44 protein-coding genes and 1 pseudogene (2 of these 45 running past the window's edge) are annotated in these 57,671 nt (G+C 58.1%); 33 read left to right on the top strand and 12 right to left on the bottom strand.

Translation table 11 applies throughout. The features are described 5' to 3' along the window. Both BCM02_RS04455 and BCM02_RS04450 read left to right on the top strand, forming a co-directional pair. Nucleotides 1–3,919 carry the 3' portion of a glycoside hydrolase family 3 N-terminal domain-containing protein gene (locus BCM02_RS04455; RefSeq protein WP_148927807.1) on the top strand. It extends 3,161 nt beyond the left edge of the window, so 3,919 of the gene's 7,080 nt are visible here — the last part of the coding sequence; the start codon falls outside the window, past its left edge; its stop codon occupies nucleotides 3,917–3,919. A gap of 169 nt (nucleotides 3,920–4,088) precedes the next feature. Further along, the gene (locus BCM02_RS04450; RefSeq protein ID WP_148927806.1) at nucleotides 4,089–4,301 is read left to right on the top strand and encodes a DUF378 domain-containing protein; all 213 of its coding nucleotides are present in this window, start codon (nucleotides 4,089–4,091) and stop codon (nucleotides 4,299–4,301) included. 73 nt (nucleotides 4,302–4,374) lie between these two features. On the opposite strand, the gene BCM02_RS04445 is transcribed toward BCM02_RS04450, so the two are convergent. The 3 genes from BCM02_RS04445 to BCM02_RS04435 form a co-directional block, all read right to left on the bottom strand. Then, on the bottom strand, nucleotides 4,375–4,554 hold the full coding sequence (locus tag BCM02_RS04445) for an asparagine synthase (RefSeq protein WP_148927805.1): 180 nt from the start codon (nucleotides 4,552–4,554) through the stop codon (nucleotides 4,375–4,377). A gap of 77 nt (nucleotides 4,555–4,631) precedes the next feature. Continuing rightward, a complete protein-coding gene (locus BCM02_RS04440) occupies nucleotides 4,632–5,465 on the bottom strand; it encodes a cytochrome c oxidase assembly protein (RefSeq protein WP_148927804.1) in 834 nt (277 codons plus the stop codon). Further along, nucleotides 5,462–5,947, bottom strand: a complete 486-nt coding sequence (locus BCM02_RS04435) for a DUF2243 domain-containing protein (RefSeq protein ID WP_148927803.1) — start codon at nucleotides 5,945–5,947, stop codon at nucleotides 5,462–5,464. The genes BCM02_RS04440 and BCM02_RS04435 overlap by 4 nt, the downstream gene beginning before the upstream one ends. Nucleotides 5,948–6,196: 249 nt before the next feature. Here BCM02_RS04435 and BCM02_RS04430 point away from each other — a divergent pair, with 249 nt between their 5' ends. After that, nucleotides 6,197–6,601, top strand: a complete 405-nt coding sequence (locus BCM02_RS04430; RefSeq protein ID WP_148927802.1) for a hypothetical protein — start codon at nucleotides 6,197–6,199, stop codon at nucleotides 6,599–6,601. Nucleotides 6,602–6,741: 140 nt separating this feature from the next. Here BCM02_RS04430 and BCM02_RS04425 read toward each other — a convergent pair whose 3' ends face one another. Next, the gene (locus BCM02_RS04425; protein ID WP_148927801.1) at nucleotides 6,742–7,686 is read right to left on the bottom strand and encodes an ArsR/SmtB family transcription factor; all 945 of its coding nucleotides are present in this window, start codon (nucleotides 7,684–7,686) and stop codon (nucleotides 6,742–6,744) included. 158 nt (nucleotides 7,687–7,844) lie between these two features. Here BCM02_RS04425 and BCM02_RS04420 point away from each other — a divergent pair, with 158 nt between their 5' ends. The 8 genes from BCM02_RS04420 (at nucleotide 7,845) to BCM02_RS04385 (ending at nucleotide 20,097) form a co-directional block, all read left to right on the top strand. Then, complete coding sequence (locus tag BCM02_RS04420) at nucleotides 7,845–9,605, top strand: glycoside hydrolase family 2 protein (RefSeq protein WP_148927800.1); 1,761 nt, start codon at nucleotides 7,845–7,847, stop codon at nucleotides 9,603–9,605. A gap of 639 nt (nucleotides 9,606–10,244) precedes the next feature. Beyond that, nucleotides 10,245–11,555, top strand: coding sequence for an ABC transporter substrate-binding protein (locus BCM02_RS04415; protein WP_148927799.1), 1,311 nt, complete (start codon nucleotides 10,245–10,247; stop codon nucleotides 11,553–11,555). 150 nt (nucleotides 11,556–11,705) lie between these two features. Further along, a complete protein-coding gene (locus BCM02_RS04410; protein WP_148927798.1) occupies nucleotides 11,706–12,599 on the top strand; it encodes a carbohydrate ABC transporter permease in 894 nt (297 codons plus the stop codon). A 5-nt stretch (nucleotides 12,600–12,604) separates the two neighbouring features. Then, nucleotides 12,605–13,429 carry a carbohydrate ABC transporter permease gene (locus BCM02_RS04405; RefSeq protein ID WP_148927797.1) on the top strand — a complete coding sequence of 275 codons (825 nt, stop codon included), beginning with the start codon at nucleotides 12,605–12,607 and terminating at the stop codon, nucleotides 13,427–13,429. Nucleotides 13,430–13,585: 156 nt separating this feature from the next. Continuing rightward, the gene (locus BCM02_RS04400; protein WP_148927796.1) at nucleotides 13,586–15,322 is read left to right on the top strand and encodes a family 43 glycosylhydrolase; all 1,737 of its coding nucleotides are present in this window, start codon (nucleotides 13,586–13,588) and stop codon (nucleotides 15,320–15,322) included. A 19-nt stretch (nucleotides 15,323–15,341) separates the two neighbouring features. Then, the gene (locus BCM02_RS04395) at nucleotides 15,342–16,661 is read left to right on the top strand and encodes an ABC transporter substrate-binding protein (protein WP_148927795.1); all 1,320 of its coding nucleotides are present in this window, start codon (nucleotides 15,342–15,344) and stop codon (nucleotides 16,659–16,661) included. A gap of 5 nt (nucleotides 16,662–16,666) precedes the next feature. Continuing rightward, nucleotides 16,667–18,469, top strand: coding sequence for a cache domain-containing sensor histidine kinase (locus BCM02_RS04390; RefSeq protein ID WP_148927794.1), 1,803 nt, complete (start codon nucleotides 16,667–16,669; stop codon nucleotides 18,467–18,469). Further along, entirely contained in the window at nucleotides 18,469–20,097 is a 1,629-nt protein-coding gene (locus BCM02_RS04385) for a response regulator (RefSeq protein ID WP_148927793.1), read from the top strand. Before BCM02_RS04390 ends, BCM02_RS04385 begins: the two co-directional genes overlap by 1 nt. Before the next feature lie 58 nt (nucleotides 20,098–20,155). Here BCM02_RS04385 and BCM02_RS04380 read toward each other — a convergent pair whose 3' ends face one another. Then, on the bottom strand, nucleotides 20,156–20,524 hold the full coding sequence (locus BCM02_RS04380; protein WP_148927792.1) for a hypothetical protein: 369 nt from the start codon (nucleotides 20,522–20,524) through the stop codon (nucleotides 20,156–20,158). A 335-nt stretch (nucleotides 20,525–20,859) separates the two neighbouring features. Between BCM02_RS04380 and BCM02_RS04375 the strand changes: the two genes are divergently transcribed. The 8 genes and pseudogenes from BCM02_RS04375 (at nucleotide 20,860) to BCM02_RS04340 (ending at nucleotide 29,624) form a co-directional block, all read left to right on the top strand. Beyond that, nucleotides 20,860–21,834: a formylglycine-generating enzyme family protein gene (locus BCM02_RS04375; RefSeq protein WP_187434032.1), complete on the top strand. Its 975-nt coding sequence runs from the start codon at nucleotides 20,860–20,862 to the stop codon at nucleotides 21,832–21,834. A gap of 385 nt (nucleotides 21,835–22,219) precedes the next feature. Beyond that, nucleotides 22,220–22,834, top strand: coding sequence for a PadR family transcriptional regulator (locus BCM02_RS04370; RefSeq protein ID WP_187434014.1), 615 nt, complete (start codon nucleotides 22,220–22,222; stop codon nucleotides 22,832–22,834). Nucleotides 22,835–22,892: 58 nt separating this feature from the next. Next, a complete protein-coding gene (locus tag BCM02_RS04365; protein WP_148927789.1) occupies nucleotides 22,893–24,656 on the top strand; it encodes an ABC transporter ATP-binding protein in 1,764 nt (587 codons plus the stop codon). After that, nucleotides 24,631–26,532, top strand: coding sequence for an ABC transporter ATP-binding protein (locus BCM02_RS04360; RefSeq protein ID WP_148927788.1), 1,902 nt, complete (start codon nucleotides 24,631–24,633; stop codon nucleotides 26,530–26,532). Before BCM02_RS04365 ends, BCM02_RS04360 begins: the two co-directional genes overlap by 26 nt. Nucleotides 26,533–26,750: 218 nt before the next feature. Next, nucleotides 26,751–27,377 carry a hypothetical protein gene (locus BCM02_RS04355; protein WP_148927787.1) on the top strand — a complete coding sequence of 209 codons (627 nt, stop codon included), beginning with the start codon at nucleotides 26,751–26,753 and terminating at the stop codon, nucleotides 27,375–27,377. 196 nt (nucleotides 27,378–27,573) lie between these two features. Continuing rightward, a pseudogene (locus tag BCM02_RS04350) lies at nucleotides 27,574–28,224 on the top strand (gfo/Idh/MocA family oxidoreductase); the annotation flags it as partial. A gap of 87 nt (nucleotides 28,225–28,311) precedes the next feature. Beyond that, nucleotides 28,312–28,947, top strand: a complete 636-nt coding sequence (locus tag BCM02_RS04345; RefSeq protein WP_148927786.1) for a LysE family transporter — start codon at nucleotides 28,312–28,314, stop codon at nucleotides 28,945–28,947. Nucleotides 28,948–29,099: 152 nt separating this feature from the next. Beyond that, entirely contained in the window at nucleotides 29,100–29,624 is a 525-nt protein-coding gene (locus BCM02_RS04340) for a DUF3231 family protein (protein ID WP_148927785.1), read from the top strand. Nucleotides 29,625–29,704: 80 nt separating this feature from the next. Here BCM02_RS04340 and BCM02_RS04335 read toward each other — a convergent pair whose 3' ends face one another. Together BCM02_RS04335 and BCM02_RS04330 are read right to left on the bottom strand one after the other, a co-directional pair. Continuing rightward, a complete protein-coding gene (locus BCM02_RS04335; RefSeq protein WP_148927784.1) occupies nucleotides 29,705–30,214 on the bottom strand; it encodes a DUF3231 family protein in 510 nt (169 codons plus the stop codon). Between the two features lie 122 nt (nucleotides 30,215–30,336). Continuing rightward, entirely contained in the window at nucleotides 30,337–31,617 is a 1,281-nt protein-coding gene (locus BCM02_RS04330) for an MFS transporter (protein ID WP_246183190.1), read from the bottom strand. Between the two features lie 180 nt (nucleotides 31,618–31,797). On the opposite strand from BCM02_RS04330, the gene BCM02_RS04325 reads away from it, so the two are divergent. Together BCM02_RS04325 and BCM02_RS04320 are read left to right on the top strand one after the other, a co-directional pair. Continuing rightward, nucleotides 31,798–32,652 carry a manganese catalase family protein gene (locus BCM02_RS04325; protein WP_148927783.1) on the top strand — a complete coding sequence of 285 codons (855 nt, stop codon included), beginning with the start codon at nucleotides 31,798–31,800 and terminating at the stop codon, nucleotides 32,650–32,652. Nucleotides 32,653–32,668: 16 nt separating this feature from the next. Next, nucleotides 32,669–34,045 carry an amino acid permease gene (locus BCM02_RS04320; RefSeq protein WP_148927782.1) on the top strand — a complete coding sequence of 459 codons (1,377 nt, stop codon included), beginning with the start codon at nucleotides 32,669–32,671 and terminating at the stop codon, nucleotides 34,043–34,045. A gap of 47 nt (nucleotides 34,046–34,092) precedes the next feature. On the opposite strand, the gene asnA is transcribed toward BCM02_RS04320, so the two are convergent. Then, the gene (gene asnA, locus BCM02_RS04315) at nucleotides 34,093–35,106 is read right to left on the bottom strand and encodes an aspartate--ammonia ligase (RefSeq protein WP_148927781.1); all 1,014 of its coding nucleotides are present in this window, start codon (nucleotides 35,104–35,106) and stop codon (nucleotides 34,093–34,095) included. A 208-nt stretch (nucleotides 35,107–35,314) separates the two neighbouring features. On the opposite strand from asnA, the gene BCM02_RS04310 reads away from it, so the two are divergent. The 5 genes from BCM02_RS04310 (at nucleotide 35,315) to BCM02_RS04290 (ending at nucleotide 39,240) form a co-directional block, all read left to right on the top strand. Next, complete coding sequence (locus BCM02_RS04310) at nucleotides 35,315–36,232, top strand: LysR family transcriptional regulator (protein ID WP_148927780.1); 918 nt, start codon at nucleotides 35,315–35,317, stop codon at nucleotides 36,230–36,232. 198 nt (nucleotides 36,233–36,430) lie between these two features. Continuing rightward, the gene (locus BCM02_RS04305) at nucleotides 36,431–37,366 is read left to right on the top strand and encodes a hypothetical protein (protein ID WP_148927779.1); all 936 of its coding nucleotides are present in this window, start codon (nucleotides 36,431–36,433) and stop codon (nucleotides 37,364–37,366) included. 91 nt (nucleotides 37,367–37,457) lie between these two features. Next, complete coding sequence (locus BCM02_RS04300; RefSeq protein WP_148927778.1) at nucleotides 37,458–38,096, top strand: TVP38/TMEM64 family protein; 639 nt, start codon at nucleotides 37,458–37,460, stop codon at nucleotides 38,094–38,096. Between the two features lie 24 nt (nucleotides 38,097–38,120). Beyond that, nucleotides 38,121–38,795, top strand: a complete 675-nt coding sequence (gene rpiA, locus BCM02_RS04295; protein ID WP_148927777.1) for a ribose-5-phosphate isomerase RpiA — start codon at nucleotides 38,121–38,123, stop codon at nucleotides 38,793–38,795. 106 nt (nucleotides 38,796–38,901) lie between these two features. After that, on the top strand, nucleotides 38,902–39,240 hold the full coding sequence (locus tag BCM02_RS04290; protein WP_148927776.1) for a hypothetical protein: 339 nt from the start codon (nucleotides 38,902–38,904) through the stop codon (nucleotides 39,238–39,240). A gap of 70 nt (nucleotides 39,241–39,310) precedes the next feature. On the opposite strand, the gene BCM02_RS35830 is transcribed toward BCM02_RS04290, so the two are convergent. Further along, complete coding sequence (locus BCM02_RS35830; protein ID WP_246183189.1) at nucleotides 39,311–41,704, bottom strand: lamin tail domain-containing protein; 2,394 nt, start codon at nucleotides 41,702–41,704, stop codon at nucleotides 39,311–39,313. Between the two features lie 452 nt (nucleotides 41,705–42,156). Between BCM02_RS35830 and BCM02_RS04275 the strand changes: the two genes are divergently transcribed. Next, nucleotides 42,157–45,906 carry an S-layer homology domain-containing protein gene (locus tag BCM02_RS04275; RefSeq protein ID WP_148927775.1) on the top strand — a complete coding sequence of 1,250 codons (3,750 nt, stop codon included), beginning with the start codon at nucleotides 42,157–42,159 and terminating at the stop codon, nucleotides 45,904–45,906. A gap of 62 nt (nucleotides 45,907–45,968) precedes the next feature. On the opposite strand, the gene pdxR is transcribed toward BCM02_RS04275, so the two are convergent. Beyond that, nucleotides 45,969–47,447, bottom strand: coding sequence for a MocR-like pyridoxine biosynthesis transcription factor PdxR (gene pdxR, locus BCM02_RS04270; RefSeq protein ID WP_246183188.1), 1,479 nt, complete (start codon nucleotides 47,445–47,447; stop codon nucleotides 45,969–45,971). 107 nt (nucleotides 47,448–47,554) lie between these two features. On the opposite strand from pdxR, the gene BCM02_RS04265 reads away from it, so the two are divergent. Then, on the top strand, nucleotides 47,555–48,448 hold the full coding sequence (locus BCM02_RS04265) for an arylamine N-acetyltransferase family protein (RefSeq protein WP_148927774.1): 894 nt from the start codon (nucleotides 47,555–47,557) through the stop codon (nucleotides 48,446–48,448). A 73-nt stretch (nucleotides 48,449–48,521) separates the two neighbouring features. Here the strand turns inward: BCM02_RS04265 and BCM02_RS04260 are convergent, their stop codons facing one another. Next, nucleotides 48,522–49,622, bottom strand: coding sequence for a phosphatidylglycerol lysyltransferase domain-containing protein (locus BCM02_RS04260; protein ID WP_148927773.1), 1,101 nt, complete (start codon nucleotides 49,620–49,622; stop codon nucleotides 48,522–48,524). Between the two features lie 211 nt (nucleotides 49,623–49,833). Here BCM02_RS04260 and BCM02_RS04255 point away from each other — a divergent pair, with 211 nt between their 5' ends. From BCM02_RS04255 to BCM02_RS04240, 4 genes are all read left to right on the top strand, one after another. Then, nucleotides 49,834–50,085, top strand: a complete 252-nt coding sequence (locus BCM02_RS04255) for a YolD-like family protein (RefSeq protein ID WP_148927772.1) — start codon at nucleotides 49,834–49,836, stop codon at nucleotides 50,083–50,085. A gap of 29 nt (nucleotides 50,086–50,114) precedes the next feature. Beyond that, nucleotides 50,115–51,815 (top strand): tetratricopeptide repeat-containing diguanylate cyclase, encoded by a 1,701-nt coding sequence (locus BCM02_RS04250; RefSeq protein WP_148927771.1) that lies wholly within the window; start codon nucleotides 50,115–50,117, stop codon nucleotides 51,813–51,815. Between the two features lie 716 nt (nucleotides 51,816–52,531). Further along, entirely contained in the window at nucleotides 52,532–54,424 is a 1,893-nt protein-coding gene (locus BCM02_RS04245; protein WP_148927770.1) for a cache domain-containing sensor histidine kinase, read from the top strand. Nucleotides 54,425–54,429: 5 nt separating this feature from the next. Continuing rightward, complete coding sequence (locus BCM02_RS04240; protein WP_246183187.1) at nucleotides 54,430–55,731, top strand: ABC transporter substrate-binding protein; 1,302 nt, start codon at nucleotides 54,430–54,432, stop codon at nucleotides 55,729–55,731. A 151-nt stretch (nucleotides 55,732–55,882) separates the two neighbouring features. Here BCM02_RS04240 and BCM02_RS04235 read toward each other — a convergent pair whose 3' ends face one another. Next, nucleotides 55,883–56,896, bottom strand: a complete 1,014-nt coding sequence (locus BCM02_RS04235) for a glycoside hydrolase family 113 (RefSeq protein WP_425466141.1) — start codon at nucleotides 56,894–56,896, stop codon at nucleotides 55,883–55,885. A 292-nt stretch (nucleotides 56,897–57,188) separates the two neighbouring features. Between BCM02_RS04235 and BCM02_RS04230 the strand changes: the two genes are divergently transcribed. Next, on the top strand, nucleotides 57,189–57,671 hold the 5' portion of the coding sequence (locus BCM02_RS04230) for an ABC transporter substrate-binding protein (RefSeq protein WP_148927769.1). It continues 870 nt past the right edge of the window; 483 of the gene's 1,353 nt are visible here — the first part of the coding sequence; the start codon lies at nucleotides 57,189–57,191; its stop codon lies off the right edge, out of view.

The following is a 57,671-nucleotide window of genomic DNA, read 5'->3' as shown; positions in this document are numbered from 1 at the left end:
CGAATATCCGAGCACGAAGATGCCGTGGCAGCAGGAAGCCGAGCTGGCGAAGCTGCTCAGCGCGAAGCTGAAGGCGGCGGGGCTCGACGTGAAGCTATGGATCTTCGACCATAATTTCAACGACACGATGAGCTATCCGGCTCCGCTGCTCGCCGACTCGGCGAACCGCAAAGCGGTGGACGGCACGGCGTTCCACGATTACGGCGGCGAACCGACCGAGATGTCTCGCCTGCACGACATGTATCCGGACGAGAATATCTACTTGACCGAACGCGCCGTATGGGGAACGACGGGCGCTGACCGGATGGCGCAATACTTCCGCAACTGGGCGAGAAGCTACAACTCGTGGGTGCTCATGCTCGACAGCGATATCAATACCCACCAATGGGTCGGCACGCCGGATCCGACGATGATCGTTCAGGATTCCGGCAATCCGGAGAACTACTGGCTGACGCCGGAATTCTACATGCTGGGCAACTATACCAAATTCGTCAAGCCGGGCTACATCCGGATCGACAGTAATTATGGCTCGAAGGACAGCGTCACGAACGTCTCGTTCATGAGTCCGGACAAGAAGAAGATCGTCACGGTCGTCATCAACCGTACCGATAAGCAGCAAACGTTCAAAATCGTCAGCGACGGTACCCAAATCGCCGATACGATCCCGGCGAAATCGGTCATCACGTACCAATGGGACCGACTCGCGACGGATGAATTCGAACCGGCGACGATATCGGCGAATCCGGCCGCGCTGCCTTATAACGTACATGACAAGGAAATTACGCTGACCTTGGACGGCGGGACCTTCGTAACGGAGAAGCTCGGCGAGATCACGCTGGGCAGCGAAGCGCAGGCGATGGGCATCACGATTGGCAAGGTAACGTACGACGGGCAGAAGTCCATCGGGCAACCGAGCAGCATCGCCGTCAACGCCGGCGAGGAGCAGGTAGCGGAAGCGCCGGTCGGTGATGGCTCGGGCGATGAAGCGGCGCAGGGCGAACAACCTGAAGTAGGAGAAGACGATGCATCGACGCCAGCCGAAGATGCGGTGGCGGGCGAAGTCGCGGATCCGGCCGAACAATCGGTAGCCGGCGCAGAGGAAGCCGCTCCGGAGACGGAAAACGTTAACGACGAGACCGCCACGACAAGCGAGCAGGCAGCGCCGATTGCAGGTGTAGCTGCTCCGACAGCAGAGGAGGCAGCAGGGGATGACGCAGCGCAAGCCGCACCGTCTGCGGAAGAAGATGCCGCATCCGCGGATGTTAACGAGTTAGCGACCGCGGCGGCATTGGCAGCGGAAGGCCCAACCTCGATCCGCATACAATTGCTGTGGGACAACACGAAGCCATATTATGCCAACACCAAGCTTAACATTAACGTCCCGGCTTCGGCTTATCGCAGCGACTCCGGCGGGGCTTCCGGCCTGAACGAGGCGCTCATCGCATCCGTCATGCTGGAAGGCACCGGTTATACGACCGAGCCGATCGATATCGGCGCAGGTCCGGTCAACGCGAATCAATACTATCAATTGTCGGGCACGTCGATCGCGGACGCGGGCACCGCGAACGCAAGGCTGAACGGCTTCGCGACCGGCGATTGGGCGGATTTCAAAATCAACGTTCCGGCGGCGGGCAAATATGCCGTGACGGCGCAAGTGGCCTCGCCGAACGGCGGCGGTTTCATGCTCCAATCCGACGGAGGCACGCTTGGAACCTACGTCATCCCGAACTTGTACGGTTCCACGGCATGGGTCGGCGCACGGCTTAGCGTGGAACTGAAAGCCGGCGTACAGACGCTGCGCGTGATGGGGATCAGCGGCGAATTCGACGTGAAGTCGATCGCGTTCGAACCTTCGGCGGTTCATCAAGCGAATAACGAGAACAAACTCCATATTGAAGCCGAGCAATTCACGGCAGCAGGTCAACAGGTCATTCAATACGGCAGCAACCGCACGAATCTCGGCTACACGGTCGCGGGCTCGACGTTTGATTACGCGGTCGACATTCCGGCGGACGGCTATTACAAAGTAACGCTGCAATACGCGACGCCGCAGGGCGGGGTATCTGCCGCAATCACGGCGAATGACGCGGCGATGGGATCGTTTGCGTTGCCATCGACCGGAGGCTGGGAAGTCTATAAGACCGAGTTTGGCGTCGTTCACCTGAATGCAGGCGTCCAAACGCTTCGCATTGCGGACAACGGCGACGGCTTCAACCTGGACTGGCTGACGATCGAACCGGGCGAACCGGTCGCGACGAAGCAGCAGGCGGCAACGCCGAAAGCCGTATTGAGCAGCGCTTCGAACGGTGCGAAGCAAGTCGCGATCAGCACGGCGACGATCGACGCAAAGATCCATTATACGACCGACGGAACGCTGCCGACGGCGGCTAGTTCGCAATATGCCGGTCCGATTGTACTGATGGCAGATACGGTCATTCGCGCGATTGCCGTCAAGGACGGCATGACCGACAGCTATGCGGCTTATTTCTCAACGGTGCCGGTCTCGGGCATCAAGCTCCAACCGATTGAAGTGACGCTCGGATCGAAGCAGCGGCTTGTACCGGTTTTCCGTCCGGCAATCGTGTCGAACGACGCGGTGACTTGGTCCACGAGCAATCCGAGCGTGGCGACGATCGACGGAACGGGCCAAGTTACGGCGCTTGCTCTAGGAACGACGACGATTAAAGTTATTACGCAAGACGGCGGACGGGAAGCGACGGCCGAGCTGAAAGTCGTGAACCAATCGACAGGTCCTGTAACGGTTCCTCCGGTTGCGGAGACGGAGAAGCCATCGTCACTCCTTCTTGAACCAAAGGTTGACGCAAGCGGCAACGCGGTCGTAACCATCTCGGTCGATCAAGTGAAACGCGCGTTCGAACAATTGGCGAATAAGCAGCTGGTCGTGCAGATCAAACCTGCCGCCGGCTTGAAGCAAGTAACCGTTGGGCTTCCTATTCAAGCCATTCAAGCGAATCAAGCGATTGCCGAAATCCGGTTCGAGACGGAATTGGGCAGTTTGACCGTAAACAAGGCAACGCTGACGGGCGCCGACGGCAAGTCGCCGGAGCGCATCCAGTTCACCGCGAAGCTGGCCAGCGTCGAAGGAACGCAGTTGAAGTCCGGCGTTAGCTACGCTTTCGCTCTGCAAGCGGATGGTAAGGCGATTACGGAGCTTAGCGGCGGCAACGCCCGAATCGCGTTCCCGTATTCGCTGCAAGCAGGCGAGAAGCCGCATGCGGTCGTCGTCTACGCAATCGACGAACAAGGCAACGCGGTACTCGTGAAGAACGCCAGGTTCAATGCCGATAGCGGTCTGGCGCAAGTCTCGACCGGTAGTTTGGGTCAATTCGCAGCCCTTTACGCCAATGTGACGTTCAGCGATGTTCGTCAGGCGGTATGGGCGCAAGAAAGCATCGAAGCTTTGGCCGCCAGAGGCGCGATCAACGGAATCGGCAACGGCCAATTCGCGCCAAACAGTGAAGTGACGCGCGCCGCCTTTATCAAGATGATGCTCGAATCGTTCGCGTTCGGCAGCGGCCAAGGGGAAGCGAAATCCTTCTCCGATGTCGGCAGCGAGGCATGGTATGCGGATGCGGTCGCGCAAGCGCAAGCGCTCGGACTCGTGCACGGGAAGCCGGACGGCACGTTCGGCGCGAACGAAGCGATCACCCGCGAAGAAATGGCCATGATTTTGTTCCGAGCAGCCGAGCTTCTGGAGCTTGCGTGGTCCAATGAAGCGGAAGACGGCACGTTCAAGGACGAATCAACGATCGCGGGTTACGCGAAGGAAGCCGTCGATCGGATCCAAGCGGCAGGCTTGATGAAAGGACTGCCGGATGGCAGCTTCGGGCCGAAAGTCACGGCATCGAGAGCTCAAGCGGCGTCCGTGATCTACGCGCTGTTTAAGCGCGGCGAATAATCGAATTATTGCGAGCGAACAGTCTTGCTTTGGGCGAATCCGAAGCAAGGCTGTTCTGCGTTCTTGCGGTTTCGTTTCGGATCTGGACATGCGAGGTATAAATGGAGGGCAGGCATCGAATATTAGGAACGTCCGGGCGAATTACGACAGAGCCGAAAGGATGGGAACTATGGGAAAAATCGCATTGACGCTTGTCATTATCGGCGCCATCAACTGGTTGCTGGTAGGCTTATTCGAGTGGGATCTGGTATCCGCCTTGCTGGGCGGGGAAGCGTACCGCGAATCGTCGATGATCAGCCGTATCGTGTACAGTCTTGTCGGTCTTTGCGGCTTATACAGCCTGAAGTATTTATTTATGGACGAGCATCGCGCCAGATCCTAGATCCGCGCGCCGATTACGCATGGAATAGCAAAACAGCCCAGACTTCCGTCCGGGTTGTTTTGCTTGGAGGGCCTTAAATAATCTGATCCTGATCCTGCTTGCGGTGCTCCACTAAATCGATCGCGCCGAGCACGATATGCGCCGCGCCGAAACCCATGATCGCGGTCGCGACTTGACGGTTCTTCCCAAGCAGCGCTGCTCCGGTTGCGGTAACCGCCGTTCCAAGTACAGCAGGAATAAGTCCTTCTCTCATCTTGAGCAGCTCCTCTCGGATATAAAGGGATTCGGAATCGGAATTACGCTGCTTATTATCGGACCATACGGCGGGAATCATGCAGACGTCACGCTGGATTGTTTTAACCTGTCGGGCGCATGGTAGCGCTGATAACAAAGGATGAGGATCAGCGTTATTTCCACTACGTCGCCCCCATAATACATCATGCGAGCCGCGAATTCGGCTTGGTCCGCAGGCACGCCCGCAGGCGGGGAAGCGAATAGCCCCTTCGACAAAATGCCGTGACCGGCCATCGAGATAATTAGCCAAAAAATGCGGTTGCAAAATCCCCAATCATGCATCCAGCGGTCATGACGCAGCACGCTTGCCGTGAAGAGATATCCCGCCGCTGGGAAGTGAACATGAACCGTGGCATACAGTACGGGTAATTCATGCATCGCCGCGTATAGAGAGGTTCGATACAACGTCCACATACTACCGACATTCACAATGGCGCCGACGGCCGGATGAACGATAATCCGCATGACCGGCCGCTTGAGTAGACGCATGAACGATCTCGCGACAGGCGCTGGGAGCGACCGCAGCAGCAGCGTAACCGGAGCGGCGTAGACCAGCAGCAGCGGAACAAACATGCCGAGCAGAAGATGGGCGACCATGTGTCGGGCAAAACCGTTGCTCCCTTGAAAGATAAGCGGCGATACGCATGAGCCGGCGGCGAGCGTCATCCCCGCGTGCCAGCATAGCGAACGGCTTGCAGGCCAAGGTTTGGCATACTTACGGTTGGCCGCCAATACCAAGGCAGCATAAGCGAAGGATAAGAGGAAATACGCGATGGCCAGCATTAATGATACCTGAGCGACATGCACCGCTGACGTGCTTTGTGCATGATGATGCAGCGATGCCGTTGCGTCTGTTGGCGAAGTAATCATTGTTCCGCTCCAGGATCTCCGTATCGCTCGGCGGGAACTCGTCGAATAATCACGGCGCCCGCAAGCAGCATCACGGCGGCGAACGCGTTCCAGACGATATCGTATACGGCGATATCCGGCACGTATCGAATCTGATGCAATCGCATCAGTTTATGCTGAATGAGGCCGTCATACAGCTGAAAGGCGCCGGCCCCCATCAAAGCAGCTCCAAGCCATCGAGGCTTGTTCCATTCTTCGCGGCGTCTAAGATCGGCCAGTTGGAACAGGGAGATAATCGTCGCGAACCAACTAAACGCATGGAACAAGCCGTCGGACGCGAGTCCGATGTTCGACGTGGCCTTGTCATAGAAGTGATGCCAATGCAGGAGCTGATGAAAGACGGTTTCGTCGACGAACGCGACGAAACCGAGACCGAACAGACAGCCTGACAACAAATTTCGGTCTTGACGCCGCGAAGATGGCAATGGCGCATGAGTTGGCATCCGTAAGTTTCCCTCCCCGTTCGAATCGAAAGTATTCGCTTCTTTCTTTGTTTCCTCCCAACGCGGGCGCTATTCACCGCATGTGCATTTTCCTGATCGTTTCCATGCATGGCAGACATTAATCGCGGTGGTAATTTGCTTTTTTTTGGTCCTTTATTTAACGCGAATGAAATAGTACTATATGACTATAAACATTGCGCACATAACAGCCGATTGATTCACCCAACTACACGGAAACAGGGGAAGGCTATGAGAGGACCGCTACTAACGAGAAGCCAAGCCGCGATGATAGACGACAGCCAAATGAAACAGCTGGTGTGCCGCATCCAGCTGCAATACGACGATAACGAGCGACCGACGGTGAAACGAAGCCGGGACCTGGTTCTTAGCCGGTTATGCCGCACGCTTCAATACACGCTGACCGATAACGTGGACGATCTGCGCCGCGGGATCGCCGAAGTAACGAAGGCGGTGCCGATGCACGCCAAGCTGTCGGAGTTCAAACGAGAGATCGAGCAAGCGCTTGCGGGATATCCCGACCTGCATGCGTTCGAGTGGCTCTTATGCGAGACGTACGGCAGGCAATTTTGGATTTTGGAGCAGGGCGGCATGGGTACGATTATCAACCGTTATCAGCTTATTGACGCGAGCTGACGCAATTTCATCGATGCAACGCGAAGAGGCAGGCCATTGTCGACGACGATGGCCTGCCTCTTTATTGATATATAGGTAAGTATTAGTTTCACGCTTATACTTAGGCCTCTATGTCTCCATCGCTGAATGCTGCCGCGCCGCTAAAAGACGGCGACAGCCGTGTCGCCTTGTCGTTCCCGCTCCTCGTAATGTACGTGCACCACGATGTCCTGCGCATAATTGCCGAATCCGCGCCCGAACAAGCTGACGCCGCCGCAATGGCGCGCCGTCTCGGACGAAGCGATCCGGAAACGGAAGTCTTCCCCATGCCGAAGTCCGAGATCGGCGATCGTCACGTTCGATAGCTTGATGCCGTCGAGGAACGTGCCGCTTTCCTGGATGGTCAAGCTCTTGAGCAGACCATGCTGCGTGCCGAGCGACCACCAGGACGGCGTGAGGACGGCCCGCTTGTCGCCGAAGTCGCCCGGGCAGGTCCAGACGCACGTCTCGACGTCGTTCACGGAGAAACTGATATCCGAAGGCCAATTCTCGTTGTAATACGGCGCCTCCGAGCACAGCTCCAGCGTAAACTCCAGCTGCCGGGCGGTCTGCGCGGCATGAAGATAATTGGGAATGCGATATTCGACGTATCCGCTGCCGAACCAGATGTGCGCGGCGTTCATACGCTCGGGATCGGAGAAATAGCGAGGGTCGTCGACGTAACCGATTATCTTGGCGTCGGAGGCGAGTCCGCACGTCGGCTTGACGGCATAATCCGAATATTGCCCGATCGGAATTTCGACGGCATATTTGCGCTCCTCCTCCTTCGGCTTGGCGCCTTTCAAGTGAAGGGTGAGCGAATCGATCGCGAGCGAGCAAATTTTGGGACTTCCGCGCGTGCCTGCCAGATTCTGGGTGGCGATCAGTCCGGCTTCTTCCATCTTCTGAATATGCTTGGTGACGATCGCGGAGGAGACGCCGAGCGTATCGGCCAATTCCTTAATGCTGCGCGGCCGTTCGTCGAGCAATTCGATCATCCGCACGCGCGTCTCCGAAGAGAAGCATTCCAGGATCGCCATATATGGCGTTCGAACTTGAATATGCATAACCAGCCTCGCTTTCTGCTTTCTTCATCATATAATCCATTGGTTAATAAAACAACTTATTAGTTGACGATAATTATGAATGTCGGTACAATGGCACCATGATAGCACTTGTTGGTTTATATAACAACTTATAAGTTAACTAATGGAGGGACCGACACATGACAAGCATGCCTAGAGCCGAATATCCGCGTCCGCAATTCCAACGGGACGCTTGGGTGAATCTGAACGGGACGTGGGAGTTCGAATTCGACGACAACCGGATTGGCGGGCAAGAGGGCTGGCACGACCGCAAGGCGCCGTTCGCTAAGACGATTCAAGTGCCGTTCAGTTTCGAGAGCGAATTGAGCGGCATTGGCGATCCCGGCTTTCACGATGTCGTCTGGTATCGCAGGAAGCTGGATATCCCGGACCATTTTGCCGGCAAACGGATCGTGCTTCACTTCGGCGCGGTCGATTACGAAGCGCAAGTATGGGTGAACGGGAGGCAGGTCGCCAGCCACGAGGGCGGTCATACGCCGTTCCACGCGGATATTACGGACGCGCTCCGCGCGGACGGCGACAACATTCTCGTCGTTCGGGCCGAGGATTACGGCACGGATGTCTTCCTGCCGCGCGGCAAGCAGTTCTGGGAGGAGAAGTCGAGGGCGATTTGGTACACGCGTACGACGGGCATTTGGCAGACCGTGTGGATGGAAGCGGTATCGCCTATGCATCTGCGCAAGGTGAAATATACGCCGAACATCGACGCGAACGAAATCGGCATTCGCGCATTCGTCACGGGGGCCGGCGCGCAGTCGGGAGACGTCCGGCTGCAGGTTCGGATTTCCTTCGACGGCCAAGCGGTGGCGACCGACGAATTCGCCGTGCGCGCCGGCGAGGAAGCGCGCACGATCCGGCTTGCCGGTCTGAACGACCATGGCATGGACCGTTGTTGGTGGCCGGAACGCCCGAATTTGTACGATGTGGAATTCGTGCTGTTCTTGGACGGCAGCGAGGCGGACCGGGTGACGAGCTATTTCGGGATGCGGAAGATTTCGCTGGAGAACGGCAAATTCAACCTGAACAACCGGCCGTACTTCATGAAGCTGGTGCTGGACCAGGGGTACTTCCCTCAGGGCAACCTGACGCCGCCGAGCGACGACGCGATCCGGCAGGATGTCGAACTGACGAAGGCGATGGGCTTCAACGGCGCGCGCAAGCATCAGAAAATCGAAGATCCGCGATATTTGTACTGGTGCGATAAACTCGGCCTGCTCGTGTGGGGCGAAACGGCGAACGCTTACGATTATTCCGAAGAATACGCGCATCGGTTCACGAAGGAATGGCAGGAGGCGATCGAGCGCGACTACAACCATCCTTGCATCGCGGTCTGGGTGCCGTTGAACGAAAGCTGGGGCGTGCCGAACATCCAAATCGACATCCGTCAGCAGCAGCACGCGCTCGCCATGTATTATTTGACCAAATCGCTTGATCCGACGCGCCTCGTCGTCTCCAATGACGGTTGGGAGATGGTCGCGACCGATCTATACAATATTCACGATTACGAATGGCGCCGCGAAGTGCTGGAGGATCGTTACGGCAGCGTCGAGAAAGCCGTCTCGGCGATGCCGGCGAACAGGCGGCTCAGCGTCGGCGGCTTCTCGTACGACGGCCAGCCGATTCTCGTCACCGAATTCGGGGGCATCGCCTACAAGAAAAGCGACTGGGAAGGCTGGGGCTATTCGGGCGCGTCGTCCGACGAGGATTTCGAGCAGCGGCTTCGCGGCGTCATCCAACCGTTGCTGCGCTCCGGCGTCGTGCAGGGCTACTGCTACACGCAGCTCACCGACGTCGAGCAGGAGATCAACGGCCTGCTGACGTACGACCGCCAACCAAAAATCGCGCTTGAGCGGATCAAAGCGATCAACGAAGGCAACTAGCAGGCACGCAAAGCCGCCGCACTCGAATAAGAGGGCGGCGGTTTTTGCTGTTACTACCACCAAAAAGCAAGGCGTGTCCGCGCAAGCGGACGCAAGCGAAGGTCAGCACGGAGCCTCATCAAACGCACGCCAGCCACAGGATACTACCCCAAGGCAAGTTCTGGTTCCCATCAGCGGAGGGCAATGCTGTCAGGTTAAGGAAAAAGTCCGAGAAAGCCAACTAGAGTCTATAGTTGATAGGCTTAAGTCTTAGGATGGACTTCAAAACCCATTGAAGCTTTGTCCGTCAGGACAAAAGCGTGCCACACTCAAGCCTTCCCGCCGACCGCGAACAAACATGTCAGCACGAAATAGGGAGTCCAGAGGGCAAAGCACTTCGAAAGCATAGGCTTTGGAGCCTCCTCGGCGGAGGAGGTGGGAGGAGGGAGCAATAAAAGTGGGGTCAACGGGGCGGAGCCCTCTTAACCTGACAGCATTGCGGCGGAGGGGGAAGGGGGAGGCGAAAATTTCCGGGAGCCGGGCTCCCAAAAATATGTCCACCCCTCCCAAAAAAGCGGCATGTGATCGTTTTCACCGGGCGGCTAGAATGAGAATCAGAAGGACGATGAGATCCTATCTGACGACCATGGGGGTTACGACATGACAAGAACAGTGAAAATGCTCAGCGTAATGATGCTCGCCTCGAGCTTGGTGTTGGCGGCCGGATGCAGCGGCAACAACGGCGCGGCGAACGGCGGCGAGAACGCCGGTACGAATGCCGGTACGAACGCGGCGGAAGGCAGCGGCGGCGAAACCGCCGAGAAGGCGGATATTCTGTTCTGGACGCCGTTCTCCGGCGCGGACGGAGAGTTCATGAAGAAGATCGTCGAGAAGTATAACTCCTCCCAAGATACCTACAAGGTGAAGCTGGTCATCCAGCCGAACGGCGAATATTACAAGCAACTAGACGTCGCGCTTAGCGCAAGCAAGGAGCGGCCGGACCTGGCGATCATGCACGTGGATCAAATTCCGACTTACCAGAATAAAGGGCAGCTGCAGGCGATGGACGATCTGGCTGGAGCGGCGGGCATCAACAAATCCGATTACGTCGAAGCGCCGGTCAACTACGAGACGATCGAAGGCAAGTGGTACGGCATTCCGCTCGACATCCATCCGCTCGTCATGTACTACAACAAGGACTTGTTCGAGAAGGCGGGCATCACGGCGCCTCCGACGAACCGCGCCGAGTTCGACGCGGCGGTCGAGAAATTGACGGACAAGGACAAGAAAATCTACGGCTACGTGCTGCCGACGCTCTGGCCGCAGCAGTTCATCTTCCCGACGCTCGTCTGGCAGAACGGCGGCGAGCTGTGGAACGGCACGGACGTCGCGTACAACTCGCCGGAAGCGGTCGAGATGGTGCAGTGGATGCGCGGTTTGGTCGAGAAGGGCGTATCCCCGGGGAACGTGCAGCAGGACGGCGAGAACACGCTGTTCTTGCAAGGCAAGAACGCGATCCAATTCAACGGTCCATGGATGAAAGGCCAATTCGACGAAGCGGGCATCAACTACGGCGTCGCGCCGGTGCCGCAGATCGGCAAAGCGAAGCAAGCGGTCTATGCCGGTTCCCACAACTTCGTCGTGCCGAAGGACGTGACGGACGCAGCGGTGATCAAAGGCATTGGCGACTTCCTGAAGTACATGTCCACGAACTCGATGGACTGGGCGGCTTCCGGTCAGGCGCTGGCATCGAAGCCGATGCTCGAGAGCGCGGACTTCATAGCGCTCGAGATGCAGAGCAACGTCGCCAAGTCGTTCGATTACGTCCAATTCGCGCCGAACGTGCTCAACTGGGCGACGATCTCCGATCCGATCTGGGGCGAGCTGAGCAGCGCGCTGCTGGGCAAGAAAGACGCGCAGAAGGCGATGGACGACGCGGTCGCCAAGTCCCGTCAAGCGATGAAGAAGTAACCTCTGCCGCGAGCGGTACCGCAGCCGGCAGCATGCAGGACAGGAGGACGAGGAAGGCGCTTGTCGCCTCCTCGTTCTCTTGCATCCTGACCGGCCGCCACGCTGCGGGAGGACCGCCGCGCAATCATATATCCAAAGGAGGGGACGCGCTTGACGAAGAGCTCGCTGCAATCCCGGTTCACCTCATCGCTGTTTATACTGCCGTACCTGCTTAGCTTTTGCGCATTTCTGCTAATCCCGATTCTGTACGGCGTCTATATTTCGTTCCATAACTTCGAGCTGCTGTCGGATTCGCATGAATTCGTCGGTCTCGACAATTACATTCAAATTTTCACGCCGGGCACGTATTTGTTCGAACAGTTCACCGTCGGCTTGTGGAATACGCTCCAATTCGTGATTTACTCGGTGCCGCTGCTCGTCATCCTCGGCCTTGCGCTCGCCATGCTGCTGAACGCGATTCCGGGCCGCATCCGCGGACTGTTCCGGACGTTCTACTTTATGCCTTATGCAATCTCCGGCTCGGTCATGGCCGTCATTTGGCTCATGATGTTCGACACGAACGCCGGCTTCCTGAACGGCCTGCTCGCGAGTCTTCACATCGATCCGGTAGCCTGGCTAACCGATCTGCCGTGGGTGTGGGTGTCGCTCGTGCTGACGACGCTGTGGTGGACGATCGGCTTCAACATGATCATTTTCGTCAACGCGCTCAACGAAGTGCCGGAGGATTATTACGAGGCGGCTTCGATCGACGGCGCGAATGCGTGGCGTAAGTTCGTCAACATCACGCTGCCTTCCATCCGCCCGGTCATGCTGTTCATCATTATCACCTCGACGATCGCGTCGTTCAACGTCTATGCGCAGCCGTTCCTGCTGACGCGCGGCGGACCGGGCGACAGCACCCGGGTGCTGCTCATGAACGTGCTCGACGAAGCGTTCAAGGGCAAGCAGGTCGGTTCGGCCTCGGCCATGGCGATTCTGATGGCGATCATCATTATTGTTATCTCGGCGGTACAGTACAAGATCGCTTATGGAAGAAAGGAGTAGTCCGCATGAAGAAAATCGTATTGCTTGCGTTTGCGGTCATCCTTGCGGTCTTGTTCCTATTGCCGCTGATCTGGATGGTATCGACGTCGTTCAAGAACGACTTCGAGGCGCTGGCCGGTCAGATGAATCTCATTCCGGTCAAACCGACGCTCGACAATTATATCGAAGGGTTAAAAGGCGAGCTGATGAACGTGCCGATCACGCGCTGGATTACCAACTCCTTGTTCGTCGGCGCGGCGGGCACGGCGATCGTGCTGCTGTTCTCGTCGATGGCGGCGTTCGCGCTCGCCCGGCTGCAGGATCTGCCGCTGCGCAAGCTCATGTTCCCGATGTTTGTCGGTTCCATGATGATTCCGGGCGTGCTGACGTTCCTGCCGATGTACATGGAGTTCAACGCGCTCGGCTTGATCAACACGTACGCCGCGCTCATTCTGCCCTATTCCTCGGGCGCGTTCGGCGTCTTCCTGCTCTATCAGTTCTTCGCTTCGTTCCCGAAGGAAATCGAGGAGGCGGCGCGCATCGACGGCGCGAACAAGTGGCAAATTTACGCGCGCATCCTGCTGCCGGCTTCGGTATCCATCATGGTCACGCTGGCGATCTTCACCTTCATGGGCATCTACAACGATTTCGTCTGGCCGCTGTACGCCACCACTTCGCCGGAGATGCGCACCATTACGGCCGGTATCGCGATGATGGCGCAGGGCAGCTATACGCAAGCGTACGGCAAGCTGATGGCGATGACGGTCATCGCGACGTTGCCGGTGCTGATTATCTTCATTATCGGCCAGCGTTCGTTCGTGAAGGCCATCACGCAGGCTGGCGTGAAATAGAAAGCGCGTCGATGCCAAATGAATCTAATATTCTCGTATGTTGAACGGAGACCTCTCGAGGTCTCTTTTCGAAGTTCTATGCGCCGGATTCGTCGCGCGGCTTCGCCAATGGGAGACGGCAGCCGGCATACACCTTGTAGTATCGGGAGGAAGGCAATGAGGAAAGCAACGACAAAACGGTGGCTTATCGGCGCGGCCGCGCTGATCGTCATCGCCATCGGATGGGGAGGCTGGCTCATGAATAGCGGGAATAATCAGGAATCGTCCGATGTGGCCTATGACGGGCATGGCGGGACATTCAAGAATACGCTGGCGGAGATGGATACGCCAGATCCGAGCGTCGTCTATAATGACGGCTATTATTACATGACGTTCACGCATAACGGCGCGGACGTGATGGTTATGAAATCCCGGACGATCGACTTCAAGGACGCGCAGCGGAAGACGGTCTGGTACCCGGACGTCGGGACGAACTACTCGGCGGAGCTGTGGGCGCCGGAAATTCAATTCATCCAAGGCAAATGGTACATCTATTTCGCGGCCGACGACGGACGCAACGAGAATCACCGGATGTTCGCGCTTCAAGCGGATACAGACGATCCAATGGGCAGCTACACGTTCAAAGGCCAAATCGCCGACGATACGAACAAATGGGCGATCGACGGCCTCGCGGCGGAAATCGGCGGCAACCTGTATTTCGTCTGGTCGGGCTGGGAAGGCGACGTGAACGTGCAGCAGAATACGTATATCGCCCCGATGAGCGATCCGCTTACGATCAGCGGTCCGCGCGTGCTGTTGTCGGAGCCGGAATTGGATTGGGAGAAGGCTGGCGGTCCTCCATATATCAATGAAGGGCAGTCGATCCTCTATCATAACGAGGACGTGCATATCGTCTATTCGGGCGCGGGCAGCTGGACGCCGTATTATGCGCTTGGCATGCTGACCTTGACGAAAGGCGCGGATCCGCTCGATCCGGCGAGCTGGACGAAGCGCGAGCAGCCGCTTCTAAGCATGGACGAGGAAGCGGGCGTGTTCGGCCCGGGCCACAATTCGTTCACGACATCGCCGGACGGCGCGGAGCAGTGGATCGTCTATCATGCGACCAGCGGTCCCGACGACGGCTGGAACAACCGCAAGGCGCGCGCGCAGAAGCTGGTCTGGGACGAAGCGGGGAAGCTCGCGCTTGGCAAGCCGATCGGCCTCGACGAGGCGATCGCGGTTCCTTCGGGAACCGGCGTATTCCGAGCAGATCCGCAAGGGGCCGGCGAAGCGTCGTTCGACCTGATTCCGGTCCGGGTGAATACGACCGCTCCGCTGCTTATTCATTACCGTAACGCAAGCGGCGAGACGCTGAAAGGGAGCGTCAGCGCGAACGAAGGCGAGCCGATCGCCATCGAGCTGCCGCCTGCCGACGCAACGGGCTATGCGTACGCGGATGTGCCGCTAATTGCGGGCATGAACGACATCCGCGTAACGGCGAGCGGCGGAGGAGCCGTAATCGAGGCGATCGAGCTGACGCGTTACGAAGCGGAGTTCGCCCGGATCGGTCCGCAGGGCGAAGCGGAAGAGAACGCGTTCGCGTCCGGCGGCGGCATCGTGAAGCTAGCGCCCGGCGAAGACGAAGGCGTGCGGTTCCCGAACGTCGTTGTGCCGCGGAAGGGCGATTACGAGCTTCGAATCGCGGCATCTAACCCGTCCGACGAGCCTGCGAAGCTGACTGTTCGCGCGGAGGAAGGCAAGACGGCGACGCTGGAAATCCCTGCCGGCGAGCGCAATGCGTTCGCGACACAATCCGTCACATTGCGATTGAAGGAGGGCGTGAACGCCCTTATACTGGAGGATGCGACCGCCGAGCTGCGGATCGATTATCTCGATGTAATGACAATGAAGTAATGTATAGGAGGCGCTGGTCATGAAAGGCTTGTCCATCCAGGCATCGTTTACCAGACTAAGTTTGATCACATCTATGACGGCAAGCCTTCTATTGACCGGATGCAGCCAGAACGGCGCGCAAGCGGAGGATGCCGGAGCGGCGGCGTCGCCGGCGATCCAGCTGGAGTATTGGACGCCGTTCAGCGGAGGCGACAACGTCTTCATGACCGAACTGGTAGACCAGTTCAACGAGGAGCATGAAGGCATTCAGGTCGTACAGATGAATTCGCGGCTGGACGACTATTACTCCCGCCTGCGCACCGCGATCTTGTCCGGCAACGCGCCGGACGTCGCCGTCATCCACGCGACCTCGCTCCCGCAGTTCGTGCAGAACGGCTATATCGAGGAATTATCCGCGCCTGCCAAGGAGGCGGGGCTGGACTTCGGCGTGTTTAACCCTTCCGTGCTGAAAGCGACGCAGTTCCAAGGGCGGGTATTCGCGGTTCCGCTGGATACGCATGTGCTGGTCATGTATTACAACAAGACGTTCCTGGCTCAAGCGGGCGTGCTGAACGAGGAAGGCAAGCCGGTCATCGCTCCGGGCGAAGCGGGGTTTACGGCGTTCTTGGAGCGCATCCGACAGGCCGTGCCGGCCGACGTCGCGCCGCTGGCACAGCCGAGCACGCGAATCGATTCCGTCTGGCTGTGGTGGAGTCTCTATAATCAAATCGAAGGCGGCGGCACCTTCTACAACGCCGCGGGCACGCAAGCCGCGATCGACAATTCGGCTGCGCTGAAAGCGCTTAATTATATTCATGGCCTCTATCAAAGCGGTCTGATTCCGCCAGACATCCCCGACGCGTTCAAACTGTTCCATGAAGGGAAATCGGCGGTGCTCATCACGGGCGTCTGGGCGACGGGCGCGCTGGAGAAGACGGGCGGACTGAATTTCGGCGTCGTTCCGCTGCCGACGCTGTACGATAAACCGGCCGCATGGGCGGATTCCCATACGCTGACGATTCCGACGCGGCACGAGCTGCAGCCGGAGAAGCGGCAAGCCGCGATGACGTTCATGAAGTGGATCGCCGAGCACGGGGCCAAATGGTCGGAGGCCGGCCACGTGCCGAGCGTGAGCAGCATCGTGCAGACGGAAGCGTTCCGCGCGCTTAATTACCGCAGCGACTATGCGGCGGCCGCCAATTCGGTCTCCTTCTGGCCGAAGCATACGAAGCAGTGGAGCTTTATCGAGATGATCATCCGGCAATTCGAGCGGATGCATTACGGCGAGCAGACGCCGCAACAAACGCTGCGGGCAGCGTCCGCTCAAATCAATCTCGAATTGGCGAAACAGGGAAGGTGAGCGGCATGCGCGGATGGTTCCGGAATATGCAGCAATGGTTCGGCAATTTGGCGCTTGCCCGCAAGCTGATTCTCGTCCAGGTGCTCTTGATCGTCCTGCCGCTCGGGGCGATGGGCGTCTTCGCCTTCGGGAGCTTCGCCGCCAAGATGGAGGATCAGGTCGGCAATTACCAGTTGCAGACGCTGAAGCAGGTGACGCTTAATATCGACACGTACATGAACGAGCTCAATCGGCTGTCGCTGATGCCGTACCAGTACCAGGAAATTCTCGATTTCCTGGCTTCTTCCCGCTCTCCGGGCGAACCGCTGTCGCTGGCGGAGATCGGACAGTTGAACAACTTCGTCTCCAAAGTATTTCTGAACGGCCGCGTCGATATCATGGGCATCTCGCTGTTCGGCGAACGAGGAGCTTCGTACGTCGTGCTGCCCGAGAGCCAGTATATGACGACGTATCAGCTAGACGGGGGCGCGGAATGGCTGGAGCAAGCAAGAGGCAAGTTCGGCCAGCCGACGTTCATTACGACGCACGAGGTCCGATCGACCAGCGGCAGCGTCTATCAGGTGTTCTCGATCGCGCGAGAGCTGCGCAGCTTCGACAGCGGCGAGACGCTCGGCTATATCGTCATCGATATCGACCCGGATGCGGTTCGGAAACTGCTCGCGCAGGTGAGCATGGGGAGCAAGGAATCGCTCTATATGACCGACGGCGCGGGCGAACTCGTGCTGCGCAAAGGGGAAACGGCCGTCTATCCTGCGCTTGGCAAACTGGAAGGAGAAGGCGTGACGCATATGGACGCCGAGGGACGCAGTCTGCTCGTCGCGCACGTCGCGTCGGAAGTGACCGGCTGGACGACGGTCGGCGTCGTGCCCGTATCGGAGCTCATGAAAGATTCGCTCGTCGTGCGCAATTCGATTCTGCTGATCGGCACGATCTGCATCGGACTTGCGGTGCTCGTCTCGGTCGTCATCGCCTTCCGCATCACGAGGCCGCTGCGCATGCTGCGGACGCTGATGCGGAAGGTCGAGCGCGGCGATTTGAACGTCGGGTTTTCGGTCGGGCATTGGGACGAGGTAGGCCAGCTCGGCAGTGCGTTCAACTTGATGGTGTCGCGGCTGAGCGAGCTCGGTTACCGGCTGTACGAGACGGAAATTCGCGAGAAGGATGCCGAGATCGCGGCGCTTCAGAGCAAGATCAACCCGCATTTTCTGTACAATACGCTCGGTTCGATCTCGATGTACGCCGAGGTGGAGGGCAACCGGGAAGTCGTGAAGATGACGAACAACCTGAGCCGGCTGCTGCGCTACTCGCTGAGCGGCCGCAAGGAGATCGTCACGCTGCGGGATGAGATCGAGCACGTGAAGGGCTATATGACGATTCAACAAATGCGCTACGAGGAACGGTTGGACTTTCAATTGGCGACGGACGAATTTCTTGCCGACGTACCGGTCATACCGCTCATGATCCAGCCGATCGTCGAGAACGCGATCAATCACGGCCTGGACAAGGGGATCGGCAGCGGTATAATCCGGCTGACCTGTTTCCAGTCGCAAGGGGTGCTGTCCATCGTGATCGAAGACGACGGCATCGGCATGACCGCGGAGCGTCTAGGAGAGATGCGCGAGCGGCTCATGAACGATCGGGATCTGGGCGGGACGAGCGGTAACGGGTTGTTGAACGTGCACCGGCGCATTCGCCTGCATTACGGGGAACAGTATGGATTGCAGCTGGAGAGCATGCCTTTCCAGGGACTGAAAGTGACGATCCGCTTGCCGGCAGCCAAGGCGGCGGCACAGAGAGGAGCCGGGTAATGCCAACGATACTCATTGTGGACGACGAAACGATTTTTCGCAGAGGCTTGCGCAAAATGATCGAATCCGCTTCGGACGGCTGGCAGATCGCCGGAGAGGCCAAGGATGGCTACGAAGCGCTGGAGCTGGTGGAACAGCTGAAGCCGGACGTGGTACTGACCGATATTCGCATGCCGCGCATGGACGGCATTCAGCTCCAGCAGATCGTCAAGGAACGATTCCCGCATATGCTCGTCGTCGTGCTTAGCGGTTATGACGAGTTCTCGTATTTGCAGCAATCGCTGCGGCATGGCGCACGGGATTATTTGATGAAGCCCGTGGAACGCGAGGAGCTGCTGGAGACGCTGAGCAAGCTGCGGGGCGAGCTGGCCAAATCGGCCGCCGCGCCCGAATTGCTCGCGGCGGAGCCCGCCGACGCCAGACAGATTCGGCAGCACGTGAGCGAGCATCTCGTCTCGGGTCTGCTCCGGGGCGACGTGCACGAGAACGAGCTGGCGCTGCTCGGGCGGATCGGCTTGACGTTCGGCGCGACGTGTTTCGCCTGCATGGTGATCAAGCTCGACAAGGACGCGTTGGACCGGGAACGATACGGCAAGGCGGATCCGAGCTTGTTCCAGCTGTACATCCAGCAGGTCGTGCAGGAGCTGCTGAATCAGCGGTCGAACGGCTTCTCCTTCGTGCTCTCCGACACGGAAGTAGTCGCGCTCGTCAATCTGGATTGCGGCGCGGCGGCCGCCAATCCGCTCATGGAGCTGGCGGAATCGGTTCGCAGGCGGACGATCTCCTTGTCGAATCTGACCGTGACCATCGGCCTTGGGAGCGCGGTGGAAGGAATCAAGGCGATTCCGCGTTCGTTCCGCGAGGCGAAGATCGCCCTTCTGCATCGGCTCATCGTCGGCGGGGACCGGGTGATCTCGTATGCGCAGACCAAAGAAAGCAGTCAAGCGCTCGCCTCCAACCTTCGCGAATGGTCGTGGTCTTCGCTGGAGACGACGGTGCTCGAGGGAAAAGCGGAGCAGGCGGGGCAGCTCGCGGCCGACATGATCGCGGAGCTGTGCGCGCTGGCTCGCAGTCCGGAGACGATTCATCAACAAATCTGCAAGCTGCTTCTTCATTATTACGAGGAGGCGGAGAAGCTCGTCCTTACGAAGGCGTGGCTTGGCGATCGCACGATTCAGGCGGTGCTCCTGGATGTGTGCGCGATTACGTCGCGCGCCGAGTTGATCGAGTGCTGCCGGTCGTATCTCGGCCATCTGGCGGACTGCATCGCGGGCAGCCGTCGGCAGCCGGAGAGCGATCCGATCGAGAAGGCGATCCGTTACGTCAACCTGCATTACCGCGAGCAGCTGACGCTGACCGAGGTGGCCGAGCAGGTGTTCCTCAACCCGGCTTATTTCTCGACGTTGTTCAAGCAGCGGACGGGCAAGTCGCTCGTGGAGTATTGGACCGACCTGCGGGTGAACGAGGCGAAGAAGCGGCTTGCCGCCTCGAGCGAGAAGGTGACGGTCATCGCCGAGAGCACCGGCTTCGGCAACGTGCGGCACTTCAACCGCGTGTTCAAGAGCGCGACGGGCGCGACGCCGAACGATTACCGGGAACAAGCGCGATCCGGCGCGGGAAGTCTATAGGGATAGCAAGAAGCCTGCCGGTCGAAAGATGCGGCAGGCTTTGCTTCGTTTACCGACGTTAAATGATCGGGCTGAGCGCCGCGATGAAGCTAAGCTCCGGCTGCGTGCGGCCTTGATTCGGGACCATGTTCCCGAATTCGTCGATGCCGAAGACGGAGAACAGCACTTGGGAGGCGGACGAATTCACCTGGACCTCGTAGGCTACGTTCCCGCCGATGACATACGTGCGGATATTGTAGGAGTTGGCGGCAATGACGAACGAATCGACATAAGCGGTATAGAACGTCGTCGAGTTGACCGTGGCGAAGATTTGGACCGTGATCGTCGAGGCGGCCGACGTGTTCAGGTTGCGCGTGCTCAGTACGATGGTAGAAGAGGCTGTACCGGTCGCCCGCGTATTGGTAATCGTTCCGGTTGAAAAGGGCATCCTTGTTCCTCCTTTCCCTGAAGCGCTTGGCGAGACGCTGGCCTTAGAGCGAATATAGGAAGAAGCGGTCTCTAGCAGTACTCTATGAAAATAGCGTAGGGAATGTCGCGGTGTTTGTACTCGTCATGAAGCAGGCTGCGGCGTAATTCGTTTGCTATCCGCGGCAACTAATCATACTATACTACTCGGATTTGTGGTGATAAGCTAATTTCATAGCGAATACAGCATGCGATGAAGGGATCGTGAACGAGATGAAAGAGGTTCAAACCTCCTGCGGGTGCGGATGCGCCGCAAGCCGAGGAACGGAGCTTGCGGCGGTCGCGGTCGGGGCGCAAATGGCGGCGGCCGCCGAGACGCCGGAATCCGCATTGACCGGCGATACGGTTCGCGAACAGTCGAAGATTGCGTATCGGGAAGGGGAAGAGGCTGCTGGCGGAATCGCAGGGATTAAAGACCGAGCCGGCATGATCAAGATTCCCGGCGGCGCGTTCCGCATGGGGACCGACGATAAGAACGTCTTCTCCTTGGACGGAGAAGGACCGTCGCGCCTCGTAACGATCGACCCCTTCTATATCGACGAGACCGCGGTAACCAATGCCCAATTCCTGGCGTTCGTCGATGCGACCGGCTATGTGACGGAAGCGGAACAATACGGCTGGTCGTTCGTCTTTCATCTATACGTGCCGGAGCGTCTTCGACCGTGCGTCACCTCGGTCGTGCAGAACGCGCCATGGTGGTGGAACGTAGCAGGCGCGTACTGGGGCGCGCCGGAAGGACCCGGGACAAGCATCGAGGACAGGCTGTCTCATCCGGCCGTCCATATTTCCTGGCATGACGCGTCCGCTTATGCCAAATGGGCGGGAAAGCGGCTGCCGACCGAGGCGGAGTGGGAATATGCGGCCCGCGGCGGATTGGACGGCAAGCGTTATCCCTGGGGGGACGAGCTGACGCCGGATGGCGAGCATCGTTGCAATATATGGCAAGGGACGTTCCCGCGGGTTAACGAGGTTGAGGACGGCTACGAAGGCACGGCGCCCGCGCGTTCGTTCGAGCCGAACGACTTCGGACTGTACAACATGGCCGGCAATGTATGGGAGTGGTGCAGCGATTGGTTCAGCCCGGAATACCATCGCTCCGGTGAGAGCGTGAATCCGCGCGGCGCCGCGGGGGGCGAGACGAGAACGCTTAAGGGCGGTTCGTATCTATGCCATCAGTCCTACTGCAACCGCTACCGGATAGCGGCGAGAACGTCGAACACGCCGGACAGCTCGACGGGTCATATGGGATTCCGCTGCGCGGCGGATGCTTAAGATGCATAGACGATGCAAGCTATAACGCCCTTGAAGTCAGCCCCTTCGTCAGACTTCACTAAAGTGAATCGCGCCGCAACGCCGAGATGATTCCTGATTGGACAGTAGTCGTCCTTTTTGCTGCCCAATGGAGTTGAATAGCTTAGCCGTCTTGCAAATTCAGTAGGAACCTGCAGGGGAACAAGAGAGCCGATGCCGCGAGTGGCATCGGCTCTTTTCGATTATTCGACCATCCGGATCAATGATGACCGAGGCTGATCATGCCGACCGGCCTTTTTGCCGCGCTCGCGACGCGCCACGCCGAATGCGGCGGCAACAATTGCCAGTTTGCGATATATCGTATAGAATCGGTGGTAATACGATATATCGGGAAAGGAGGCAGGCTATGGCGATGGTTTGGCAAGAGGAAGAACGTCTATTTGTGCACGACGGTTCCGAACGCGATTCGACCGGTACGGGCCGAAGATATTTCAGCCGGGGCGGCGTGAAATACGCGCTGCTCGAGCTGCTGATGCAGTCGGGCATGCACGGCTACCAAATGATGAAAGCGCTTGAAGAACAGTCGGACGGCACCTACAAGCCGAGCGCGGGCACGATTTATCCGACGCTCCAGATGCTGCGCGATCAAGGCTTCGTCAACGCATCCAAGGTGGACGGCAAGAAAGTGTTCGAGATCACCGAGGAAGGTAAGGTATATTTGCAGGCGGAGAAGGAGCTGCAACAGCTCCAGGAGAACGAAGCGAAACCGGCTGTACGGGATGAAGCCGAACCGCCGGCATCGGAGGTCGGCCAAGAGCAACCGCAAGAGGAGACGCCCCAGCGCAAACGCCGGCTGACCCCGGCAGGGAAGGAACTCATCCATCTGATGAAAGCCGCGGAGCGCGAGGCGCTCCAAGATCCGGCCAAAGCGGCCATGCTGCGCGCCGCGCTGCACGGCTTGCGCTTCTCGCTCCGCCAAATTCTCGAGGAAGACCGGACGGATGCGGGAGAAGCCCCCTAATCTCGCGCAACCGCAATCCTGATCAGCCAATCTTTACGAATAGGGAAGTGAGCGCTACGTGAAATCGCAACGGATTTTGGCCGACTTCTTCCGTCGAAGCTGGCCCGTGTACGTGCTGTCGATTACGTTTCACCTCGTCTCCAATATGATCAATGTGTTCTATCCGAAGGTGCTCGGCGCCTTCACCGACAAGCTGGCCGGCGGCGAGCTGACGCGCGGTCTTGTCGTGGATTACAGCCTGCAGCTGCTCGCGATCGGCATTGCCAGCGTCGTGTTCAGCGGGATTGCCATGTACCTTGTCATGTACGTGGGCCGCACCTTCGAGCGTGGCGTGCGCGGCTTACTCTTCCGCCACTTCACGCGGATGGGCGAGCGCTTCTACGCGAAGAACGGCGTAGGGAAGCTCCTTAGTTATTTCATGAATGACGTGACGGCCGTCCGAGAATCGATCGCCATGGGCATTAACCAGACGGCCAACGCGACGATGTTGCTGCTGTCGGCCATGACGATGATGATTATCAGCGGTATCCCGCTCTATCTTATCGGAGCTTGCGTGTTCCCGCTGCTGCTCATTCCGTTCATCGTCGTCTATCTGGGTCCGATTATTAGGCAGCGTTCGCTGCACGTGCAGGAGGCGCTCGGCAAAATGACGGAGACGGCCGAGGAGCAGTTCGGCGGCATTCGCGTCACGAAGAAATTCGCGGTGGAGCCGATCATGAACAGGAGATTCGGGCAGACGGTCGACGACATACGCGCCGCGCAGCTGCGCCTTGTGCGGGTATCGTCGTTCTTCCAAGCGCTCGTTCCGTTCCTCGGTACGATCGCGCTGATCATCGCGCTCGCGTTCGGCGGTTATTTGACGATCGCAGGCCGCTTGTCGCTCGGCAATTTCGTCGCGTTGACGCTGTACGTCCGGATGCTCATGACGCCGCTGCAGCAGATCGGGAACGTCATCAACTCGATCCAGCGCTCGCGGGCGTCGCTTGAACGACTGAACGGGCTGCTCTCGCAGTCGCCCGACATCGTCGAATCGGATGCCGCGACGGAAGCGGACCTTTCGGATTGCGCGATTGAAATCGACCATCTGACCTTTGCGTACAGTCCCTCCTCGGAGCCGGTATTGAAGGATGTCAGCGTCCGGATCGAACCGGGCGCGACGCTCGGCATCATCGGCCGAACGGGAAGCGGGAAGACGACGTTAATGAAGCTGCTGCTCCGGATATACGATCCGCCGCCCGGCACCATTCGTTTCGGAGGCGAGGACGTGAGGGAGTTGACGCTCGAGAGTCTCCGCGGTCAAATCGGCTACGTGCCGCAGGACGGTTTCCTGTTCAGCACGACGATACGCGAGAATATCGCCTTCTCCGACCGAACGGCCGTCATGGGAAGCATCGAGGACGCCGCGCGGCAGGCGCAAATCCATGCCAATATCGACGAGCTGCCCGAGCGGTTCGAGACGAAGCTCGGCGAGCGGGGGCTTACGTTGTCGGGCGGACAGCGCCAGCGCACGAGTCTGGCGCGCGGCTTGATCAAGCGGGCGTCCGTCATGATTCTCGATGACAGCGTCAGCGCCGTCGACGCCGTTACCGAGAAGGACATTATCGACTCGATCCGGCGGGAACGACACAACAAGACGACGATCATCATCGCCCACCGGATCAGCGCGATCAAGCACGCGGACGAGATCATCGTGCTGGACGACGGCGAGATCGTGCAGCGCGGCACCCATCGCGAGTTGCTGGAGCAGCCGGGTCTCTACGCCGATCTTCATGCCATTCAGGAGGAGGGGAGCTTGCATGCGACCGGCACAAGCGATTCATAATTGGCAAGCGGATCATAAGGGCGATCACGGCGGACAGGAGGAGAAGCCGCAATATATATCCGCGTTCAAGGCGCTGTCCGGCTACGTGAAGCCGCATCGCTGGGCGCTCGCCGGCGTGATGGCCTGCACCGTCGTCGCGATCCTGTCCGAGCTGCTGCAGCCGTACTTGATGAAGATCGCGATCGACGACAACTTGCTCGCGGGCAAGAACGATTTTCGCGGACTGCTGCTCATCTGCGCCGTATACCTGGGACTGTCGGTCAGCAGCTTCATCTTCGCCTATTTGCAGAACAACTTGCTGCAGCAGGTCGGCCAAAGCATTGTCGCGCGAATCCGCAAGCAGCTGTTTGGCCATATCATGAAGCAGTCGATGGGTTACTTCGACCGGATGTCCAGCGGCAGTCTGATCACGCACGTATCCAGCGATACCGAAGCGCTCAATCAATTTTTCAGCCAAGTGCTGCTCAGCCTGTTCCGGGACGGTCTGACGATATTGTTCATCCTGGTTCTGATGTTCCAGCTGGATACGACGCTGGCGCTGTACTGCCTCGTGCTGCTGCCCGTCATCTTCCTGATCGCGATCGCGTTCCGGTCCTTCATGCGCGCGACGTACCAGCTCGCGCGGACCCGGTTATCCCGTATGGTCGCGTTCGTGGCCGAGAACCTGTCCGGCATGGGACTTGTGCAAGCGTTCCATCAACAGAAGGAGCAGCAGCGACAGTTCGACGAGCGCAACGGGCTTTACTTTCGCGCGAATTTGCGAGAGATCCGCACCAATGTCTTATTCGGCCGGACTTTCGATATATTGAGCAACCTCGCGATCGCGCTCGTGACGTGGATCGGCGGGATGGCGGTGCTCGGGAAGCAGCTGGAGTTCGGCGTCTTGTACGCGTTCATCACGTATATCCGACAGTTCTTCCAGCCGATCAATACGATTACCCAGCAATGGAATACGCTGCAATCCGCCACCGTGGCGATATCCCGCATCTGGACGATTTTCGGCACCGAGCCGGAAATCACGGACAAGACGGAAGAGACGCCTCGATCGGCCGAACGATCCGTCACGCGCAAGCAGATGACGTTAACGACCGAACGGAGCCAAGGCGTCTCCGAAGAAGCGCACTCGTTCGGCAGCGTGAGAGGCGAGATCGACTTCGAGCACATATCCTTCTCCTATGAGGAGGGCATTCCGATTATCCAGGGACTCGATCTGCATATCGAACCCGGCGAAATGATCGGCGTCGTCGGCACGACCGGCGCGGGCAAAAGCTCGCTCATCAGTCTGCTGTGCCGGTTCTACGACGTGAAGGAAGGCAGCATACGAATCGACGGGACGGACGTGCGCGATATCCCGCAAGCGACGCTGCACCGGCTGATCGGGCTCGTTCAGCAGGAGCCTTATCTCTACTCGGGCAGCATCGTCGACAACGTGCGCATGTTCGATGATTCGATCAGCCGGGAGGACGTCATCCGGGCATGCGAATTCGTCGGCGCGGACGGGATCATCCGTAAGCTTCCGGATGGGTATAACACGCTGCTATCGGAGCGGGGAAGCGGCTTGTCCGCCGGCGAGCGGCAGCTGATCTCCTTCGCCCGGATTATCGTCTTCAAGCCGAAGGTGCTTATTCTCGACGAGGCGAGCGCGAACCTAGACTCCCAGACCGAGCAGCTGATTCAGAACGCGCTCAACGTCGTATCGAAGCAGCGGACGACGATCGTCATCGCGCATCGGCTCTCGACGATCATGCAGGCCGATCGGATTATCGTGATGAGCCATGGAGAGATCGTCGAGCAGGGCAGTCATCAAGAGCTGATTGAGCTCGGCGGCCAATATCGGGAGTTGTACGAACATTCGCAAGGACAGCAGGCGGGCTAGCTAGGAGCGGATCGGTCGAATGTGAGGCATTTCGGGGCAAACGGGGTAAAAAGACGTATCCGGAGTTCGAAGCGTGCAGAACCTATGGAACGACATGCATGCGAATTCCCGGGCATGAACCGCATTTTCGCCGGAAAGGAATGATATCGATCGACCGTTACATCTATGCCGCCATGGCGATCGCTTACGCGATCTTGTTGTTTGCGGGGTTAAGCATCATGAGAAGAAGAGGAACGCTGGAACAGCGGGATCTGGTGCTGCTCGTCTTATTCGGGCTATTCTACGATAACGCGGTCATCGCGATCGGCGGCGCGATCGGCGAAGGGAACCTGCTGCGGGCGTTCAGTTATCCTCGCTTCTGGCTGCACGCCTTGTTCACGCCGCTGCTCGTCGTCGTCGCCGTCGATATTGCAAGAAGCGCGCGCATCCGCGGCTGGTATAACCGTTCGTTGCCGATCGTCTTGGCATGGGTTGTCACGCTGGGGCTTATCATCTACCAGTCGCTGGCCGTCACTAGCCAAGAGGTGGCGAACTTGAAGGTGGAAGAAGAATACGGCGCGCTGCGTTACGGCACGTCGGCGGAATCTTCGTTCCCGATCATGGTGCTTGCCGCGGCCGCGGCGGTGCTGCTCGTCGGCGCGATTCTAATCGTTCGGCGTCGTTGGCCGTGGATGCTGGTTGGCGTCGGCGTGCTCATCTTGGGGAGAGCAATCCCGATCGAGATCGACAGCTCCGCGCTGACGAATATTTTCGAGCTTATTTTGCTGGCGTCGATTCTGTTCACCATCCGGCGCTTCGATCGGAATCGGGACCGCGCGCAGTGGGCTCCGGCTGCGATTCCGTAATCTAGTCTGTATTAGTCCAAGTTCACGCGAACCTCTCGAACAATCGGTCATACCGGTTTCGAGAGGTTTTTTGTGAATTTATGTGATTTCAATAGGAATATCAACACAGAGAATAACAATAGGAATTAGAGTTGTATTGGCGAATGGATTCTAATATCGGGCAAGTTGTAGTTGGGATTGGTCATTCTTGCGCGACTCGTCTTTCGGATCGCTGACCCACTTTAGAGCGGATCAGGCGCCGCAAGGCGCGCCGGACCGGTGTCTGGATGGTTGCCCCCCCGCGGAAGACTGTCTCTACTATGCGCCGAATATCTATTTGACGGACGATACCGAATGGCCGACTTCGGCGATAAGCGACGACCCGAGCTTGGAAGCGCGGCGCGAGGCGCTGAAGACGGGCCCGTACGGACGTTGCGTCTATCATTGCGACAATGACGTGGTCGATCATCAGGTCGTCAATTTGCAATTCGCGAATGACGTCACGGCCGCCTTCACGATGAGCGCGTTCACGCGGGACGTCAGCCGCACGATCAAGTTAATGGGGACGAAAGGCGAAATTCGGGGCGCGATGGAAAAGAACGAAATCGAAGTGCTACGCTTCGGCAGCGGCCAATCGAGGCGGATTGCGCTTGATATTCCGGGCGGGCATGTCGGTCACGGCGGCGGCGACAACCGGCTAATGGCGGATTTCTTGAAGCTCGTGCGCGAAGGAGGCGGCAGGGAGGGACTTACATCGGCTAACCGGTCGGTGCAAAGCCACTTGATCGCGTTCGCGGCGGAACAGTCGCGAATCGCGGGCGAGGTCGTGGAGATGGCGCGCTTTCGCGGCGGGCTAGCAGTTCTATAGCGGATGGCCCGACATTAGTGGATTAAAAGCGGACAACCCGGCATAAAGTGTACAAGTTTGCACTTTAGGGCCGGGAGTGAATCGCGCTTGAGTATCCAGCTGCTGATCAGTTACGTATTGCTTGGCTTAACGCTTGCCGCGCCGATCGGGCCCGTCAATTCCGCCCGACTGGACAAGGGGATCAAGAACGGCTTCTGGCATGCGTGGATCGTTGGGACGGGGTCGATGATGGCGGATGCCGTGTTCATGCTGCTCATTTACATGGGCGTCGTGCAGTTTCTTAACATCCCGATCGTACAAATTTTTCTGTGGCTTTTTGGCGGCATCATCTTGATCTATTCCGGTTTCGAAAGCATTAAGTCCGCCAATAAAATTCCGGTCGCGTATCAGGGCAGACGCAAGGACTCGCTGTGGCGCAGCTTTCTCGTCGGCTTCATGCTATCGATCACCAGCCCGATGTCGATTCTCTTCTGGCTTGGCATCTACGGATCGATTCTCGCGAAAACCGCCACGACGTACGGAACGAGCCATCTGCTGCTCTACAGCAGCATGATATTCCTTGGTCTTATGCTCTGGGATGTGTGCGTCGCGTCGCTGACGACCGGCATGCGCAGGTTCTTGAACGAGAAGAGCTTAGTAGGAATCTCCGTGCTATCGGGATTGTCGCTCATCGGTTTCGGCTCGTACTTCGGCTTTCAAGGCATTCAGGCTCTAGTTAGTTAAAGGTTCGCATCGACGATTGCAAACTCTGGCTGCTTCTGGTTAAAAATGAGAGCGTTTCGAGACGGATAACCGCACTTTCGATGGAGATATTATATGTGTTCTCGGTTGCAACCGGGCACGCCATTATCTCACTTCAAAGGGGCGTTCACGACATGGGCGTATTAAGCGGCAACCCGAAAGACGAACCGCTGCACTACGGCGAGATTTTCGCGATTTGGCAAGCGTCGACTACGGCGAAAGGCTGTGTATCCTCTTACAACGCGCTGAAATTCCATACGGGAGATAAAGAGCTGCGGCAAATTCTCGAAGAGGGGATTCGTCAAGCTCAGCTGGAAATCGCCGAACTGGACGAAATTCTGATCGCGAACGGTATTACGCCGGCACCGACGCTGCCCGAGCGTCCGGAGGCGAAGCTCGAGGAGATTCCGATCGGCGCCAGATTCGCCGACCAGGAGATCGCCCCGATGGTGTCTGCCGACCTCGCAGCCGGGCTGGTAGCCGCCAGCACGGTGATGGGGATGTCGATTCGCGAGGACGTGGGCGCATTATTTGGAAAATATCATGTGACGAAGGCAGCGCTCGGCGTGAAAATGCTTCGTTTAAGCAAAGAAAAAGGATGGCTCATGCCTCCGCCGCTGCAAATCAAACGTCCGGAAGCCGTCGGCGCCGGCGTCTAATTTCGAGAGAATACTTTTCCCGACAGCGAAAAATCAAACGTTCAAAGGGCGGCCCGATACGGGCTGCCCTTTTGACGTGATTAATGCTCCGGCCGATGAATCTGCAAGGGAGGCAGAATGAGCCAGCCCTTCTCTTTGCTAAGTTCCAGCGCCGCGGCAGCCGAAGCGAGATGCAGCGTGTGATATTTGGTGAATAGGACTCCGACGTCAATACGAATGGCGCTGGCGATGACTTGGCTGCAGGCGACAAGTCCCATCGCGATATCTTCGCCGACGGCAAATGCGATTTCCGGATCGGTCAACCTCGCACCCGCTGGTATATCTTCCAGTTTGACCGGCGGTCGTTCCGGAAGCGTTGGCGGCGGCAGGTGGCCGTTATGTACGAGCATCTCGTCGCACTCGGCCGCCGATTGTTGCGCTTGTTTGACGAGATTACCCACCAGATGTTTTAAGTCGTCGTCGCCCGCATGCGATAAATAAAGCTGATAAGTGGAAATGGCCGTCTTTTTTCGGGCCGAGTAGGTCCACAGGTTGAATATTTCGCCGTAATGCAGCGGCTGATCTTTCGGATTACCCTTCAAAATCCCCATTCTCGCGCTCCTTAATGTTGGTCTGTCAACAAGTATTGCCGTGCAACGACAATCTATAGACGGGATATTTAAAATTAAAATAAAAAGAGGCCACGGCAGCGCCATGGTCTCTTGTCGGCTTATTACGTGATTTTGGTAGGGGCATGTGCGTTTCGTTTCGGTTCGAAACGGTCGATGCCGCCTTTCGACTTGGCCTTCGACTCGGGCTTGATTAGCCACAGAATCGAAAGCACGGTAAAGATCGATACGCCGGCGACCGTCCAGAAGACTGGACTTGCCCCGTTTCCCATGAGGAGAGCCGCGAGCGGCGGACCCGCGGCAACGCCGATGAATCGCATGCTGCTGTATAGCGACGTCACGGTGCCGCGCTGTTCTTTCTCGATCCCCTCGGTAATGAGGGCGTCCATGCAAGGAAGCATCACCCCGATGCCGATGGAGCCGATGCCGATCCAGACGAACCACATGGTTAGCGTCGCGGGCGGATTGATCGCGCACAGAACCGACGTGGCGGATAGCAGCGCCATGCCGCCGACCGATAACCACTTCATTAGGTTCTTTTTTTCGCCGATCCATTTGCCCGTAAGGAACGACGCCAGACATAAGGCAGACAGCGGAATGGCTAGCAGCGCGCCTTTCATGACGCCTTTATAACCGTATTGGCTCTCCAGCCGTTCGGATAAATAGAATAGCGTCGTGAAGATGGCGAACATGCCGGCGCCGCCGCTAATGAACACGCCAGACAACCACTTTCCTTCGTTCTTGAATATAGTTTTGACCTGTCTCCAGAACGCGGAGAACTTTGGTTTTTCTTGCTCGTCGCCGCTTTTTTGTTCGGGCGTATGGATAAGAAACAAAATCATGGCTGCGGATATGATGCTGAGCACCGGAATGGCATAAAACGGCATGTACCACGCCCACAAAGCGATCAGCGAGCCTAAAATCGGACTTAGCACTTTGCCGAACGTGTTGGAAGTTTCCACAAGTCCAAGTACGGAGCTCGCTTCTTCTTCCTCCTTAAACAGATCCCCCGTAAGCGGGAAGACGATCGGAAATGCGCCTGCCGCTCCCGCGCCTTGAACGAATCGTCCAACCAGCACGAGCATGTACGAACCGTCGCCGACGGACGAAGCGATGGCTGATAGCAAACCGCCGGCTGCGGCCAACATCAACGCAGGGATCATAACCTTCTTGCGTCCGAACCGGTCGGACAAATACCCGGCGATCGGGATGAGAAGAATGGCTACGACCGAATACACGGTAATAATCAGACTGATCTGGAACGCCTTGACGCCAAGCTCACGCGACAGCTCCGGAAGAATGGGAATCAACATGGAATTCCCAAGGGTCATCATGAGCGGGACGGAGGCCAGCGCCGCAATGGCCGCGTATTTGCGCAAACTCACCCTTGATCCTCCTTTATGATGCGGTATGCTCGCCCGATTCGGTTAGCGCGGCTGTTCGAGCAGGCCTTTAGGTAGGATGGCGAGTTCGCGTTGTTTTATGTGTTGACCGAACAGGGATAATGTTGCGGCACGCAAAGCAAAATAGAACGTCGGTCCATTACCCCAAAGGAGGAGTAACGCGTGTATTTCTATAAGGAAGATCTCATCAATATCATCGTCCCGGATAAGCCTGATCCCGCGGCGGCCCGCGTCCTCCAGGAGGCGCTTGGCGGACGATTCGGCGAGATGCGTACGATGATGCAGTTTTTTTTCCAGAGCAGCAATTTCCGCGGCAACCGGACCGAATTCCGCGACTTGGTCCGCGGCATTTTTCTGGAAGAAATCGCGCATGTCGAGCTCGTCCAGAATACGATTAACCAGCTGTTGACGGGTACGGGCGAAGAACTGCCGGGCAACGCGGGCATCGACGCAGCGCCGCTCGACGAATCGGTCAAGCATGCCAACCCGCACCACTTCATCGTCGGCGCGCAGAGCTCGCTGCCGGTCGACGCGGCCGGACTGCCATGGCAGGGAAGCTACGTCTACGCGCATGGCAACTTGATCGCCGATCTGATGGACAATCTCGTGCTCGAATCCACCGGCGTTCTGCAGAAGTCGCGAATTTACGAGATGAGCTCGAACAAAGCGTTCCGCGAAACGCTGGCGTTTCTTATCGTGCGGGACAACGCTCACCAGAACGCGTTCGCGAAGGCGCTCGAGAAGCTGGGCGTCGAGTGGGGCAGGCTGTTACCTGTGCCGAACTACGATTTGAACAAATACCCTGAATGCCGGAAATACGTCGACATGGGTTTCAACAACGCGCTGTTTAATTTCCGCCTAGACGATACGCGCATCGCGGAAGTGTTCAACGGCGAATCGCCAAGCCGCAGCGGCGGACAGCTGCAGGTCGTGCCGCCGCCTCCTGGTTACCCGCTGCCGTACAATCCGGAGCTGCCGAACGAACATAGCCCGGGCTTGACGGACATGAACCGGTAGCGGGCGAGCATCCCGTATGTCGAGCGCATCCTCATCCAACCAAGCGTCCAAGTCCAAGGCCAAAGCGAACAAGGGAGAGTTGGCGTGGTGGCAGCTCTCCCTGCTCGGGATTGGTTGCACGATCGGGACCGGTTACTTCCTTGGCTCCGGGATCGGCATCAAGATAGCGGGACCGTCCATGGTCGCTTCGTTCTTGATCGCGGCTGCCGGCACGTACATCGTATTCCATCTGCTGGCGAAGATGACCGGCGAAGATCCCCAGGAAGGCTCCTTCTGCTACTATGCGGGCAAAGCTTACGGGAAATGGGCCGGATTCGGGAGCGGATGGAATTATTGGGGCTCGAAAATATTGATCATGGGCAGCCAGCTGACCGCGCTGGGGTTGATGACGCAGTTTTGGTTCCCGAAGGTACCGCTGTGGATTTTCGCGGCCGTATACGCGGTACTGGCCATCGCGGTCGTGCTTCTGGGCACGAAAGGTTTTGATAAGGTAGAGAATATATTAGCGGTAACGAAGACGGCCGCGATCTTCATGTTTATCATCCTGGCGGCAGCCGCGTTGTTCGGCTGGATCCACGGCGGCAGCGACGCCCGCCCCGGTTGGCCGGACGGCTGGCAGTCGTTCGCGCCCGGCGGCTACCGAGGCTTCTGGTCGTCGCTAATCTACGCGTTCTATGCTTATGGCGGCATCGAGACGATCGGCCTCATGTCGATGCAGCTGAAGAAGAAGGAAGAGGCGTCTAAGGCCGGCAGCGTGATGCTGATCGGACTGACGGTCATCTATGTCATCTCGATCGGTCTCGTCACCTTCATGGTCGCGCACAACGCGATTAGCGAGAAGGAAAGCCCGTTCGTCACCGCGCTGAAAAGCTACGATCTGGCATTCTTCCCGCATGTGTTCAACGCGGCGATCGTGACTGCCGGATTCTCGACGATGACGGCTTCGCTGTTCGCCGTCACGAATTTGCTCGTCACGCTAGCCAAAGATTGCGACGCGCCGAAGCTGTTCGAGCGTAAGTTGAAGTTCCGGGAGCTTCCGCTGCCTTCGCTCGCGTTGGCTACAGCCGGAATCGCCGCGTCCATCGTGACGGCTCTGCTGCTGCCCGGCAAAATTTACGCCTACATTACGACGGCCGCGGGAATTATGCAGATGTATAACTGGGGCTTCATCATCGTCTCCGCGATCAAGGTGCTTCAGTTGAAGGCGACGGATAAGACGTTCGCGGCCATCGGACTAGCGTTGCTGCTGGCGGCAGTCATTGGCGTCGTGCTGGAATCCGATATCCGATGGGGGTTCTTCATAAGCCTCGCCTTATCCGGGATTATCGCGGTGGTGACGCTCGTCATGCAGAAGCGGATATGGAACAAACAGCACACGAAGAAGCAGGCCTAAGCAATTGCGGCCTGCTTCTTTTTTGCGTTGGACCATTCAGGGATCGCTTACAAGAGCGGAATATTGCCGTTCTCGCAAGCGAATATCACTTCATCATTCCAGACCGATGCTTGCACCTCGCCGATATGGGCTTTGCGCAGCAGGAACATGCACAACCGGGATTGACCGATGCCGCCGCCGATCGTATAAGGCAGTTTGCCGCTTAGGATCGCTTGATGGAATTCAAGGGATTGGCGGGCTTCCTCGCCCGATTCGGCCAGCTGATCGAGCAGGCTTTTCTTGTCGACGCGGATGCCCATCGACGAAATTTCGAATGCGCGTTCCAATACCGGATACCACAGCACGATGTCGCCGTTCAACTGCCAGTCGTCATAATCCGGGGAACGGCCATCGTGCTTCTCGCCGGAACGAAGCAAACCGCCGATTTGCATGACGAATACCGCGCCGTATTGCTTGGCGATGACGTTCTCGCGCTCTTTTGGCGATAGCTCCGGGTACAGCGTCTCTAGTTCCTGGGTCGTGATGAATTGGATTTTCTCCGGCAAAATCGGCGATAGCTGCGGGAAACGGCTGCAAAGGTAAGCTTCTGTTTGGCGAACCGCCGCGTAAATGTTCAGCACTTCCGATTTCAACGTATTCAGCGTCCGGTTCTCGTAGGCGATGACTTTCTCCCAGTCCCATTGGTCAACATACAAGGAATGCAGGTTATCGAGCGCTTCGTCGCGGCGGATGGCGTTCATATCGGTATAGAGACCTTCTCCAACGGGAATGCCGTACCGGGCAAGCGCCATGCGCTTCCATTTCGCCAGCGATTGCACGACCTCGAGCTGCGCGTCGGCCACGGCAGGGGCGTCGAACGAGACGATACGCTCGATGCCGTTCAGGTTATCGTTAATGCCGGTGCCGTTCTTTAGCAGGATCGGGGCGGAAACCCGCGTCAATTGAAGGGCGTCCGCAAGAGCCCCCTCGAAATAATCCTTGACCGCTTTGATGGCGCGTTCGGTCTGAAGCAGATTCAGTTTCGGTTCGTAGCTCCGCGGCACCACTACAGTTGTCGACATGTTGTTGTAGCCTCCAATAACTTTGGGAATGATGGGCTTTCGCCTCGCTTGCACCTCAGTAGTTTATTGCGTTAAAGCAAGTACGGTGACATGGGATACGCGAAAAAATTTCAATCCCATGTCCCCATCGCGTAGATATGTCAGTATAATGGAAGCTATTCACCCATACGCGGCGCGCGAATGGATGCCCATTAGAGGAGGGGACGCAGTGACGCTGCAGCAATTGAAATACGTCATCGAGATCGCCCGGCGCGGCTCGATGAACGAGGCGGCCAAGCGGCTGTTTATCTCGCAGCCGAGCTTGTCGAACGCGATCAAGGATTTGGAGGAAGAGCTGGGGATCACGATATTCGAGCGTACGAACAAGGGCATTTCGTTATCGATGGAGGGGACCGAGTTTCTCGGTTATGCGAGACAAGTGGTCGAACAGGCGGAGCTGCTGGAGAGCCGCTATTTGGACGCCAAGCCGTCGCCGCAGCATTTCTCGGTGTCGACCCAGCATTACGCGTTCGCGGTGAACGCGTTCGTCTCGCTGGTCCGGCAATTCGGTCAGGAACAGTACGAGATGGCGCTTCGGGAGACGAAGACGCACGACATCATCGAGGATGTACGGACGATGCGAAGCGAGATCGGCATTCTATATTTGAACGACTTCAATGCGAAGGTAATTCAGTCGCTGCTCAAGTCGGGTAACTTGGCGTTCCATCCGCTGTTTACCGCGAAGCCGCATATTTTTATTAGCGTGCATAATCCGCTGGCGAAACAGCGGAGCGTGACGATCGATCAGCTGCAGGACTATCCGTATTTGTCGTTCGAGCAGGGCGAATACAATTCGTTTCACTTCGCCGAGGAGATTCTGAGCACCTTGACCTATCCGAAGCGAATCCGGGTTAGCGATCGCGCGACGCTGTTCAACCTGTTGATCGGCTTGAACGGCTATACGATCTCGACTGGCGTGCTGAGTTCCGATCTGAACGGCAATGATATCATTCCGGTTCCGCTCGACTGCGACGAGACGATTCAAGTCGGCTGGATTTGCCACCGCAATCTGGCATTGTCCAAGTTGGCGCTGTCGTATATCGAGGCGCTGAAGGAAGCGACGGGTCAAGCGGAACGTCTATCCTAATGATATTCGCATTCGCGAGGGGGCTGGTTGGCCTGGCGGGCATAGGTGTACAAGTAGATTGAAGGTAGGGGGACGGCCGTTCGAACTCGGAATTTACAGGTTCGAAACAATCGCGTTGCCTTCTCGACGCATTCCGCCGTTACACTAGTTTTATGAACACGTACCACCCATAACGCGAATTCAAGGGAGACGATACACGTGATGAACACGATACGTACGGTCCGAACGACGGCTATCGCCGCATGCGCCTTGCTGATGCTGGCCTCCTCCGCAGGAGCAGTCACGGCCGCGGCCGCGACTGCTCCGAGTCCGGCGCCGGCCGCGACCGACTCGCGCATGAACGCGGGCGTAATCGCCAAATTCGAGGAGCTGCTCGAGCAGAAGGGCGGATTGCCGCAGGCGAGCGCGTATTTGTACGCGAATCTCGACCGGCTGACCATCGCGCAGACGACGAACATGGCGCTGCATCTGGAAGAAGCGATCAGCAAGCAGCTGAACGTCACGCAGCTTCGCTTCGAGCCGGCAGCTATGCAGGAAGCGATCGGCGCCATCTATAAGAATGGCGACACGTTGAGCTCGCTGATCGCGAAGACGAAGGATGCGAAGCTCAAGGCGCTGCTGACGCAGACGCGCAACAGCGGCTATAAGCTGGAGACGGGCGAAGGGATGTATTACATCGTTGCGAACTATGCGACTTTCAACAAGTATTCCGCGCGCTTGACGAATGAGATCCGGGATTACTTCAAGGTGCGGGCCGCGGAATCCGATGCTCGGACGATGAACGACGGGGCGCTCGCCATCGGCTACGACCAGCTGGCGGAGCGGGCCGCGGCCGCGGAGCAATTCCTGAAGCAGTATCCGAAGTCGATCCGTACGGCGCAGGTGAGCGGGCTGTTCAACATCTACAACGTGATCACGTTCTACGGGGCGAACAACACGCCTCTATTCGATGACGACACGAAGGCGATGCGCGAAGCGGCCAAGACTGGTTATGCGAAGGCGTTGGAATCGCTCGGCTCGGCAGACGGCGAATACGTGGACAACTTGAGCGCGTTCATGGACGTGCTGAAAGACCATGACTACAAGTTGACGAAAGAAGTCGAGCAATTCCGCGCGGCCAACGTGCCGATCTGATCGCTTGAAATTCCGCCGCTCCCGTTAGATGCCCGCTAGGTTGGGAACGATATGAAGGACTAGTCGATCTTGAACCGATGGGAGCGGCAACATGAAAATCGTCAAAGCGGCGGCGTTCCTAATGATCGCCGCCGCGCTGTGGCTGCTGAATCACCGTTATTTTCATTTCTCGCCGGAAGGCGTAAAGCGCTACATCCTGTCCTTCGGCGCTTGGTCGCCGCTCATCTATATCATCGTTTACACGATTCGTCCGCTGCTGTTCTTCCCCGCGACCGTGTTGTGCTTGGCGGGCGGGCTCGCCTTCGGGCCGGTCTTGGGCACCGTTTACACGATGATCGGGTTTACGTGCGATTCCATACTCGTGTTCGTCCTGGCTCGCAAGTTCGGCGGCCGTCTATTCCGCGCGCCGACCGGCCGTATCCTGGAGTGGCGGGAGCGTCTGGAGAAGCGCGGTTTCCTGACGGTCTTCACGCTGAGGCTCATCCCGGTCGTCCCGTTCGACGTGACGAGCGTAGCCGCGGGCTTGTCGTCCGTGCGATTCACGCCTTACATCGGCGCGACGGTAATCGGCACGGCGCCGGTCACGATCGCCTATAGTCTGCTGGGCGACCGGCTCGGCCGAGGGTTCGGACCGGCGCTGTTACTGGCACTTCTGCTCGTGCTGCTTTTCGCGCTGCTGCCTTTTCTCTGGCTTCGTCGCCGAAGACGAGGTAGAATAAAGGGATCGTAACGAGATATAGGGAGGAAAGCGCAAGTGGAATCGAAACGTTTGGCGGCAGTGGAAGCCGTGAAGGAAATCGAAGACGGCATGGTCGTTGGACTCGGAACCGGTTCGACGGCTTATTACGCGATCGTGGAAATCGGCCGAAGAGTCGCCGAGGGGCTGCGAATTCGCGCGGTGGCGACGTCCGTGCAGTCCGAGGAACTCGCGGTGTCGCTGCATATTCCGATCGTGCCGTTCGCGGAGATCGAGACGATCGACGTCACGATCGACGGCGCCGACGAAGCGGACGGAGAGCTTCACCTGATTAAAGGCGGAGGCGGAGCGCTGCTGCGCGAGAAGATCGTCGCGGCGTCGAGCAAGCGGCTGATCATCATCGCCGATGCGAGCAAAGTCGTCGAGCGGTTGGGCAAATTCCCGCTGCCGGTCGAGATCGTGCCGTTCGCGTACGAGCTGACGCTGCGCAAGCTGGCCGCGCTCGGCTGCGAGCCGGTCATCCGGCAGAAGGACGGCGGCGCGTTCCGGACGGACAATGGCAATTTGATCGTCGACTGCCATTTCGGCGCGATCGAGCACGTGAAGGCATTAGGGTTGGCGCTGCACGGTATTCCGGGCGTCGTCGAACATGGCCTGTTCATCGGCATGGCGGACAAGTTGTTCGTCGGGCAAGAGGACGGCGCGATTCGCGAGCTGGCGCCTGCGCGATAAGCGGCGGCGGCTGGCATCTGACGGCAAGCAAACACCCCCTGAATGGAGTTGAACCATTCAAGGGGTGTTTACGTTGCCGCGCCTAAAGCAAGGAACAATTCGCAGGTTGCTGGCACCGGCACGAGCGTGTCTGGATTACCTTGGCGAAGTCCTTGGCCGAAAGCCGTTCGCAGAGCGCTTATTCGACGACGAAGATTCGATCGAGACATTCGCGCGAGCGGTTAACGGGGCGGAGGAAATGTCCGGCGCCATCGACTATGGCGCTTATTTTCTAATGACGGTTAGATTGGTTAACGGAAACTCTCGCGGGTTCCACTTGAACATTCATCGAACCGAGGATGAGCAAACCGGATTGCTCGTTCGGCTCGAGAACACGAATGTCGGCTATCGAATCCCGGTCGAATTGTCGGAGCGCTTGGAAGACATCATTTACGATCCTTCATAGAATGAAGCCGCCCCGCTGGTCATGGTTGCCATGACCAGCGGGGCGGCTTTATTTTCATAAGCAATGTACGTTAGTTCACGATCTGGAAATCATCGAAATTCAAACGGCTGCCGGACGTCCCGGCGACAAGGATTCGGAATCGCACCGCACCGGTTTCGTTAACGGCGATGGTCTGTTCCGTCAAGGTGGACGTGCTGTTGTAAGAGACGGATACGTCCGTCCAGGTCGAGCCGTTGTTGACCGACTTCTGCAGTTTCCACGTCGCGCCGGTATCCGTTCCGAAGTTGGCGTGTTTTACTTTGACGCTGACGGCTTTGGCGGCGTTGAAGCTCATTGCGATGGAGCCTGCGGCTCTCACCCGCGCAGATTGGGTGCCGTTCTTCCGATCGGAAGTCGAGTTGCCGATCAGCGCGTTGTCGAAATACCAGGCACCGCTGCCAAGCGTCACGCTGCCTGCGGTGTAAGCGGTCTTGCTCCCGCTATCGAACGATTCGGACAGCGAAGCGGCGGTGGCGCTCGTGACCGTGACGTTGAATGCATCGCTGGCCGTGCCGCCCTTGCCGTCGCCCGCGGTCACCGTAATCGTGGCCGAACCGGCCGCGACCGGCGTGACGGTCAGCGTCTTGCCGCTTACCGAGACGGTGGCGACGGACGAATTGCTCGACGCCGCCGTAAGCGTGATCGCATCGCCGTTCGCGTCCTGGAACGTGCCCGCAGCATCGACGGCGAACGAGCCGCTGCCCGCCGCGGCGGAACGGTCCGCGATCGGCGTGGCGACGGTGGGAGCCGCGTTCGACGAACCGCCCGCGTGCGACCCGAGATACGTAATCGTATCGGCAGCGTACGCATCCCACTGCGTCGCGACATACGACGTGCTGCCCGCGGCGACCGAGCTTTTGCGCACGAGGGTCTTGTCCGTTCCGAAGGACGAGCCGGCCGTGCCGATGACGTCGATCGTCGTGCCGTTCTGCTTCAAGGTCACGGCATCGTCGCCGTTGAAGGCTAGCGAGGAGCTGGTCAAGTTGGCTTTGGCCAAGATCGCGCTGGACGCGCTCGCGTTCGCCACCACGTACGTGCCGCCGCTGGCCAACGTGCCGGTCAAGCTGATCGTCGCCGTCGTGTTCGACTGCGCGATCGTAAACCCGCTCAAGCTGATCGACGCGCCGGACCCGTTGTAAATTTCGATCGCTTTGTTGTTGCTGCTGCCTTCGACGTATTCCGAGAAGAACACGTTCGTGCCGGTGCCGCCTCCGCCGCCCGGGCTCGAAGCATAACCGTAAGAACCGGACTTGAATGTGGAAGCATCCCACCATTTGTACCCGGCTGCCGGAGCGGCCCATGGCTCGGATTGCGGTTCGGTCGACGTCTGCGGCGTCTCGATCGACAGGAGCGGCGTAGGCTGATCGAGCGTCAGTCCCGACACTTGATTCAGCGACGTATAGCTCTCCGGCGTCGCCAGCCAGTTCACCATATTCACGAGCAGTTTCGCGTCGCTTGCTTCCTTGAAGCCGTCGTAAGTCGTTTTCGTGCCGCCCGTCTCCTCCCGGAGATACTTAGGCGTCACGTCCTCAACCGGTGAAGAATCGCCGATGAACCCGGCTTTGCCCGCGCCGAACTTTGATACGGCGACGTAAGGACCTTCTGCGACTCCGCCGCCCGCATAGACGCCTTGGTCGACGGCGTTGCCCCACTTGGCGGTAGTGGACGGCAGGTAGACGATGCCCTTCGCTTTATTCGGATCGATGATGGCAAGCGTGGAGCCGGCATGCATCGCGACGGAGGTCACGCCGTTCGTAATGTTGAACGCCTGCGCGGGCGCGACGATATTCGTGGCGCCGACGTCGCCGATCGCGTTGTAGCGGAACCGGACGCCGAAGTTCGTCGCGAGCCAATCGGAACTGGCGACGCCTTGCATGACCGCAGAGCCGGCTTCTTCCGCGCTCATGCCCTGGGCCGGGTTCGACCAAGCGCCGCGGCGGTAACCGTTGAACACTTCGGAAGCGTCCCAGCGGTTCTTGTTGCGGTCGGCGTTGTAATGGTCGGAGACGAAGAAGATGCTGCCGCCGCTCTGGACGTATTGCACCATGGCGGCTTGTTCGCTCGTTTTGTACGGAACGTTGGCCTCGGGAATGACGAACACGTCATAGCCTTGCAAGTCCGAGAGGGTAATGGGGCTTGCCTTGCGCAATTCCTTCACGTAGTAGCCGCTATTCGCCAGCGCGTTGCCGAAATCCGAGAAGCCGCCGTCGATGACCCAGTCCGCGGCGCCGGCGGTCTGGGCGTGGGTATTGTCGAACAGCACTTTTTTGCCGTTCGCCGTGCCGACGGGCTGGATGACGGGGGCGGGATCAGCCGGGCCTTCGGCCATCGCGGGGACGGAGAAGGGCAGCAGCGCCGCCAGGGCTACCTGAGCCGATAGCGCGATCGCGAAATACCCCCGGGCTTTTCGATTGGAAATCAACATTAATTTTCCTCCCATACTCGGTATTTTTTTGAGGCAGTTCGAAAAATAGTCGACAATGCCGACTTTTTGAACTCGCACTTATACGTCTCAAATAAAGGGCAAATCTCGTATAAGTAAGCACATTCTATCATTTCTTTCTCGCGGTGAATGATAAGTATTCATGAAAGCAGCGTACTTTTTTACATCTTGGCTAAAGTTACGGCCGGAATCGCTTTGCGCCTTTAACATTAATGAAATTGCGTAAAGATTAATGAAAACGCTACAAAAACTTTTCGACATGTTATTGACTTTGATAAGCGCTTACAGTTACTATTCTATTAGATAATAAATATGTTTATAGATAATATAAACATTAATTTAAGTAGAGGCTATGCCAGCCGGGCGGGAGGTGCGAGCAGGCAATCGTTTCAACCCCAAGATCGCCATTCGACATCAAAAGGAGACGCGAACGGATGAAATCGAAAATGAAAAAATACGCGGCCGCAACGGTCGCGATGACGATGCTGCTGCCGGGAACGGCGATGGCTTCGGAGACGGCGTCGCAGACCTCGCAGCCTGCCGCCAAGAGCGATATTGCCGGACATTGGGCGGAGAAGGAATTCGCGGAATGGGCCGCCAGCGGACTGGTGAACGGTTACGGCGAAGGGCAATACAAGCCGGATCAAACGATAACGAGGGCGGAGTTCGCGACACTGGTCAACCGCGCGTTCCGATTCACGGCAGCCGGCTCGGCGACGTTCGCCGACTTGAAGGAGAGCGACTTCTTTTATAAGGAAATTATGAAAGCGTTTGCTGCAGGCTACCTGGAAGGCGACGATCAAGGACGCGTCCGCCCGAACGCGACGATGACGAGAGCGGAAGCCGCGGCCATGCTCGCGCGCGTATTCTCGCTGCAAGCCGGATCGGACAAGGCGGTATCGTTCAAGGATGCGGCAGCGCTGCCGGCGTGGAGCCAATCGGCCGTACAAGCGCTCGCGGGCGAAGGCTACATCAAAGGCTTCCCGGATGGCACGTTCAAACCCGCCAATCTGCTCAGCAGGGCGGAAGCGGTCGTCATGCTCCGCGAGCTGGCCGGCTCGGTGCTGAATACGGCAGGCGAGTTCGGCGAGCTGGACACCCGCAACGCGGTGATTAGCCAAGACGGCGTGACGCTGCGCGATACGACGGTGAAGGGCAATCTGTATATTACCGAAGGCGTGGGCGACGGCGACGTGACGCTGGATAACGTCAAAGTCGAAGGCGAGGTTTACGTCACGGGCGGCGGCGAGCACACGGTCACGCTTGAAGACGCTTCCATCGAATCGCTGAACGTCGGCAAGGCGGACGGCAAGATCAGAATCGCGAGCAAGGGCGGCACTTCCGTTGACAGCACGAAACTCTCGTCCGGCGCGAAGCTGGAAGAGGAAGGCACGCAAGCCAAAGGCGGCTTCAAATCCGTCGAACTCGGTCCATTGCTGCCGGAGAAGTCTTCCGTGCAATTCAGCGGCGAATTCGAACAGGTCAAGGTACTGTCGCAATCGTCGCCGAACCTTGATCTAGCCAGCGGACGAATCAACAAGCTCGTGCTGGATGGCGCAGCGGCGCTCAGCATAGGGGAGAATGCGGCGATCAACGGTCTGGAGATTAATGTCGATAAGGAAATAGCGGTCACCGGCAAAGGCAAGATCGAATCGACCGATAAGCGGGTTGTCCGCAAGGACGAAAACGGGACGCCGGTCGTGCCGCCAACGACGACTTCGACCGGCACGAGCGCGCCGACGCCAACGACGCCGGCCGGACCGACCTTCGGCAACGTGTCCGTGCATGATCCGTCGGTGATCAAGAACGGGAATACCTACTATGTATTCGGCTCGCATATCGAAGCGGCCAAGTCGACCGACCTGTTGAACTGGACCACCTTCACGAACGGCTACACGACGCCGAACAACGTGGTCTTCGGCGATCTGTCCAGCAATCTCGCAGGTTCGTTCAAATGGGCGGGCGAGAACGACGCCGACAGCAAAGGCGGCTTCGCCGTATGGGCGCCGGACGTATATTGGAACGAAGATTACGTGCACGCGGACGGCTCGAAGGGCGCATACATGTTGTATTACAGCGCATCTTCGACGTACATTCGCTCGGCGATCGGCCTGGCCGTATCGAAGACGATCGAAGGTCCTTATATCTATGCCGATACGCTCGTCTATTCCGGCTTTACCCGCGATTCGGCCAAAGACGCGAACAGCAACGTCGACAAGAAGTGGGATAACACGAACATCAAATCCTTGATCGACGCGCAAAAGCTGGACGGCGAGAACGCGAATTGGTTCAACGCCGACGGCACCTTCAACAACAAGGACTATCCGAACGCGATCGACGCGACGATTCTCAAGGACGCGGAAGGCAAGCTGTGGATGACGTACGGCTCCTGGTCGGGCGGTATCTTCTTGCTGGAGATCGATCCGGCGACGGGCAAGGCCATCTATCCGAAGACGGACGGCGTCACCGCGGACGGCCGCATGATCGACCGCTACTTCGGCACGAAAATCGCGGGCGGCTACTTCAAGTCCGGCGAAGGCCCGTTCATCGTGTACGACGAAGCCACGAAGTATTATTACTTGAACGTCACGTACGGCTGGCTCGGCGCGACCGGCGGCTACAACATGCGCCAATTCCGCTCGGCGAACCCCGATGGTCCTTACGTGGATACGGACGAGCAGCCTGCGGTACTGCCTGACGACAGGACCGACAACGCGGCATACGGCGCCAAAATGATCGGCAATTTCCAGTTCATGCGGGAGATCGGCGATCCGGATCTGGGTCTTGGCTACGGCTACGTCTCCTCCGGTCACAACTCGGTCTATTACGACGAGACGGCGGGCAAATATTTCTTGTTCTTCCATACGCGGTTCCCGCAAAAGGGCGAGTTCCACGAGCTTCGCGTGCATCAGATGTTCATGAACAAGGACGGCTGGCTCGTCGTCGCGCCGACCCGTTATACGGGAGAGAAAGCGCAGACGGTTAGCGAACAGTTGATTCCGGGCGATTACAAATTCGTCAACCACGGCTTAACGTATTCGGGCGATATCGCGAATTCCGTGGACATCCGCTTGAATGCCGACCATACGTTATCCGGCGCGGTTCAAGGCACATGGGAGCTGAAGGACGGCTACCGCGCGACGATCACGGCAGGCAAAGTCAGCTATGAAGGCGTGTTCGTCCGCGGTTGGGATGAATTCCAGCAGCGCGAGACGATGACGTTCACCGCGATCTCGGGTGAGGGCGTGAGCGCATGGGGCATCCAGCAGCCGAGCATCTCCGACAACCAGCTTGTCGCGAACGTCACGAGCGCGCTTACGCTCGGCGATACTTCGCATGTCATGGACAATGTAGCGCTTCCGGCGGTCGGCGCGCGCGGGGCCGAGATCGCATGGGCGACGTCCGACGATTCGGTCATCGAAGCCAATGGCGTCATCCATCAGCCGGCGGAAGGCGCGGCAACCGTGAACGCGACGTTGACGGCTACGATCAAGAAAGGCGAGAAGACCGCCACGAAGACGTTCCAAGTCACGGTCGCGCCTTACGACCCGAATTACCGGTTGAGCGCCCACTACGCCTTCGAGGACAATTTGAAGGATGCCGCCGGCAAGTCCGCAGACGGTACGATGACGGGCAATCGTCTGGACAATACGGGCGGCACGATTACCTACGCCGAAGGCGTCTCCGGCCAAGCGGCAGTCTTCGACGGCAGCGCGGGCGTGAAGCTTCCGGCAGGATTGATTTCCGGCAACAAGTACACGGTGTCCATGTGGCTGAATCCGAAAGCGTACACGCAGCACACGACGACGTTCTTCGGCGGTACTACCAGCAACTGGCTGTCGCTCGTACCAAGCGCTTGGGATAATAACACGATGCTGTGGTCGGGAAGCAGTCCGTATATCGACGGAACGACGAAATCCAGAATTCCGCTGAACGAGTGGCATCATGTTGCTTTCACGGTCGATTCGGGAGCGTTGAAAGTTTATGTGGACGGCGTGCAGAAGTATGAAGGTACGGGCTTCCCGAATCTGTTCTCCGCCAACGCCGCATCGTTCGGTCTTGGCGTGAACTTCTGGGATACGCCGTACCAAGGCATGATCGACGAGCTGTACGTGTTCAAAGAAGCCTTGTCCGCCGAGCGCATTGCCGAGCTCGCGACGAAACCGGCTGCTCAAGGCGAGTAAGAATCCAACGATACGTTTGCAATAACGAAAGGCCAGCATCCTTCGCGATGCTGGCCTTTCCGCTATTCGTCAAGCACAGCCGCCCATGCGTCGCGCAGCAGCCGAACCCCGACGTCGATCTGCTTCTCCGTTAGCGCGGCGAAGCCAAGATAGATAATCGGCGCATCGTTCGCGCCTATGCTTTCGTAACCGACCAGCATGTTGTCGAAGTCATAGACGGCAACCTTTGCTTCGGCAGCCAATCGTATTAGTTCGCGGCTGCTTGCACTCGTCCTTACCGACACTTGAATGTGGAGACCCGCGCTATGTCCCGTAACGGTGGCATGATCGCCGAAATATTCCCGGATTCGCGCAAGCAGACGATCATGCTTCTTGCCGTATAAGCCGCGTATTCGACGGATATGTCGGAACCAATAGCCCTGGTCGATAAACCGCGTCATCGCCCATTGATCGATGCGCGAAGGGGCATCCAGCGGAAGCCGTTCGGATCTCATGCGAGAGGCGAGCTCTTCCGGAAGTACGATATAGTTCATGCGCAGCGCGGGCGAGAACGCCTTCGAGAAGGTTCCGATATAGATGACCCGGCCGCTTCGGTCCAGGCTTTGAAGCGATGGAATGGGTTTGCCGCCATATCGGAACTCGCCGTCGTAATCATCTTCGATAATATAAGCACCCCGCGAATCCGCCCAATGGAGCATACGCTCGCGGTCGCCGTAGGAAAGGACGCTGCCCGTAGGAAACTGGTGAGAGGGCGTGACGTAGACGGCGCCGGCATCCGTCTCGCGGATCTGCGAGGCGATCTGTTGGGCGGGCAAAGCGATCACGCGCTTGCCGCTGCGGCGGAAGTAGTCGGGGAACGGGGCAAAGCCCGGATCCTCGCAGGCGAGCGCGTCCACGTCGCTGAGCAACTTAACGAGCAACGACGCGGCGTAGCGGATGCCGTTGCCGATGACGATCTGATCCGGTCCGCACTGGACGCCGCGAGACTGACGCAGATAGTCGGCGATGGTCGCCCGAAAGGCCAACTCGCCTTGCGGATCGCCATACGATCCGAGCTCCAAGGCGTGGTGCTCGAGCGCTTCCTGCACGCTTCTGCGCCACAGCCGAAGCGGAAAGGCGGAAGCATCGATACGCGATGCGCGGAAATCGACGATTCGGCTTGGCTGGACGGGCGGAAGCGGCTTACATTCGGCATAACGAAGCGGATTGGTTTGCGCGTACGACCGGAGGTTGGACATGCAACTTTCCGCTCCCTCCGCGAAGACGCTCTCGTCCGGCATCAGGGGTTGCAGCTCGTTCATGACGAATAGGCCGGAACGCGGACGGCTGACGGCATACCCTTCGGCAACGAGCATTTGATAGGCGGTTTCGATCGGCGTCTTGCTTATATTGAAGTGGGCCTGCAGCGCGCGTACCGACGGCAATCGAGAACCGTATGGCAGCATGCCCGAACGAATCTGATTCCGCAGCTGCGCATACAACTGCTGATAGAGCGGTTCAGGACCATTATCGTGAAGATGGAAGTTGAATATAAGGCTCACCTCGCCAAACTGTCTTTCGAAACAACTTCAATCTGACCATTACGGGCAGGACAGATTTCGAATACGCTTATCTTACCATAAGCGGGTCACGCGTAGGGGGGATTTCCATGTTAACGAGTACCGAAGTGGAAGCGTATTTAAGCCGACTTGGCTTCGAAGGCGCGGAAGCGCCGACGAAGGACTTTCTGTTCGCGCTGCATCGCGCGCATGTCGCGCGCATTTCGTGGCAGACGGTCGATATTTATGCCGGACGGCCGGTATCGATGGCGCTTCGCGATTCGGTCGGTCTGATGACAGCCGGAAGAAGCGGCTACTGCTTCCACCTGAACGGCGCGTTCAGCGCCTTGCTTCGCACGCTCGGATATGACGTCGCCTGGCATCGCGCGGGCGTGCAGCCGATCGGGCGTGAAGCGGGCGTCAACAATTTTCACCTTGGTTTGACGGTAGACTTGAAGGGTTCGGATAGCGGCGAACAGCGGTATGTCATTGACGTCGGCCTTGGCGATATGCCGTTCGAACCGATCCCGTTAGCATTCGGCCGGTACCGGCAGGGGCCGTTCGCGTACGAGCTGAAGCCTTCGGCCGTAGCGGAAGGCGGTTGGCGAATGGAGCACGATCCGCTTCATGGCTATATCGGCGTCGATTTCGCGCCTGAGCTTGTCCCGGATCTGGCATTGTTCCATCCGAATCACGCGCATTACAGCCAATCGCCGGATTCGCCGTGGATGAATCAGTTCCTAGTCCGGCAGCGCGACGAGAAGTCGATGAACGAACTGCGGGGCTGCGTATGGAAGGCTTGGGATGCGGACGGCTGCGCAACGACCGAAGTCGCGCGGAAGAACGACTGGCTGGCGCTGCTCGCGGACGTGTTTGGCGAGCGATTAGCCGCTTATTCGCAAGACGAGCGGGATTCGATCTGGATATGCGTATTGAAGCAGCATGAAGAGTGGAAGCGTGAGCGCGAGGAGAACAAGGGAAGCAACGCGGAAAAGCCGGCCTAAGTGGCCGGCTTTTCGATCGTCTATGCGACTGGAGTCCCCGATAGGAAGTAACGCTATCTCAAGCGAATTCTTTCTATCGATACGTATGCATCTCGCCAATCTCGGCGACGGTGCTTTTGCGTGAAGAATTCCCCCGATTTTCGGGCACAGTAAGGATGGCGACCGGCTCGGCCGTTAGCGATCCGGCAGGATTCGCTTTGCCTTTGTTGATCATGAGCGCGAGCAGCAGCATCGTCACCGGCATAGAGCCGGCAGGGGCGGCCACGAACACTTCATCCCACTGCGGCCCGAATTTGTTCTTATATTCATATAGTCCTTTGAAGTTATAGAAGCGGTTCCCGTATTTATAAATAAGCCGCGCGATCGTCGAATCGCCCGCGTTCGCAAGGGGGGCCATACCGAGACTGCATTGACGGTATCCCGCTTGCTTGGCCCATTGGAACAGCAGAATGAACAGCACGTCCATCGTGCCGTGCGCGCAGCCCGCGCGATGGCGCATCAGATCGATCGTAAGGTGCGCGGACGCTTCGTCCGATAGATCGGCAGGCAGATGCTCCCCGCCGCCGAGCGATGCGAACGCGGCGATCGTCCCGTCTTCTTCGCGAAGAACCGCTATCGGGAAACGTCCTGCGTACGTCTCGGAGAACGCGCCGACGGAGAAGCTTTTCTCTTTTCGCTTGCCGAGCCATTCCGCCGAGATCGCCGCGATTTCGGCCATGAAATCAGGCGCGAAGGGAGGACGAAGCACTTCCAAGCGGCAGCCGTTGCGCTCGAACTTGTTCACGCGCGTCCGCAGTTTGACCCACGCCTTGCCAGCCGTGTGGAAGCCCTCCAGATCAATCCTGGCTTCTTCCCCGAGTTTGATCGCGTTCAGGCCGGATTCCCGGTAATCCCGGAGCAGCGCGGATTTCACCTGATAGAAAACGGGGATTTTGCGCTGCTTCTTGCAGGCGCGCGCGAACTCGCCGATCAGGCCGCTAACCGCCTCCGGTTCCCCGATCGGATCGCCGAGCACGACGCTTCGATTATGGAAATCGCGATAGACGATAACCGCTTTGCCGCTCTTCTCCCAAAATAACCGCTTGTCTCCCGCGAAATAAAGGTGGGAGTGCCCGTTGTGTCCGTACTCGCGCAGCATGAGTTCGAGCGAACGGAAATCTTGGCTGTTCTTCACGTCATGTTTCCCCCATCATCGTTATTCTATTCTTCTACTGTCGTGAAGTGATCTATGCTTATATTTCGTCAAATGGGGGATCGCCCGATAGAGGAAAAGTTTGTCGAGGTCGGAATATCGGTTTTGCTTCGTTTCTGCATGCGCTTCGTGGTATACTAATGCCTATTGCTAGATTCGGACGTTAGGTCGCGGATAGAGAAGAGGAACGGTTATGGCGAAAGCAAAAATTCCGAAGCGTCCCACGCGGGACGAGTTCGTGCTGGAAGAGTTGGGCAATCAGTTAACGGAGGCGTACCAAGAGAATTCCGTCATCCTGCTGACGGTCTGGGGACGCGAAGCGGCGGTTCGCGGGCAGATCGTCAAGATGGACTCGCGAACGGGCCGCGTGCACGTGGTGACCGCGGAAGGAACGGACAAAGTGCCTTTCATGGATATTATGAGCGTGAATTATCCGAGAGATTGAGGTCTGCCTCGATCCGGGGGGGTTATCGTTTGCAGTTTCATTTTGACCGTTGCCGGCAATGCAAGATCACGATCGGCTGGTCCGAGCTCCAAGCCGCGACGGATCGCTGCCCGTATTGTTTCACCCCGCTCGAGGAGAACTGGCGGCGAGCGGCGGCTGCGGAACGTGCGCCGCTGCGAAGCGAGGACGACTATGCGCGATTGCTGAATGATCTGGAAATCATCCATTATGAAGACATCGACATGGCGATTGCCGTCGGACGGGCGGCGTGCGACTTGACGGACGCCGATCTGCCGCCTGCGTTTCACAAGAGGGCGCAGTTAATTAAAGCGAATGCGATCATGCGCGGAGGGGATCTGGCGGAAGCCGGACAAGCGATTCGGCGGATCAACGCCTGGGCGGAGCGGAATCGCGATATGGCGGTGCTCGCCCGAAGCTGCCGGCATCTATCGGCGTTCTTCTTTCGATTGGGCGACATGTCGAGCGCCCTCGAGCAAGCGCTTCATTCGCTGGAATACTTGCCCGCGGATTCGCTGCCGCAGACGCGCGGCAATCATCTGATGCTGCTTGCGCTCTCCCTCGATGCCAACGGCGAATACGAGGAAGCCCGGCGCAGGTATCAAGAGATCATGGAAATCGACGCCGCCATTCATCATGTGCAGCAAGAGCTGTACCTGTTGAACAACATGGCGTATACGAGGTACGAAATCGGAGACGTGGAGGAAGCGGAACGGCTCGCCGGCCAGATGGCGGCCTTCGCCGAGCGGCACGGGATTCCGCTCGTGTCTTCGCAGTTGGATACGATCTCCCGCATCGAGCTGCTGGCGGGCAGGCCGGAAGCGGCGGAACGCACGCTGCGCCCGCTGCTCGACGCCTACCGCAGCGGCCGCAAGCTTGGCGATCTGTTCGCGATGTTCGAATGCCAGATTACGGTCGCGGAAGCGCAGCGGCTGCAAGGACATTACGAACGCGCGCAAGCGACGTTGAACGAAGCGCGGGGCAATTGCGTGAAGCACGGCTTTCAAGGATTCGTGGCCCGCATCCGGTTGGAGCAAGCCCAGCTGTACGCCGCCATGGATCGCTACAAGGAAGCCTATGAGGAATACCGGGAATATCATGCGGAAGCCGACGCGCTCCGATCATCCGAGCGGGAGACCAGAGCGCGAATCCTCCATGCCGTCTTCGAGACCGAGGAGGCGCGCCGCAGCAGCGATCGGTTCCGGGAGCTTGCCCAGCGCGATCCGCTCACCGGCTTATACAATCGGCGCGTCATCGGCGAACGGCTCGATGCCATGCTCATGAACGCGACGCACGGTCAGCATGTGACCGCCGTCCTGGTGGACGTGGATCATTTCAAACGAATTAACGACACGTTGTCGCACGAGACGGGCGATCAGGTTCTGGTGCAGGTGGCCAAAATCTTGGATGCGGCGGCGATCGAGCCGGCCAAAGCCGCCAGGCTCGGGGGCGAGGAGTTTCTGCTGCTATGTCCCGGGTACGACGCCGCCAAAGGCCTCGATTTCGCGGAGCGGCTTCGCGCGGCGATCCGTTCGGCGGATTGGGGCGCGTTCGCGCCGGGCTTGGCCGTCACGGCGAGTCTGGGCGTCTGCACGGCCGCCGCGGGAGTGGCCGCGGCTTCGGCGCTGCTGGCGGAAGCCGACCGGAACTTGTATGCCGCCAAGAACGGCGGCCGCGACAGAGTCGTGGCCTCGCGGATCGAGGCGAAATAACGAATGTTCATAACGCCGGACCGTCGCATGAAGCGAGGACGGCGTTTTTTTTGAGTTCATGATGTCGATTTAGACGTAAAGCGTGTCTGCGAAAGCGGACGAAAGCGAAGGTCAGAACGAAATTATCAAGAGAAGGTAACGCAGCAGGACACCGCCAAAAGGCAAATCGTGGCGAAGATGCTCGAAAAGAAGCTTTGGCCGACAGGACAAACGCGAGCTCACCATGAAAGCACACATCGAAGACGGCCGCGTCACGAGTCGCGCTCATTAGCAGAGTCCAGAGGGTGCTAACCTTCTGGTTCCCCTCCAATGGAGGGGGAAGGCTGTCAGGTTAAGGAAAAACGACCGCTGAAGCCAACTAGGGCTTATAGTTGACAGGCGTAGGTCTTAGGTCGGACTTCAAAACCCACTGAAGCTTTGTCCGTCAGGACAAAAGCGTGCCACACTAAAGCCTTCCCGCCGACCGCGAACAAACATGCGAGCACGAAATAGGGAGTCCTGAGCGTTTTCAAGGAAAACGCACTTCGGAAGCATGCGCTTGGGCAAAGCCCTTTGGAGCCTCCTCGGCGGAGGAGGTGGGGGGAGGGAGCAACGGAGGAAGGCTAGGATGGATGAAAGTACGGGTCGAAGGGCGAAGCCCTTTGTTCACCTCTATTCACGTCGCGGTAAATCGCTTACACTTAGGGTACTGACGCTAGAGAGAGGAACATGATACAATGAGCCAATTCCTGCGCCGCCAATGGACGCGGGTGATCGAGATGCGAATGGAACGGAAGCTGCTGCTGGTGTTTCTGCTGCTAGTAACCATGCCGCTGACGTTCATCAGCTACTTCTCGTACGTGAATTACGCGGAGTCCACGCAGCGGACGGCCATCCGGTATTCGACGAACATGCTGGAAGGCATGATGGGGCGGGTCGACGATTACATCGAGGACATGGTCAACATGACCTCCATTCCGGCTTACCAGGACGACATCAAATTCAATTTATCCCGGTCGAACGAATATTACGCCATGCGCGAGCAAATCGGCGCGGACGGGAACGCGTCCGCGGCGCCGGCGTTCGACCAGCTGCTCCAAATTCAGCGGGGCATTCAGGGCAACGTTTCGTTCATCAACAACATTAAGCGCGGGGCGACGTCGGTTTATATTTTCGATTTGCATGGGAACGCTTACAGTCAAGCGGAGTCCGGCGGTCTCAGGCAGAATCTCGCGGATAGCTATCGGACGTGGGAATCGGCGGCTTCGGTATCCGGCGGCGAACCGGTGCTGCTCGGAACCCGGAAGTACGTCAGCATGCTCAACAGCGATAAGTACGCGTTCACCGTCGTCCGCAAAATCATCGACAAAGCGCTGCAGCCGATCGGTCTGATCGCGGTCGATGCAGATATGTCGGTCATACAGGACCAGATCAAGACGCTCGATGACGTGACGCAGGGCGAGTCGATTATCGTGGATGAGACGGGACGCGTTATCTACAGCGCGGATCGGACTCGGATGACCGCCGACATTTCGGACGAGCCGATGTTCGCGAACGCGAAAGGCGAACAAGGCAGCTTCTATGGCGAGATTGCGGGCGAACGCCAGCTGTTCATCTACATGACAAGCCCCAATACGGAATGGAAGGCGATAGCGGCCATTCCCGAGCGCGCGCTGACCAAGGATTCGAGGGTGATCCGCAACGTTACGTTGGCCGCCACGCTCGCGACGGTCGCGCTCGCGCTGCTGATCTCGACGCTGGTTTCGTTCGCGTTGACGAAGCCGCTGCGCAAGATGATGCAGCTCATGCGAACGGTGCAGGACGGCGATTTCAAGGCGACGTTCCAGGTGCGGTACGGCGACGAGATCGGTCAGCTCGGCAGACAGTTCAACCGGATGATCGCGCGGATCGAGGAGCTGATTCAGGACATTTTCCGCAGCGAGAGCCGCAGAAGGGAAGCGGAAATGCATGCGCTGCAAAGCCAGATCAATCCGCATTTCATGTACAACACGCTGGAGACGATCCGCATGGCCGCCGAATTGAACGACGACGCCGACGCGGCGGAGATGATTCAATTGCTCGGCAAGCAGCTGCGCTACAGCATAAGCAACGTGAACGAAGAAGTAACGCTGGAGCGCGAGCTGGTCCATATCGGCCATTACGTGCAGCTGCTGAACCGTCGTTATCCGAACCGGTTCCGGCTTCAGACGCAAATCCCGCCCGAGCTGCTCGCTTATCCAATGGCCAAGCTGCTGCTGCAGCCGCTTGTGGAGAACGCCACGCTGCACGGCCTGGACGACAATAAGCCGTATATGTCGCTCGATATCGAGGCGCGGCAGACGGATCGTTACGTGGAGATCCGGGTCATGGACGACGGACTGGGCATGGAGCCGGAGACGCTCGAACGGCTTCGGGCGAAGCTCGTGCGCGGGGCGCCGGACGGAGACGAGGGGATCGGACTGGTCAATGTCAACGAACGAATCAAGCTTCATTGGGGAATCGCGTACGGAATCGATATCGAAAGCGCGTCCGGGCTTTTCACGGCGGTTACGATTCGACTGCCGCTTATGACGGCCGGGCGTGGCGAACAATCGGAGATCAGCTTAGATCGGTTAGAGAGAGGAGGGTGAGCGGGATGGACGTGGCTTGGCGATACATGAAAATGACCGTCTCCGTGATCGTTGCGGGAATGCTGGCGGCAGGCTGCAGCGGCACGGGGAACGAAGAAGGGCAGGCGAACAAAGAGCCGGCGGGTGGATCCGTTATCGAATCGACGGGAGCGGCGAGTAAGCTTACGGTGCTCACCAACCGAATCGATCTGATGGAGAACGGCACGATGGATGCCTATGCCCGCGAATTCGAACAGTCGCATCCGGGCGTGGATATCCGGTTCGAAGGCTTGACCAATTACGAGAGCGACGTCATGATGCGGCTCGCCACGCGAACGGCCGGCGACGTGCTTCTGCTGCCGAACCAGCTATCGACGAAGGAGCTGTCCGGCTATTTCGAGCCGCTGCCGGCTACGATGTTCGAGAATGTTCATTTTGCCGATTTCAAATCGTATCAAGGCAATCGGTACGGCATCGCGACCGGCATTTCGTCGGATGGCATCGTCTACAACAAGCGGGCATTCGCCGCGGCGGGCGTGACGGAAGTGCCGCGGACCTTGGAAGAATTCTATGAAGCGTGCCGGAGGCTGAAGGACAAGGGCATCGTGCCGGTATATATTAACTACGGCGCGCAGTGGCCGATGACGGAGTGGGGCGAGCGGCTCGTCAGCTTCATGACCGGCGATCCGAATACGCTGAACCGGATGGCGGAAGTCGACGATCCATGGCGAACGGACAATGCTTGGGGCCAGGCGCTGACGATCGTCCGCACCTTGGTCGATAAAGGCTATACGGAGCGGGACTTGATGTCCAACAGCTGGGAGACGTCCAAGGCCGAGTTGGCCTCGGGCCGCGCGGCGATGTATTTGATGGGCAACTGGTCGATCAAGCAGGTGATCGAGGCGGGGGCGAAGCCGGAAGATATCGGCTTCTTCCCGTTCCCGTACGATAACGATGCGGACAGACGGTACGCCCCGATCTCGCCGGACTGGTTCGTCGGGATTAGCAAGTTCAGCGAGAACAAGCCGCTGGCCGAGGCGTGGATCACGTTCTTCGTGCGCGAATCGGGCTACGTGGAGCAATCGGGCTTCCTGTCGGTGGAGACGAACAAAGAACCGACGCTGCCGCAGTATAAAGAATTTCTGTCCTACGACCCGATTCTGCTGGAGAGCACCGTGCCGAGCGAGACCTTCCTCTCGATCGCCAATAAGGCGAAGATCGCCTTCTGGTCCGGCGACTTCATCCAAGAGCTCGTCGCGGCCAAAATTCTCGATGAAGGCTTCCAGGCCATGAACGCGAAATGGAAGGAAGCAAGAGCTAGGCGGTAAGCGGATAAGCGGCTGTTAGCATGTGATCATAGGGTTGCGGCAGCTAGATCTTCAAAGAACAAAAGCCGACTTCGGGAAATCCGAAGTCGGCTTTTGTTGTATTGTCGATTTTGCATAGAATGAATGCCGTTTGGCTATGGCTTAGCAAGCATTACTGCTCAGCCGTTTGGCTGGACGCGGCTTCCCGCAATCGCTTGGCGTAATAATCGCGCACGATCGGTTCGGCCTTCTTCGCGAACATGCAATAATCGTCATTGCCGGCGGCATCCTCGGGCGCGTACAGCTTCGGCGGCCAGTCCCACAACATGAACCCCTGTACCCACGGGCGGGCGTCGCAGGCCGCGAACGCGGCATCGTACCAGTCGGCCTGGGCTTGCTCGCTCGGCGCGCCTTCCAGACCCCAGTCGTTCGGGACATAAGGGGAGCCTTCGCGGCTCGGACAGCCGGCCTCCATGAAGAAGAAAGGCTTGCCGAACGCGCGCACGATCGGCTCGATCCGGTCCAGCTGCGCCTCCCAATCGTCGATCGGGTAGTAGCCGCTCGAGGAGATGACGTCGACGGCATCCCACCAAGCGACCTGATTTTCCTGATATTTGTCGCAGTTGTACGTAATCGGGCCGGAATAGACGCCGCGAACGTCCGCGATCAGCTGCCGCCATTCCCGCTCGCGGCGGTCGGTCTGCACCATCTCGCAGCCGATGCAGAGCATGTCGGTGCCCGTCTCTTCGGCGATGCGCGCGTAATGAAGGATGAAGCGGGTATAAGAGGCGAACCAATCCGACCACTTCGGCTCGCACGGCACGTCGATGTCGAAGAAATTGATGTGCGCGCGCCACGTGCCGTTCCGGCAATTGACGACCGGCTTCAGCACGACCTTCAGCCCGAGCGACTGCGCTTTGCGAATCGCGCCGCGTACTTCGTCGTCCGTCACCGTCGGCTCTTCCGCGAACTTGATTTCGGTCGCCTGCGGATGGTCCTGCAGCGCTCCGAACGAGATGGCGGTCCAATTGACGCCGAGCCGCTCGGCCATCGCCTCCATCGACCGTTCCGCTTCCGATGCGACCCACGTTCCGCGGACGCCTGTCCATCCCCACGTCATGCCCGCGAAGTATTCGTCTTTCAGACTAAGCGGATCTTTCCTGCCATACTGTTCATTCGTGCTCATCGGATATCGCCTCACTCTAGTATGATAATGAATCATTTGCCCCTGATCATAACAATTGAATAACAAAAGGTCAATTTGTTTTGTTTATCTCTATTATTTTAGGGGGTATCTCAAAATGAAAACGGTTAAAAATGAGTTTTATGGTCGAGTTAGGCAAAAATTATCATTTTTTTAGCAAAGGTAAAAGTAAGACTATAAATAACAATTCAGACCATTTTCTCGCGTTTGGTAGTGAGATACACTAACCATGTGCTTGATGAAAGCGATACCAATATACCAGGGGGAATGGAAAATGAGAAAATCCGCACTACTCGCGATGACGCTTGTCGCTATGCTTTCGTTGTCGGCCTGCTCGGGCGGCAATAACGGCGGGAATAACGGAGAAGCAGCAGAAAGCGGCAACGCCGGTACGAATGCCAATGCAAACGCGGGTGCCGGAGGCAATGCCGAAGGGGATGCCACGGCGACCAATGAAGGCGCTGCCAACTCCGAAGTGAAAGGCGAAGTCACGTTCCTTACAAACCGGACCGACATGATCGACAAGGAATACAACGATTACGAAAAGAAATTCGAAGCGAAGTACCCGGGCGTGGATCTCAAATTCGAGTCGATCGCCAACGATTACAACGCGCAGCTCAAAGTGCGCATCGCCTCGGGCAAATACCCGGATGTCGTGCTGATCGCCGACGCGATCCCGAACGCGGACTTCCCGAAATATTTCGCGCCGCTCGATGACATCTCGTTCTCGGACGAGCTTAACTTCAAGGATCTGAAG

The sequence above is a fragment of the Paenibacillus methanolicus genome, assembly GCF_008124765.1.
In the GTDB taxonomy this organism is placed as follows: Bacteria; Bacillota; Bacilli; order Paenibacillales; family Paenibacillaceae; genus Paenibacillus_Z; species Paenibacillus_Z methanolicus.
The sequence above is the reverse complement of the archived record's forward strand: the minus strand, read 5'-3'. Positions and strand labels throughout refer to the sequence as shown.

Coding starts and splice junctions, on each gene's coding strand:
- BCM02_RS04390 (WP_148927794.1), top strand. CDS start 16,667: ATGCGCGGATGGTTCCGGAATATGCAGCAATGGTTCGGCAATTTGGCG.
- BCM02_RS04430 (WP_148927802.1), top strand. CDS start 6,197: ATGAGAGGACCGCTACTAACGAGAAGCCAAGCCGCGATGATAGACGAC.
- BCM02_RS04400 (WP_148927796.1), top strand. CDS start 13,586: ATGAGGAAAGCAACGACAAAACGGTGGCTTATCGGCGCGGCCGCGCTG.
- BCM02_RS04405 (WP_148927797.1), top strand. CDS start 12,605: ATGAAGAAAATCGTATTGCTTGCGTTTGCGGTCATCCTTGCGGTCTTG.
- BCM02_RS04420 (WP_148927800.1), top strand. CDS start 7,845: ATGACAAGCATGCCTAGAGCCGAATATCCGCGTCCGCAATTCCAACGG.
- BCM02_RS04395 (WP_148927795.1), top strand. CDS start 15,342: ATGAAAGGCTTGTCCATCCAGGCATCGTTTACCAGACTAAGTTTGATC.
- BCM02_RS35830 (WP_246183189.1), bottom strand. CDS start 41,704: ATGTTGATTTCCAATCGAAAAGCCCGGGGGTATTTCGCGATCGCGCTA.
- BCM02_RS04265 (WP_148927774.1), top strand. CDS start 47,555: ATGTTAACGAGTACCGAAGTGGAAGCGTATTTAAGCCGACTTGGCTTC.
- BCM02_RS04235 (WP_425466141.1), bottom strand. CDS start 56,896: ATGAGCACGAATGAACAGTATGGCAGGAAAGATCCGCTTAGTCTGAAA.
- BCM02_RS04255 (WP_148927772.1), top strand. CDS start 49,834: ATGGCGAAAGCAAAAATTCCGAAGCGTCCCACGCGGGACGAGTTCGTG.
- BCM02_RS04340 (WP_148927785.1), top strand. CDS start 29,100: ATGGGCGTATTAAGCGGCAACCCGAAAGACGAACCGCTGCACTACGGC.
- asnA (WP_148927781.1), bottom strand. CDS start 35,106: ATGTCGACAACTGTAGTGGTGCCGCGGAGCTACGAACCGAAACTGAAT.
- BCM02_RS04425 (WP_148927801.1), bottom strand. CDS start 7,686: ATGCATATTCAAGTTCGAACGCCATATATGGCGATCCTGGAATGCTTC.
- BCM02_RS04320 (WP_148927782.1), top strand. CDS start 32,669: ATGTCGAGCGCATCCTCATCCAACCAAGCGTCCAAGTCCAAGGCCAAA.
- BCM02_RS04445 (WP_148927805.1), bottom strand. CDS start 4,554: ATGAGAGAAGGACTTATTCCTGCTGTACTTGGAACGGCGGTTACCGCA.
- BCM02_RS04385 (WP_148927793.1), top strand. CDS start 18,469: ATGCCAACGATACTCATTGTGGACGACGAAACGATTTTTCGCAGAGGC.
- BCM02_RS04375 (WP_187434032.1), top strand. CDS start 20,860: ATGGCGGCGGCCGCCGAGACGCCGGAATCCGCATTGACCGGCGATACG.
- BCM02_RS04245 (WP_148927770.1), top strand. CDS start 52,532: ATGAGCCAATTCCTGCGCCGCCAATGGACGCGGGTGATCGAGATGCGA.
- BCM02_RS04415 (WP_148927799.1), top strand. CDS start 10,245: ATGACAAGAACAGTGAAAATGCTCAGCGTAATGATGCTCGCCTCGAGC.
- BCM02_RS04380 (WP_148927792.1), bottom strand. CDS start 20,524: ATGCCCTTTTCAACCGGAACGATTACCAATACGCGGGCGACCGGTACA.
- BCM02_RS04440 (WP_148927804.1), bottom strand. CDS start 5,465: ATGATTACTTCGCCAACAGACGCAACGGCATCGCTGCATCATCATGCA.
- BCM02_RS04240 (WP_246183187.1), top strand. CDS start 54,430: ATGGACGTGGCTTGGCGATACATGAAAATGACCGTCTCCGTGATCGTT.
- BCM02_RS04370 (WP_187434014.1), top strand. CDS start 22,220: ATGGCGATGGTTTGGCAAGAGGAAGAACGTCTATTTGTGCACGACGGT.
- BCM02_RS04335 (WP_148927784.1), bottom strand. CDS start 30,214: ATGGGGATTTTGAAGGGTAATCCGAAAGATCAGCCGCTGCATTACGGC.
- BCM02_RS04300 (WP_148927778.1), top strand. CDS start 37,458: ATGAAAATCGTCAAAGCGGCGGCGTTCCTAATGATCGCCGCCGCGCTG.
- BCM02_RS04450 (WP_148927806.1), top strand. CDS start 4,089: ATGGGAAAAATCGCATTGACGCTTGTCATTATCGGCGCCATCAACTGG.
- BCM02_RS04355 (WP_148927787.1), top strand. CDS start 26,751: ATGAGAAGAAGAGGAACGCTGGAACAGCGGGATCTGGTGCTGCTCGTC.
- BCM02_RS04360 (WP_148927788.1), top strand. CDS start 24,631: ATGCGACCGGCACAAGCGATTCATAATTGGCAAGCGGATCATAAGGGC.
- BCM02_RS04275 (WP_148927775.1), top strand. CDS start 42,157: ATGAAATCGAAAATGAAAAAATACGCGGCCGCAACGGTCGCGATGACG.
- BCM02_RS04435 (WP_148927803.1), bottom strand. CDS start 5,947: ATGCCAACTCATGCGCCATTGCCATCTTCGCGGCGTCAAGACCGAAAT.